Here is a 57,000-nt window from a genome sequence, read left to right on the forward strand (position 1 = left end):
CATGTTGGCCATTGGTAACGCCTGCGGTTCGCTGGCGGGCCTGGCGGCTCCGGTGGTCACCGGGTTCCTGGTGCAAGGTGCTACGGGCATCAACGGTGAAGGCTACGCCCATGGCTTTCTGGTGTGTGGGGCGATCCTGGTGATCGCCGGGTTGACGTGCCTGTACATGATGAACCCACAGCGCTCGCGCATTCAGTTACAGCGCCAAAGGGCTCCGAGCGCCGTGCGCGCCTGAGCCATTCAAGCGTCCTCCTGAGGGCGAGGCTGTTCGATCAACTCGCCTTTCCAGCGACCTGATTGTACGGTTTCGACCAGGATTGACCGGACCAGGTCGCGCATGCACGAGGCGGCAAACGACAGTGGCTTGTGGGTCGAGTGGGCAATCGCAATGGTGCGTTGCAGGCTCGGCTCGACAATCCTCAGCGCAGACTGCTGCGTCCCTTCCTCGACGGCCGGCCAATTACAAATGGTCGCCGCCAGGCCACAACGCACCAAGCTGCTGAGTCCTTGAGCCGTCTGTTGCTCGTAGACCACATTGAGTTCGACCCCGGTCTGCATGGCGGCCTGTTCTGCCCGGCGGCGCAAATGCGAGGCGCTTCGCGGCGCCATGACCAGCGTGCTGGCCGCGGCCTTGGCCAAGGTGATGGTGTTGCGGTCATTGGGCTCTGTCAGTTGGCCCAGCCAGTACAGCTCTTCTATGAACACCGGGTCAGCGTGTACATGCTCGAGTTCCTCGGCATTGGGCACCACGCCAAAATCCACTTTGCCCAACTCAATCGCTTCGCCACCTTCCTGGCTCAGGCCGTCACGTACCGTCAGCTCGATGCTCGGAAACTTTTTGCTGGCCCGGGTGATGATCAGCGGCAGCAGCAGCGCCGATGCGGTGACCGGGATGGCGATGGCCACGTGTCCCTTCGGGTTGCCCTTGGTGGATTCCAGCTCGTCCTTGACCGAATCGACGGTCTGAATCACCGAGCGGGCGATTTCGTAGAGACGCCGACCTGCGTCAGTCAGGTTGATGCCGTCACGCTGACGCTCCAGCAACTGCACCTCCAACTCGTCCTCCAGCAACCCAATCTGTCGGCTCAATGCCGGCTGGGCGATGTACGCCCGCCGTGCGGCCGCCGAGAAGCTACCCGCTTCGGTAATGGCAATCAGATAACGGAGTTGTTTTAGCGTCATGGACGATTCTCGGGCCATGCCAAAGCGTTATGGCATGTATTGAAAGTTGATATTTGTTTAAAAAAAGCCGGCTTCTTAGTATCACCAAACGGGGCATTGAGACTACTCATTCATGCGACAGATCGGCGTCAGCCGGTCACATCATGATCGGGAGAATGTGCTCTTCAGTGCGCATGGGATTGAGCTGCAGGTTTGCCAGGATGCGGCATCCGAAAAATTGGCCTTATGGATACAAGGGTGCGCTCGGAGTGAAATCGTCAACTTCCAGATTCAACCTGAACCGTTACGTGTTAGGTGAAGGACAAGCGCCTGACCCGCGTTTCACGTTGGCCAATGAAAGAACGTTCCTTGCCTGGATTCGCACGGCATTGGCGCTGCTTGCCGGTGGCGCTGCGGTCGAGGCGTTCGCCTCATCAGTGCTGAGCGAGAACGGCAAAGTGTTGCTGGTCAGCCTGCTGTTAAGCGTGAGTCTGTTGGTCAGTGTCGGGGCATTCTGGCGTTGGCTGGGCGTGGAGCGAGCATTGCGATGTGGCGCCGAGTTGCCGATGTCATCGCTGGTTCCGGTGCTGTCCTTGTGCTGTGCGGGTGTGACGGTGGTTGTCTTTACGCTGTGCTGGGGACGTGTTTGAGCGATGCAGGCTTGCAAGCTGAACGCACGGTGCTTGCTTGGCGCCGTACGCAGTTTTCATTGTTCATGGTGGCGGTACTGTCGGTGCGCTGCTTCTCCCACCATCCCGCACTCGCCCTGTTTATATCGTCACAGACGATTTTGCTGGCGATGGTCATGACGCGGGGTCAACGACGTCGTTACGACAGCCATCGTGCCGCGTTGCTGTCTGCCGAAACGGTAGCCAGCCCACTGAGGATAGTGCTGCTGAGTCTCTGTGTTTCATCGATAACGTTGGCAGCCCTCATGGCAGTGCTGTTGTGGTCATTGTGAGGAGTAGAAATGAAACCAGAGTGGTCCTGTCTTAAAGACGTGAAAATTATCGACGCCAGTCAGTTGCTGCCGGGGCCGCATGCGACCTCGTTACTGCTGCAACTGGGTGCCGATGTCATCAAGGTGGAACGACGGGGTAGCGGCGACCCATCCCGCGAGTTGGGCAGTGCGGTGTTTGCCCAATTCAATCGCGACAAGCGTTCGGTTGCGCTGGACCTGCGTGACAACGCAGACCGCGAAGCCTTCCTTGAACTGGTGCGTGGTTGTGATGCGGTGGTTGAGGGGTTCCGCCCTGGGGTGATGAACAGTTTCGGGTTGGGTTATGACGACCTGGTCAAGGTCAACCCTGCGATTGTCATGTGCTCCATCTCGGGCTTCGGCCAGACAGGGCCCTACGCGGATAACGCCGGTCACGACCTCAACTACCTCGCGATGGCCGGCTACTGGGCGGCGCCGGTGCAGGTCGAGAGCAAGGTGGCACGCCCAGGCGTGCGAGTGTCGGACTATGCCGCTTCCAGCTACGCGGCATTGTCGTTGGTGGTCGCGATCATGAGTGCCCGGCAAAACGGCTACGGTCAGCATTTGGACGTGTCGATTCACGACAGCATTCTTTCATGGACGGCTCCCACCGCCTGGCTGGCCAGGAGTTTTGAGAAAAAACCGGTGATGTCGCCTTTGGTGATGCCGGAAAATGACATTTTCGAGACTCAGGACGGTCGTCATCTGGCGTTGGGCATTCTCGAAAACAAGTTCTGGGTCAATCTGTGTGATTGCCTCGGCGAGGTATTTCCTCTGCTCAAGGACCCACGTTTTTCAACCCGGATGGGCCGCTTGGCGTGCAAGCTTGAGGTCAATCAACTGCTGAAACAGGTCTTTTTGAGCAAACCGCTCGCTCAGTGGGTCCAGTACTTTGCGGATGTTGATTTGCCGTTTTCGCCGCTGCTCGGCGCGAATGAGTTGTTTGCTGATGCTCACGTGCAATCACGCGGCACCCTTCGTGAATTTGCGAAGGAAGGCACCATCGCCGTGCGTTTCCCAGTCAAGTTTTCTCTGGGTTTGCCAGACTCTGAAGGCAAGGTCCCCGCGCTTGGGGAGTTCACTCCAGGCGCTACAGAATGAGAGCTTCCACGCTCGGCGTCAGCATTGCCCGCCAGGGTGTAGACGCCTCAGGTTATTCGCTCGGTGTCATTCCAGCCTGCGAAATGTTTTCAGAGAGGAAGTCGATCAATGCCCTGACTGAGGGCAACATGCCTCGACGCGTCAGGAACACCAGATGGAGCACCAATTCAGGCGCTCCCCACCCTGGCAGAACCACTTCCAGCTGACCCTGAGCCAGGGCCGAAAAGCACGCGACGTCTGGCAACATCGCGACGCCCAGGCCCTGCACTGCCGCTTGCAGCAGTGTCTCGTGGTCACCACTCATCAATACCGGTTGATGCCGGACAACAGCACGCTCCTGGTCAGGGCCGACCAACTCCCACTCCTGCACCTCGTCTTTTAAGTCAAAGCAGAGGGTTGAGGTCAGTGCCAGGTCGTCCGGATGGGACAGCGGTGGCAGGCGTTTCAAATAATCTGGGCTTGCGACCAGAATGCGCTGGCTGATCCCCAGAGGCTTGGTCACCAACTCACTGTCCATGTGCCCCGGCTGGCGCAAGCGTATCGCGATGTCGACGGATTCGGTCAGCAGATCCACAGGGCGATCAGTCGCCATCACCTGCACCCGCACGTGTGGGTAAGCCTTCATAAACTGCGGTAAATAGGGTGCGATAAAGACTTGTGTGGCAAGGATAGGGCAACTGATACGTACCAGCCCGCGCGGTGTGGCACTGGCGATGTCGATGACTTCTTGTGCAGCCAGTGCTTCGGTAATCGATGCTTTGCAATGGGACAGAAAACGCGCACCGATGTCCGTCAGCGTGACTTGCCGTGTCGTGCGCTGGAACAGACGCACACCCAGTCGTTGCTCAAGTATTGCCACCCGGGCGCTGAGTCGGGATTTGGGGATTCCCAGCGCACGCTCCGCCGCTGAGAAACCGCCATGTTCCGCCACCATGGAGAAAAGGTAGAGGTCGTTCAGATCTTGTAGTACGGCTGGGCCTGACATCTATTGTCCGATATTGGGTAACAGTTATTCCGACTCTAGCTAATTTATCAATTATTGTCTTTTTATTAGTCTCAAGCTCTCTACGATTTCACCCTCAAAGGGGATCAATCATGAAAGCAGTCGCCGTCAATGCATTCGGAACCGCTCCAGTACTGATGGATATGGCACGTCCCGTTCCAGACGCTGAGCAGGTACTTGTAAAACTTCAGGCCAGCGGGCTTAACCCATTCGATTGGAGAGTGGGTGACGGCATCCTCAAGGGAAAAATCCCCCACCTCTTTCCCTTGATACTCGGCGTCGATGGCGCTGGGGTCGTTGAGGCGGTTGGCGCCAATGTCCGGCGTTTCAAGCCGGGTGACCGGGTGGTGGGGCAGTTCCTCTTTGGGCGTGCAGGTCAGGGCAGCTACGCCGACTATGCGGTGATTGATCAAAATGCTGTCCTGAGCCGTTATCCGCAGACACTGCCCGCCGCGTTGGCCGCAGCATTGCCCACCGCAGGCATCACGGCCTTGCAGCTCAGTCAGCGACTTGATCTGAAGCCTGGCAGCACCGTGTTGATTGTCGGGGCGACGGGGGGCGTCGGTTCGTTCCTGACGCAATTGGCAACCATGAACGAGCTACGCGTCATCGCTACGGCTTCAGGGGGCGCCGCCGAACGGATGCGCGTGCTGGGTGCGGTGAAAACACTCGATTACCGCTCCACGCCCATCGACCAGTGGATGGGTACTCATTACCCGGAGGGTATCGACGGTTTGGTGGACCTTGTCAGCGATGCTGCCGGGTTTGCCCGCAACGCCTCGTTTGTAAAGAACGGGGGGGTAGCCCTGAGCACCGTGTGGTCGGCCCGGGCAGAGGAGCTTATGGCGCGTGGGATCAAGGGCGGCAATTTCGAAGCTAAGACAACCTCCGCCGATCTAGATTTATTAGTGAGGACTGCCGTGGCCGGAGAGTTGACGATTCCTGTCGAGCGACAAATCACCCTGGCGCAAGTGCCTGCTGCACTGGCAGAAAACCGGGCGGGTGGTGCGCGAGGTAAAACCGTGGTTGTTCTTTGAGTCTGGCATTTTACCGCTGCGATACGTGATAACGGATGATCGCGATTTCTTGAAGTTATTCATTCTGGCGAATAATTAAATAACCTGATATGAGGGTGGAAAAATGGCTGATATCAATAGTTCTGAAGCTGAAGTGATTCTTAAAGATTACTTGGCGGCACTTGCCTCCCATTCCGATATTGAAGCATTCATTGATGAGAATGTTGAGTACGTTTCATTGAATGCTGTGCCGGGAGAGTTGAAAGAAATCATGCCGTGGGCGGGTGCTCATTTTGGTTTTCAAGCGTTTAATACCGTTTACGATTGGATGAAGGATATCTGTAATTATGTGAGCTTCGAGGTCGATACAATGTTTGGAAGTGGTGAGCTCGCAGCGGCTTTTGGAACGTTTTCGTACAGTGCCAAAACGATTGGCAGGGTGGTTTCTACACCGTTTGCACTGTTCGTTAAGGTTCGGCAAGGGAAGATTGTGTACTTTCAGTTCTATGAAGACACTTATGCAACCGCTTCTGCATATCGGGTCTCCGGAAATTGGAATATTGAAAATGCTTCTGGGGCGAAGAGGGTGGGTGATTTAATCGCGCTTTGAAAGTTAGCCTGCCAATGTCGTCGATGTTGTTCGTCGTTATGGCGAGTGGCTGAGTACCAGCGATATTCCTGAACTGTTTGTCAATGCCACTCCTGGCTTTATGCTCGATGCTCACCGGGCAGTTTGCAGGACCTTCCCTAACCAGACAGAAGTCACAGTCAACGGGTTGCATGTCGTCCAGGAGGACAGTCCGGCTGAGATCGCCCACGCCATTGCGCACGGGTATGTTCGTATCTAGGCGCTCGGCGCCAGGGGCACGTCGATCGGGGGCTGGATATGAACCTCGCACTGACAAGTTCATTCCTCGCGCTGGGGTGTCTCGGGCATACCCAGCGCGGCGATAAGTGGGCAGCCCTCCAGAGGGCCACTGCCCACAGCACCGGTAGCCAAAGTGCCCATGGCATCACGCATGGCCATTAAGTCGGTGATCTTCTTTTCAATCAGCACAAACTTGTCTTGCATGCGTTCACGTGTTTCGGCGCAGGCGAAAGCGCTGTCCAGTTGCAGTAACCCCTCGATCTCTTCCAGAGAAAAACCTAATGCCTGCGTGCGCTTGATAAAGCGGATTCGATTCGCGACGTCCGCCGGATACCGCCTGGATGACTCCAGAGGTTTGGCAGGGGTGCTGACCAGGCCCCTGCGTTGGTAATAACGGACGGTTTCTACGTTGACGCCGGCGAGTTTCGCCAGCCCACTGATAGTCAATTCAGGTGACATAAAACAGCCCTTGATTCCGTACTTAGGTACGGTATTAGACTCGGAGACATGGAAAAATTCAAGCCGCAAACAACACCCTTTTTGCTGTTGCAGAGTGCTGCATGCGCTGTACTTGATATTTAACTGTTTTCAACAGAGGACTCACTATGACTACTGATGTAACGACTTATCACGGCCCGAACGATCCGATTAAAGTTGCAGAGTTTGTTTGCAATGCTGTCAATGGCTGGACTGAAGATCCAGGCCGGATGTTGCCTTATTTTACTGATGCGGGCGGGTGGGAGTTTCCTTTCGCACCCGAAGAATTTGGCTTGTTTTTTAAAGAGGTAAAAGGTGCCGAGAGGATGAAGCAGTATTTTTCATCACTGACGCCTTATATGGAAAAACTTGATGTGGGCCCCGCAAGTACTTGGACCGCCCAGCGCATTGCTGATGAGGCGAGTACCTACGTTTTTACTTATACGGGGATGGCAATCATCAAGGCGACTCGCAAGGTGTATAACCAGAATTATATTGCCCGTGTTGAGCTCCGAAATGGAAAAATCCACGCGTACCGTGAATATTGGAATCCTTATGTGGCGCTTTTGGATTTTGGCTTGGTGGGGGTGGTCGGCCAATAACGGTAGACGCTGGTTTTGCTTGATAAGCTAGATGACTTATAACTTAAGGAAAAATGTCATGAACGCAAAAGAGGTAGTTGCCACTATGTGGCAGGCGCTGATGACGGCTGCTGATCCTGCCGCTATCGAAACGTATGTAGATGCCAATTATCGTCAACACAGTCCTTATGTGAAGGATGGTCCGCAGGGGCTTCGAGAACTGGTCGATGGGTTACGCCCTGATTACCGTTATGAGTTGGTCCGGATCATCGGCGAGGGCGAGTTTGCGGTTATGCATGGTATCCATCACAACTGGTTGAACGGGGTGTTCTCGGGCGGCGAGGCCGTGGTGGGGTTTGATATGTTCCGGGTGGCGAATAATAGGATCGCCGAGCATTGGGATGCCTCCGTTCCTTTGATCACCGCGAGCGTGTCGGGCCGTAGTCAGTTGGAAGGGGCGACGCAAGTCGAGAGGCCTCACTTGACGGCGACGAGCGAGAGCGTTGCCGAAAACTACGTAAAGACGGTACTGATCGGTCGCGAGCTGGACCGGATCGGTGAGTTTGTTGCCCCTGACGTCTTGCAGCACAGCCTTGAGATTGGAGATGGCATTGACAGTTTAAAAGCCGCCTTGGCCAAGACGCGTTATGAGTATAAAAAGATCCATCACGTTATCGCCGAAGGCGAGTTCGTGGCCGTGCATTGCGAAGGTGAAGTCCATAAGAACACCTATACATTCTGGGACCTGTTTCGTCTTGACGAGCAGTTGCGTATTGCCGAGCAGTGGCACGTAGCAGCTGTGTTTCCGGATGTTGTTGTGCATACGAATGGCGCATTCTGAGTAATAGCCCCGCGGGTCAAGGCCCGCGACCTGAACCGAAAATCAACAGAGGCGACCTGAATGGTCGCCTTTATTTATACGTAGAAGCCGTTGCAATCTGCAAAAACCGGATAACAGTCTGCACACAACGGATATTGAAGACCTCACCAACCGATGACACTGGAGCTGTCCAATAAAAACAATGGAGGCTCCGACCATGTCCCTCGGCGTCGAGTATCTCAATTCCTTGCTCGAAGAAAACCGTGAAGCAGGCATCTATCGCTGCAAGCGCGAGATGTTTACCGATCCCCGCCTGTTCGACCTTGAGATGAAGCACATCTTCGAAGGCAACTGGCTCTACCTGGCCCACGAAAGCCAGATCCCGCAAAACAACGATTACATCACCCTGCAGATGGGGCGCCAGCCGATCTTCATCGCGCGCAACAAGGAGGGTGTGCTCAACGCCTTTCTCAATGCCTGCAGTCACCGTGGCGCGATGCTTTGCCGGCACAAGCGCGGCAACAAGGCGTCCTATACGTGCCCGTTCCACGGCTGGACCTTCAACAATTCCGGCAAGTTGCTCAAGGTCAAGGACCCGAGCAACGCCGGCTACCCCGAGCGTTTTAACTGCGAGGGCTCCCATGATCTGACTAAGGTGGCCCGGTTTGAGTCCTACCGTGGGTTCCTGTTTGGCAGCCTGAACCCGGATGTGGTGCCTTTGGTCGAGCACCTGGGCGAGTCGGCGAAGATCATCGACATGATCGTTGATCAATCCCCCGACGGCCTGGAAGTGCTGCGTGGTTCGTCCAGTTATATCTATGAAGGCAACTGGAAACTGACCGCCGAAAACGGTGCCGACGGCTACCACGTCAGTTCCGTGCACTGGAACTATGCCGCGACGCAGAACCAGCGCAAGGAACGCCAGTGCGGTGACAGCAACCCGACCATGAGTGCCGGCGGCTGGGCCAAAAGCGGCGGAGGGTTCTACTCGTTCGACAAAGGGCACATGTTGCTGTGGACCCGCTGGGCCAATCCCGAGGATCGTCCGCTTTATGAGCGACGCGATCAATTGGTCAGTGATTTTGGCCAGGCGCGCGCTGACTGGATGATCGGCCACTCGCGCAATCTGTGCCTGTACCCCAACGTCTACCTGATGGACCAGTTCAGTTCGCAGATTCGTATCGCCAGGCCCATTTCGGTCAACCAGACCGAGATCACCATTTACTGCATCGCACCGGTGGGCGAGAGCGCAGAAGCCCGGGCCCGGCGAATTCGTCAGTACGAGGATTTTTTCAACGTCAGCGGCATGGCAACGCCAGATGATCTGGAGGAGTTTCGCTCGTGTCAGGTTGGTTATCAGGGCAGTGCGACGGCCTGGAACGATATGTCACGGGGTGCAGAGCATTGGGTCGAAGGCCCGGATGACGCCGCTCTGGAGATTGACCTGCATCCGCTGCTCAGTGGTGTTCGTACCGAGGATGAGGGTCTGTTCGTCCAGCAGCATAAATACTGGCAGGACACGATGCTGCAAGCCGTGGCCACCGAGCAGGCGGGCAAGATTCCCGCGAGGGAGCTTCCATGAGCATCGCTTACGACAGCGTCCGTGACTTCCTGTTTCGCGAAGCCCGTTACCTCGACGACAAGCACTGGGACCAGTGGCTTGAGCTGTACGCCGCCGATGCCACGTTCTGGATGCCGGCCTGGGATGACGATGACGAGTTGACCGAGAACCCGCAAAGCGAGATTTCGCTGATCTGGTACGGCAGTCGTGAAGGGTTGGAAGACCGGATTTTCCGGATCAAGACCGAGCGCTCCAGTGCGAGTATTCCGGACACCCGCACCTCTCATAATCTGAGCAATATCGAGATCATCGAGCAGAGCGCAGACCAGTGCCTGGTACGGTTTAACTGGCACACCCTGAGCTTTCGCTACAAGACCGTCGACAGCTATTTCGGCACCAGCTTCTACACCCTGGACACGCGCGGGGAGCAGCCGCTGATCAAGGCCAAGAAGGTCGTGCTGAAAAACGATTATGTCCGTCAGGTCATCGATATCTATCACCTGTGAACCGGGTTGAACACGGTCATGCGAGGTATGCCATGAGCCACAAGATTGCACTGAATTTTGAAGACGGTGTGACCCGTTTTATCGAGGTCACGCCGAGCGAAACCGTGGCCGACGCGGCCTACCGTCAGGGCATCAATATTCCGCTGGATTGCCGCGATGGCGCTTGCGGTACCTGCAAGTGCTTTGCCGAGTCCGGTGCATATGAGTTGGGTGAGGAATACATCGACGATGCCTTGACTGCCGAGGAAGCTGCCGAAGGCTATGTGCTGACCTGCCAGATGCGCGCCAAGGGCGATTGTGTGGTACGAGTCCCGGCTTCTTCGCAGGTCTGCAAGACCGGGCAATCCACCTATCAGGGCGCGATACATGAGGTGCGGCGTTTGTCCGACAGCACATTGTCACTGCTGCTCCAGGGCGACGCGTTGACGGATCTGGTGTTTCTGCCGGGCCAGTACGTGAATCTTCAGGTGCCGGGCAGCGAGCAAAGCCGTGCGTACTCTTTCAGTTCGGTTCAGAAAGACGGTCGGGTCAGTTTTCTGATTCGCAATGTCTGCGGTGGCCTGATGAGCCGCTTTCTCACCGAGCAGGCCAAGGTGGGCGACCCCATGAGCCTGGCTGGCCCGTTGGGCAGCTTCTATCTGCGACCGATCAAGCGCCCGCTGTTATTACTGGCCGGAGGCACCGGCCTGGCGCCGTTCACGGCCATGCTCGAGACCATCGCCGAGCTGGGCAGCGATCACCCACTGCACCTGATCTACGGCGTGACCCACGATGGGGACCTGGTGGAAATGGATCGCCTGGAAGCGCTGGCCGAGCGTATTCCCAACTTCACCTTCAGCGCCTGCGTGGCGAACCCGGACAGTCAATGGCCGCAAACCGGCTATGTCACCCAGCATATCGGCGTCGAACATTTGAACGACGGTGACGTGGACATCTACCTCTGCGGGCCGCCACCAATGGTGGAAGCCGTGAGTCATTACCTGCGTGAGCAGGGCATCAGTCCCGCCAACTTCTACTACGAAAAATTCGCCGCCAGCGCCGCGTGAGTCACGCCAACCGTTTTCGAGGACGCCATGAACATGAGATTCAACGATAAGGTCGCGCTGGTCACCGGCGCAGCGCAAGGTATAGGGCGTGGCGTGGTCGAGCGTTTACTGCTCGAAGGCGCTCAGGTGGTGGCGGTCGACCGTTCCGAGCTGGTCCACGAACTGCCGGCCGAGGTGCTCGCCCTGACCGCCGACCTGGAACGTTATGAAGATTGCCAGCGCGTCATGGCCGAGGCGATACAGCACTTCGGCCGGTTGGACATCCTGGTCAATAACGTCGGCGGTACGATTTGGGCCAAACCCTTCGAGCATTACCTGCCGGATGAAATCGAGGCTGAGGTGCGCCGCTCGCTGTTTCCGACCTTGTGGTGTTGCCACAGCGTGCTGCCTCATATGCTGGAGCGAGGCAGCGGGGTGATCGTCAATGTGTCCTCGATTGCAACACGCGGGGTCAACCGAGTGCCCTATGGCGCTGCCAAAGGTGGCGTGAATGCGCTGACGGCGTGCCTGGCCTTCGAAACGGCTGGGCGTGGGGTGCGTGTCAACGCCACCGCACCCGGTGGCACCGAGGCCCCTGCGCGGCGTATTCCGCGCAATAGCAGCGTTGCGACCGAGCAAGAGCAGCAGTGGTACGCGCAGATTGTCGAGCAGACGAAGGACAGCAGCTTGATGAAGCGCTACGGGACGATCGACGAACAGGTCGGTGTCATCCTGTTCCTGGCCTCCGACGAGGCGTCCTATATCACCGGCGTCACGCTGCCGGTGGGCGGGGGCGATCTGGGTTAACAGCATATTTGAATACCCTGGAGGTATCGTACTCAACCCAATGCGTATTGGCGCCCAGGCGGATCGTGTCCGAGAATCGGTAACCTGCTGGTGACGTGCGCCAGCGTTTCAAGCCTGATTCATAAAAACAATAGAAGGGTGATCTCCGTGAATATGCCCCTGCTCAGTGAGCGCAGCGAGGTGTTCAAGAACGCCGACCCGCATGCGGTTTCCTGCTATGTGAATCAGCATGTCGGCAGTCACTGCATTCAGTTGCCACGCAAGGCCGATGCCCATGCCCGATTGAATCACCGAAAGTTTGCCAGCCTGGATCTGTGCCGTATCAGCTACGGCTCCAGCGTGCGCGTGGTTTCTCATGCACTGGAGGACATCTTCCACTTGCAGGTCCTGTTGCGTGGTGATTGCCTGTGGCGCGGCCCTGCTGGGGTACACCATCTGGTTCCCGGCGAGTTGCTGTTGATCAATCCCGATGACCCTGTAGACCTGACGTACTCACAGGATTGCGAAAAATTCATTCTGAAGGTGCCGACGCAGTTACTCGAGTCCATCTGCCAGGAACAGCGCTGGCTTTACCCACGTGAAGGCATACGTTTCCTGCAGCAACGTTACTCACTGGATCAGTTGAAAACCTTCGTTCCGTTGCTTGCCACCCTTTGCACCGAAGCCGAAGACGGAGAAGCGTTGCTTCGGGTGCAGGAGCACTATGCCCAGATCGTGGCCAGCAAGATGTTGACCCTGATGCGCAACAATGTGCGGCGCGAACACCTGGCGTGTTCCAACAGCACGTTCGAACGGCTGGTGGATTACATCGCTCGCAACCTTCAGCAGGACATCAGCGTCCAGAGCCTTGCCGAGCAGGCCCAGCTCAGCGTGCGCTCCTTGTACAGCCTGTTCGAAAAACACATGTCCACCACGCCACAGCGGTTTATCCGCGAGCAGAAATTGTCTCGCGTACATGCTTGCCTGGCCGATCCCAGCTGCAATGTGAGGAATGTCACCGAGTTGGCGCTTGATTATGGGTTTGTGCATTTGGGGCGCTTTGCCGAGCAGTACCGCAGGCAGTTTTCCGAGTTGCCTTCCGATACGCTCAAGCAGCGTGGGCTGGCGCTCTCGGTCATTTGAGCACCGACCCATCGGACTAAGCCCAATGGGTCGGCACGCGACTAAAGCGCTTCTGAAGCCGCGATTATAAAGTCCGCTATTTCTTTGGGGTGCGAGGCCAGTGACGCATGGCTTGAGTCGAGTGAAAGTACTTCTCGTGCGCCAATACGTTGGGCGAACCACTGTTCGGTTTCGGGGGGAATCATTCGGTCCTGGGTTGAGACTTGATACCAACTGGGCTTGTCCTTCCAGGCCGGTTTGCCGGCTTTGTCCGCGAAGCACTGCATGGCAATCGGCTTTTGTGTGATGGACATGACCAAGGCCTCCGTTGCGCCGAGGTCCTGGCAGAATGACGCGTGGAAGTGCTCTTTATCTATCCAGAGATACTCGCTTTTGTCGGGCCGTAAATACGCGGCTCCCGGCGGCGGTGCACGCAGTTTGAAGAGGTCGGCAGGTGTTTCGCCTTCATCGGGAGCAAAGGCGGCAACGTACACCAGGCCCACCACATTGGCGGCGTGACCTGCGCCGCTGATGACCATTCCTCCATAGGAGTGACCGACCAGAATCACCGGCTCGGCGATCTCTTCTGCAAGGCGTTGGGTGCGTTCGACATCATTGGGCAGGGAGCTCAACGGGTTTTGTACTGCGCTGATCTTGAACCCTGCTTCGTGCAGGAGGGGGATGACATGCTGCCAATGCGAGGCATCACCCCATGCGCCGTGAACAAGCAGAATATGGTGCTTTCGGGTCATGGTCGTTCTCCAATTACGCGAGTGAGTACAGACTGAGTCCAGTGGTATACCGTGCGGATGTCATCTGTGTGACATCAGTACTCGCCGGTGGGGCGGGTGGCAAGGTCGTCCGTCTGGTTTGGTCTATGGCTCGCGAGTAACGGTGCCCGGTCCTTCAGTACAGCCTGGTTCATTGCGCACCCTGATCATACTGCTCTCGAGCATACCCTCAAGCACAAGTCTGGCTGATTCCTGCTTCCCGTAATGAGCGGCCACATAGGCTTGCAGCAGATCGGTGAAGTCCTGGGCAATACCCGGCCCTTTGAGGGTCGCGACACGTTCACCGTCCATGTACACCGGCGCCGACGGGTTCTCCCCAGCGCCTGGCAGGGAAATACCGATGTTGGCCAACCGGCTTTCTCCGGGGCCGTTCACCACGCAGCCCATGACCGCCACGTGCATATGCTCGACACCGGGATACAGACCTTTCCAGACCGGGGTTTGCACCCGCAGAAACGCCTCGATCTGCTGCGCCAGTTCCTGGAAGAAACTGCTGGTGGTACGGCCGCAGCCGGGGCAAGCGACTACGGAGGGGGTGAAAGCGCGCAGGCCCATGGTTTGCAGAATCTGTTGTGCAACCAGCACTTCGCGGTTGCGGTCGCCGTTGGGCTCCGGGGTGAGGGAAATGCGCAAGGTATCGCCGATACCTTCCTGCAACAGCACCGCCAATGCGGTGGAGGAGGCGACGATGCCTTTGGAGCCCATGCCAGCCTCGGTCAGCCCCAGGTGCAGTGGAAATTCGCAGCGCGCGGCCAGGTTGCGGTACACCGCGATCAAGTCCTGCACATGGCTGACCTTGGCTGACAACACAATGTGATCCGCCGGCAGGCCGACTTCGATAGCGCGGTAGGCGTTTTCCAATGCCGAGACCACCAAGGCCTCGCGCATGACTGCATCCGCGCTCAGCGGCTGGGAGAGCATTGCGTTGGTGTCCATCATGCGTGCGAGCAAGTCGGGATCAAGGCTGCCCCAGTTCACTCCGATCCGCACCGGTTTGTCGTAGCGGCAGGCGATCTCGATCATGTTGCAAAATTGCTCGTCGCGTTTGGCGCCTTTGCCGACGTTGCCGGGGTTGATGCGGTACTTGCCCAATGCGTCGGCGCATTCAGGGTAGGCCGCAAGCAGGCGATGACCATTGAAGTGGAAGTCACCCACCAACGGCACATTGATGTTGCGTCGGTCCAGCAGTTCTCGAATGTTCGCGACCTGCGCGGCAGCGTCATGGCTATTGACCGTGATCCGGACCATTTCGGCACCGGCCAGCGCCAGGCTTTCGACCTGCCGCGCCGTAGCCTGGGCATCGGCGGTGTCGGTATTGGTCATGGCTTGCACGACGATCGGATGATCGCTGCCCAGTGCCACCGGGCCGATGGTGACTTGCGTGGTGCGACGTCTGGGGATTGCACGGTTCATTGATTCGGCTCCTCTGGGTGCATGCTTTACTGGCGCGCAATCAACCCGGTGGGCAAGCGGAATTGCACATGTTCTTCTCGACCTGGCAGGGTCTCGATGTCCAGCGGTTCGATGCGCGCCAGGGCGGCGATGACATCGTCAATCATGGATTCCGGTGTCGAGGCTCCGGCGGTAAGCCCGACGGTTACCCCTTTGCCAAACCATTCGCTGCACACTCCGCTGCCATCGGCGATCAGGTAGCTGGGCTTGCCACGCTCGCCCGCGATATCACGCAAGGTCACGGAGTTGGAGCTTTTGACGCTGCCCACCACCAGAACCAGATCGGAACACAGGCTCAGCTCACGTACCGCCGTCTGACGATTTTGTACGGCATAACAGATGTCCCGGGTATCGGGTCCGACTATTTGCGGGTAGCGCTGCTTGAGTGCTTTGACTACCGCGCGTGTATCGTCGACGCTCAAGGTGGTTTGGGTGAGATAGGCCAATGGCGTGTGCTCGGGGAACGCCAGGGCCTGGACCTCTGACACGTTACGCACCACAACGACGGGGGCGGGTATCTGCCCCAACGTTCCAATGATTTCGGGGTGCCCGACTTCTCCAATCAGAATCACCTGATAACCCTTGGCGGCGTATTGGCGACCATGATTGTGCACCTTGGTCACCAGCGGGCAGGTGGCGTCCAGTACCCGCAACTGCCGCTCACGGGCCTCGCTCTCCACGTCAGAGGCCACGCCATGGGCACTGAAAATGGTCACTGCGTTTTCGGGCACTTCATCCAGCGTCTCGACAAACCGCGCACCTTGGCTGCGCAGCGTCTGCACCACATGCTGGTTGTGTACGATCTCGTGACGCACATACACCGGCGCGCCGAACTGCTCCAGGGCCAGCTCAACCGTTTCGACGGCCCGGACGACACCGGCGCAGAAGCCTCGGGGTTGGGCGAGGATGACTTTCATGACTGTCCCTCGTATCAAGACCTTTTTAAATACGGCTGATCGCCGGGTGTAGGAGCGCCTGCTTGCCGCTATCAGAACCTGCGGTTTTTCCGCTTGAGTAGAACTGCAACGCCCAGCGCCGGTAGGCGACCAGTGGTGCGTCGGTGGCAGAGGGTTTCGGGTGGCGAATAAAACTTCGTCTTTCCCATATATCGATGTCTTGCTGTAGCTGGCGCACATACCAAAGGTGGTAAACAGCCGGGACTAGCAGCGCATATACGGCTTTCTGCGCCAACGCGGGCCACTTGCAAAGCCAGGAAGCACGTAGCCTCATGCTTTCTCGATATGTCCACTTCAAGGGTGCAATCTGAGCGGGTGTGACGAGGAATTTGGCCTGAAGGCCGGCACGTTCCAAATTGACATCCACTGTCATTAAACCCAGTCCATGGAGCTTTACGTCAATGCATATTGGAAGTCCTTTCAACGTTATGTGGGTGGTCAGATCAAGGCGATGACCCTCATTTTTTTGCAGTTGCGACACCCCGTTCTCCCAGCCATGAAGATGTTGGAGGTGAGCAGGGTCAAAGCCGTTTTCGCTCGGGTTCTGAACGCTACCGGGAAACACACGCAGACCTCTGATCGGAGTGGAATAACCTGTCCAGTCGAACTCTGGCAGTTCCCATTCCGGAGGCCGCCCGTTTGCACTTTGCCACACGGCAATCAGGCCGTTCCAATCCCGTACAGGTCGACCCTCCAGCTGGGCTTGTGGCGGCTTGTCCCCGCACCCGGTCCGTACACAACGGCCATCGGGTGCAAAAGCGAACTTGTGATAAGGACACACAATGTCCTCGCCCTCTAGCTTGCCATCGCCGAGGTGGGCGCCGAGGTGTGGGCAATAGGGGCTGACTGCGCGCAGCACGCCGGTCTTTGTTCGGTAGAGCACTACATCTCTACCCATGAACGGTTTGGTGATGATTTCACCGGGCTTGAGTTCATCGGCGGTGGCGATCACAAACCAGCCGTCCGGATAGGGGAAAGAAGAGAGATCGGTTTCGTTGGTATGGTCTGGATATTCCATAAAAAAACTCCTGCTGTAGAGGGGATATCTACATGAGCCTGATTAAGCGATACGGTGCTCGCCAACGTTGTTCTGTACATCTGAGGAGGCACTCGACAGTGCAAGACTATCGGTGGCGTTCGCCTTCACCTTGGGATAGAACTGCGTCGCCCAACGGCGATAGGCGATTAGCGGAGCATCGCTGGCTGATGGCTTCGGGTCTCGGATGTAATTTCGTTTTTCCCAGATATCCATGTCTTGTTGCAGTTGCGGGAGGTACCAAAGATAGAAGAGCGCGGGAGAGACCACGCTGTATACAAGCTTCTGTACGAGTGCCGGCCACTTGGAAAGCCAAGCGATGCGTAGTCTCATACTTTCCCGATATGTCCATTTCAAAGGAGCTATCTGAGTAGGTACTACCAGGAACGTGGCTCGCACATCAGCATGTTCCAGCCTCATTTCCACGCGCATTAAGCCAAGACCGTACAACTTGAAATCCAAGGTTACCGGAAGCCCTTTCGCCGTTAAGCGAGTGGCTAGACTTATGCGATAGTCATCGACCGTTGGCGGTTGCGACACGGTGTTGCTTTCCCAGCGATGCAGGGTGTGTTGATGAGCGGGGTCAAAGGCATTTTCGGTCGCATTCTGAAGACTGCCGGAGTGGGTACGCAGGCCCTTTATCGGAGCGCAATAGCCTGTCCAGTCAAACTCTGGCAACTCCCAGCCTGGCGTTAGCCTATCCATGCCCTGCCAGACAACAATAAAGCCATTCCAGTCCCGCACCTGGCGGTTTTTCAGCCATGCCTGTGGCGGCTTGTCTCCACATCCGGTCCGCACGCAACGGCCATCGGGTGCAAAAGAGAACTTGTGATAAGGACACACAATGTCCTCGCCCTCTACCTGACCATCGCCGAGGTGGGCGCCAAGATGCGGGCAATAGGGGTCGACTGCGCGCAGCACGCCGGTCTTTGTTCGATAGAGCACAATATCCCTACCCATGAACAGTTTGGTGATGACTGCACCGGGCTTGAGTTCGTCTGTGGTGGCGATCACAAGCCAGCCGTCCGGATAGGGAAATGACAAGAGATCAGTTTCGTTGGTGTGATCAGGGGCTTCCATGACATCTTCCCTCGACATTGATACCCATGCGGTGACGAAAGTCATCTCGTGCCACTGGCCTGCTGCTCTGCAATATCCGCAGCTGCGATCTCATCGGTAGAGGGCAATGGCCTGATGGTCACTTCCCCACAGATAAAGCGTTTTCCTTTGAAATCGCTCCCGTGGTAACGCGTGCTGACAGCATGGAACTCTGCATTGCCCGAGGCCAGATGTTCCAGTTCGGTAAGGTATTCTCGTACGTCGTTGTGTTTTCCGAGTGGCCCGGCAAGTACCCTGTCGCGGGCGGCAATAAGTTTTTTCTCATTATCCAGAACGATGCTCGCCAGTTTGTTGAGTGCTTGCTGAAGAGTGAGTCCCTCGAGGCGCATGAACAGCCATACGGAGTTGACAGAATCTGCGATGTGTATTTCTTTACGAAACGAATAGGGGTCGTTCACCAAGGTGATTGAGTCGATAGCTGCTGTTCTTACGGTAATGAGCGACTCGTCGCTAGCCAGTGCGTCGGTCATGTCTACGTCGATAGCATATTCCGTCATCATGGCAGCCCACTCGCCATAATTATCAACGCGTCGTAGCTCCAAGTAGCGTTCAAATGTTAGCGTGTCCATCTCTAGCGCCAGTGAGTTGGTTTGCCTGGTGATTAGAGTGTTCAGTGACTCCTCCATGCGTTTCCACACCTGTGGTTTCGACAGTAACTGTTTCTTGATGGGGATCAGCCCCTCATACAGTAACTGAGCGATAGGAAATGCTACGGGAGGTTTAATGCCTGCAATTGCGTCGAAGTAGTGTTGGCGTAGTTCAGATTGTCGCTGTTGGTTGCCAAGTATCTCCGGTCGAGTGGTTGTATCATCGATGAGTGTTGTGATGCTCATCATTCTTTCCAGATTATAAATTCTGTCATTTTTAGTATGCGGGTATGCGAGACCGCCATAAGCGGTCATTTCCATGGACAAATAGTGGTCAACTGCTTTCTGGCTGCCATAATGAGCCAAGATGTAGGGGCCGTCGGTGAGGGCAACCTGCCTATTTGTTTCCTCATGATCTGGATGCCACATAGGTTTTAAAGTCAAATTAAAATCAGGGTGGTATATTTTATCTCCAAGCTTCGGGAGGTTGACTAAAGTCTGAACGAAGTTAGGCGAGCTGTTCATGATTCGCTCCTGTATAGAGACTGCTGAGTGATGATGTCGTAATATTTTAGTATCGTTTTATAATCGTGCTATAAATAGAGAATTTGTTCTTTACTATGGCCACTGCCAAGCTCTCACACATTATGCGTAGTTCTTCCAGTGCGCCGGTGATGCCCTCCGGAAAATTATGCTCTATGTTCGATTTTATGTTGAGTAGCCAATGTATTGCGTCGGAATTGTTGGGCAGTACACGCATATCCTGAATGGCGAATCCGCTTTGCTTTAGCACACGAGCGAAGTACTCAGGCGTCTTTCGGTGTTTGCATGCGAGCCTGTCAACAGTGTCGGGTATGTCAGATGTGTATTGTTCAAGTTCTACGTTGTAAAGGTTGTCGGAGATAATGATCGTGCCGCCTATGGCCGTGCGCTGCCATAGTTTTTTTATGACTGTTTCGTATAGGTCGTTGGGGAAGTGGGATATGACGCCGCGCATAATCACCAAGTCATATGGGTGATCAAAGTCTGGCAACAAATCAATATCTTGTGCGTTACATTGATACAAGTGAATGCGATCGGATAATCCCTGTTCCGTATGAAGCTTGGCTCCGTGTTCCAGTTGACGCGTGCTGATATTGACGCCGTCCAAGTGCTGGCACTTGGGGAAGTATTCAGCCAGATATTTCAGGACGGAGCCCCAGCCACAGCCGACGTCGAGAATGCGGTTAATCTGTGGGCTGTCAGTCTGTTCAAAACCGGCCAGCTTCAGTTGTCTTTCGAAGTAACGCAAGCCAGATTCGTCAAGGGTAATGGGTTGCGCAGAGCGTGGGTCGTCGTAGACACCGAATTGGAACCACAGAGCATCGCCAATCGCTTTGCGCCAGTTCTCAGGACTGTCGCCGTAAGCGCATACGACTCTCTCCTGGTAGGGGTTGATGCTGGCGCCCTGTATGATTTTATAAGGCTGGTAGACGTGATCGACGAGCGTTCTTGCAGTCTGTTTGTTCACGGGTTATCTCCTCATAAGTCTTCGGTTCAGGCTGTTGCCTGGACTGAAACGTTGCCCGTTACGGCACCGTTGTTGGAAAACTCTCTGCCGTGCAGGCTCAGAAACGCCTCTACCGAATGGACGATCCCGGGCGTATCCAGTCCACACAGGCCTAACACCTTCTCGGGCGCCCCATGCTCGATGAATTGATCGTTGAACCCTAATTGCAACACTGGTGGTGAGTGGCCGGCGCTTATCAATTGTTCGAGACACGCCGAGCCGACCCCTCCCAATACGCAACCTTCTTCAAGGGTCACCAGCCAGTCATGGTCCAGGGACAGTTGTTTAACCAGGTCAGCATCAAGGGGTTTGATGAAGCGCATGTTGGCAACCGTGGCATCGAAGGTTTTGGCTGCTTCAAGAGCGGGTAACAGCATCGAGCCGAAAGCCAGGAAGGCGATACGGTATCCCTCAGGCTGAGTGGATGTTCGGCGGATTTCACCTTTGCCCACCGGCAGCGTCTGCAATGCCATTGATGCGGCGATACCACGACCAGTCCCTCGTGGGTAGCGCACGGCGCTGGGACCTTCCAGGAGCAGCGCGGTATGCAGCATCTGGCGGCATTCGTTTTCATCGGCCGGGGCCATGATCGTCAGGTTGGGTACGCAGCGCAGATAGGCAATATCAAAGGCCCCGTTGTGGGTGGCGCCGTCCGCGCCGACGATGCCGGCCCGGTCGATGGCGAACACCACCGGCAGGTTTTGAATGGCGATGTCGTGAATCAGTTGGTCATAGGCGCGTTGCAGGAAGGTCGAGTAGATGGCGACCACCGGCTTCAGGCCTTCGGCGGCGAGCCCGGCGGCGAAGGTCAGGGCGTGTTGCTCGGCGATGCCGACATCGAAGTAGCGATCCGGGAAACGTCGCTCAAACTCAACCAGCCCCGAACCTTCACGCATGGCGGGGGTGATGGCGACGACACGCGGATCGTTTTCCGCCTCATCGCACAGCCACTGGCCAAAGATCTGTGTGTAGGTGGGTTTGCCAGGCGCGGCGGGAAGAATGCCTTGAACCGGCTCGAACTTTCCGGGGCCGTGATAGAGCACGGGGTCGGTGGCGGCGGGTGAGTAGCCGTGGCCCTTTTCGGTGACGATGTGCAGCAGTCGCGGCCCTCGCAGGTTGCGCATGGCTAGCAGGGCGGGAACCAACGCGTTCAGATCATGACCGTTGATGGGGCCGGAATAGTTGAACCCCAATGTTTCGAACAACGATGCCGAGGCAACGAGCTCTTTGAGTTCGCCCAAGTGATAACGCAGCGCCCCGACGGCGGGTGAGATCGACATGTCGTTGTCATTAAGGATTACCAGCAGCGGCAAGTTCTTATGCAACCCTGCATTGTTCATCGCTTCGAACGTCATGCCGCCCGACAGTGCGCCGTCTCCGATCACGGCAATGCAGTGACGATGCTCACCTTTGAGCTGGGCGGCTACAGCCATGCCCAATGCTGCTGAAATCGAGGTGCTGGAATGCGCGGTGCCGAAGGCGTCATAGCGCGATTCGCTGCGCCGTGGAAATCCGGAAATACCGCCCAGTTGACGAATGCTCGCCATGGCTTCCCGGCGCCCGGTGAGGATTTTATGGGCATAAGCCTGATGCCCCACATCCCACACAATCCGGTCCATGGGCGTATCGAACACGTAATGCAAGGCGATGCTCAATTCAACGGTGCCAAGATTCGCCGAGAGGTGACCACCGGTGTGTGAAACGCTATGCAGTATGAAGGCCCGCAGTTCGTCTGCCAGAGGCGCAAGCGCAGCAGGGTGCAAGGCTCGCAGATCAACCGGATTGTCGATGGTATTGAGTAACTCGAACATGCTGGGCTCCTTGTCTGAATCCCGAGAGTGGCGGGTCTCAGTGCGTGCGCTTGATAACCAGGTCCGCCAGGTCGTGCAACCGGACCGCCCTGGCGCCCATGGGCGCCAGTGACTGATGAGCCTGTTCAACCAGTTGCCGCGCCAGTTGCAGGGCGGGCGCCAGTCCCATGATCGAGACGTAGGTAGCTTTATGGTCGCGCGCATCCTTGCCGGTGGTTTTGCCCAGGGTGGCGGTGTCCATGGTGGCGTCAAGGATGTCGTCTACGACCTGGAAGGCCAGGCCGACGGCGGCGCTGTAGCGGTCAAGCATCTGAAGATCGAATGCTGGGTTTTCAGCGCACAGCACGCCCATGCGCACGGAGGCCTGGATCAATGCGCCGGTTTTCATCCGGTGCATCTGTTCCAGTTGGGTGCGACTCAGTGCAGTGCCCGTGCTGACCAGGTCAATCATCTGGCCGCCAGCCATGCCCAGCGAACCCACGGCCCGGGCCAACTCGCCGATCAGCGCCGCCTGACAATGGGTTGATACCTGTACCTGGCACAGGGTGATGAATGCCTGGGACTGCAATGCATCGCCCACCAGAATGGCGGTGGCCTCATCGAACTGCTTGTGCACAGTCGCCCGGCCACGGCGTAAATCATCATCGTCCATCGCGGGCAGGTCGTCATGAACGAGTGAATACACATGCATCATCTCCAAGGCAGCACTGACCACCGCCAGGCTTATCGGATCGGCACCCGCGGCCATTCCTGCGGCGTGACACAGCAGCGGGCGCATGCGCTTGCCACCACCCAGCACGGCATAACGCATGGCCTCGTGGAGTTTCGTGGGCTGGAGGTCAGAGGCGGGGAGTTGTTGTTCGAGCATTCGGTCGGTCTGGTGTAGCGTCGCGCTCATCCATGATTCGAAGAGGCTGCCTTGCACCTGCACGTGCCAATCCTGCAGTCCGGCGATGGTGTGACGCTCCAGGATTCTGCGAAACCAGACGCTGAATGTGTGCGGGGCCATGCTGATGCGCCGGGACAGGTCAGGCAGGCTCAACCATTGCCAGGCATGAGCCTCATCGGGATTGGCGACCGGGTCCAGACAGTAGATGCCTGCAAAGACGTGGTCGTATTCATGTTCGATCAGTTGATTGGAAACCTGTTCGTGATAGAGCAACTGCGTCACCGCAGTCAGCTCACATTCGATGCCCATTTCCTCACGTAACCGGCGCCTGGCAGCACTGCTGATCTCTTCGCCCTGGCGGGGGTGGCCGCAGCAGGTGTTGGTCCATAAACCCTGGGAGTGGTACTTGGTGAGCGCTCGCTGTTGCAGCAACAAACGGCCCTGTTGGTCAAAGATGAAAATCGAGAAGGCTCGATGCAGGAGGCCTTCCCGATGGACGAAGAGTTTTTCGGCAAAACCTGTGGGGCAATCATCCTGATTTACCAAAATAAGAGTCTCTTCCATGATAACCCCGGCTTTTTTATTGGTGTACAAGTTTAATTGTTTTGTACAAGTGTTGATGGTTAAAGTTAACCGCTTGTGAAAAAAGTGTGTGATGGCGTGAGCTTGTTGAGGGGTACATTAAGCGAATATTTTTTTGTGGCAAGAGGCGGGCTTATGGTTTTTTGTTGTACTAAAAAGCTAAGTTATTTCGAATTATGGGTCTTGTAAAAATTCTTCATCTATTCAATTTCAAATTGAAAAGGTTCTAATTTACTTATCGCTATATTCTTATTTCAATTTTGTTGAAGCTGTTATGGAAAAGCTTTTTTTGCTTGCTAGCCTACGACAAATGGCCGTCCCGGGACGCCCAGGAAAAACTCAAGGACGACACTTTGACCTTTTTCTCTTTTGAGAGTGCGAACTTGTAAAAGTCATTGTCTGGCTTGGTTATGGACTTCCACCTCTGCATCAGGACGACGCGCCATGCCGCAACGACTGCTTGTTCTCGGCTCTACCGGATCTATCGGCGAAAGCACTTTGGATGTTGTTTCACGCAATGCCGACGCGTTTGTTGTTCACGCGTTAACAGCGCATCGAAATATTGAGAGGCTGTTCAAGCAGTGCCTGAAGTTCCGACCTGCACTGGCCATCGTGAGTGAGCCTCATCACGCCATTGAACTTCAGGCCAACTTACAATCAGTTGGACTTAAAACCGAAGTTTACTGTGGTGCACAGGCGCTGTGTACGGCGGCGAGCGCTGCCGATTATGACACCGTGGTGGCGGCTATCGTCGGTGCAGCAGGACTGCCACCTGTCTTGAGTGCCGCACGGGCCGGGAAAAAAATCCTCTTGGCCAACAAGGAAGCGTTGGTCATGTCCGGTGCGTTGTTCATGGACACAGCCGCGAAATCGGGGGCCGTCATTGTGCCGGTGGACAGCGAGCACAACGCGATCTTTCAGTGCCTGCACGGCGCGCAAAAAGCCCCCGGTGAGATTGAGCGCCTGATCCTGACCGCTTCTGGAGGACCGTTCAGGACGCGCCCCGTCCACACGCTTGATCAAGTCACGCCGGACGAAGCCTGTGCCCACCCCAACTGGAGGATGGGCCGCAAGATTTCCGTGGACTCTGCAACGATGATGAACAAAGGCCTGGAGCTGATCGAGGCCCGTTGGCTGTTCGATATCGGCGCCGAACGCATTGAAGCGCTGATTCATCCGCAGAGCATCATTCACTCGATGGTGGTGTTCCGCGACCAGTCAGTGCTGGCTCAATTGGGCACTCCGGACATGCGCACTCCCATCGCCCATGCGCTGGCTTATCCGCAGCGCATGGCGTCGGGAGTCGAACCGCTCGATCTGGCAAAAGTTGCCACATTGACTTTTGAAAAGCCTGACCTGACCCGCTTTCCCTGCCTGGCCCTGGCCCAGCAAGTTATTCGTGAAGGAGGAGGGATGAGCACCGTGCTCAATGCCGCCAACGAAGTGGCGGTGGAGGCCTTTCTCGCGCGGCGTATTCGCTTCACGGATATAGCCCGCGTGGTTGATGGGGTACTGCAAAAGAACACCGGTGCGTCAGTCAGGAGTTTTGAGGATGTCATGGCCACTGATGAGCAATCCAGGCAGATGGGCCACGAGGCCGTCCAGCGCTTATGCCACTCGACGGCCTATTTCGTCAGTAAACCGAACCACTCAAGTCTGTCGCGTTCATGATTATTTGTGTTCGATGAACGGCTTCACCAGCTTATTCGGAGCCCGGCATTGCCACTCACGCCTTCCAGGGCGTTGGTGTCCAGGTTCGTATTGTAATCCGCAGCCAGGTACACACTGACCGTGGACGACAACCGTGCGACCACGCCCACCCCGAGATCAGCGGAGGAAGACTTGTGATCACTCTTGATCCGGTCAACGTCATCGTAGGTCACGGTGTCACTGCCGCCGAAGGTGCGCCAGGCATTGGCCCGCAGGTACGGTTCGATTGGCGTGTTCTGCACCAGGTAGCGCCCCTTCAGGCGTGCACCGAGGCGACCGGTCCAGTAGTCCTGGGAGTCGAATGAGACCTTGGATATGCCGTCGTGCTGGCTGTCCATATCGATCTGTTGGTTGATCACCTGCACCTGCGGTTCCACCACCCAATGTTCGGAGATCGCAATCGGATAACCGGCTTCGGCCGACAACGCCAGTGCATGCCCCTTGCTGTCCATCTTCACGCCACGGTCGGATTTGTTATCGCCATCCAGGCGTGTGCCCATGGCCACCAGGTCGACGTACCAGCCTATTTTCGGATCGGTGAGGGTCCAGTAGGCGCCGAAGTTGTCGCCGTCGAGTTTGACCCGGCCCGAACGTCGGTCCTGGAAGCCCTCGGCAAAGCCTTTGACGTCGCCCCGCAGTTGGCTCTGGCCGACAAACAAGCCGAAGCGCTGGATCTGCCCGCCGCTGGTTTCAGAGGCGTAGAGGTCGTGACCCACCTGATAGCCTTTGACCGTACCGTCGAAGCTTGGCGACACCGTGCCGGTCCAACTCTTGTTGAAGTCACTGCCATACGCACGGCCCCAGCCGGCCGGCACCGCGCCGGTTTCGCTCAGCAGGCTTTGTTCGCCCTGGCGGTCATGGAAGGTGCCCAGCGCTTGCAAGGTCATCAACTGCGCAGCGGGTACGACCACCGAATACACCGGCACTTCCAGGCGGTACAGCGGAATCGGGTCGGCACCCGCGACTGCGGTTGGCAGCGGAGGGGTGGTAACGGCAGGCTCGGGTGAGGTTTCGGCTGGTGCCACTGGAGGCGGTGGAGCAGGGGGCTCGATTGGCGCGACGGGCTTCGAGGTCGGCGGTTCCACGGGCGGTTCATCGGGCGCGACCACCGGTGGTGTCGGTGGAATCGGTGGTACCGGCACCACGACTGGCGGTACCGGTGGTGGTGGCGGTACCACGGGCGGTGTGACGGCTACCACGGAGGAGCGCAGGTACCAGTTGTTTTCCGAGCCTGCTGTCACGCCGCCCTTGAACAGGTAGTACTGATAGGCCCCGGCAGACAGCGAGCCTTTCAGGGCAAAGGCGTCGGTGCTGCTAGTGGCGCCATTGAGCGCCTGCACCACTTCGATCCCGTTGTTGAGCGTCAGGCCACCCAGGCCGCCAAGGTTGGTCACTGCCAGTTGGGTATTGCCGCTGATGGTGCCGTCCGAGACCACCAGTTTGTCACTGGCCGAGGTGTCGTCCCCGAGCACGGTTTGCAGCCACAATTGGCCGTTGTTGCCGACGTAGTTGCCGTGCACCGTCAGCGAGTCGGTAGCACTGTTGCTGCCGGTGGTCATGTCGATGGTGCCGGCGTTGTTGAGGGTCGCCAGCTGGCCGGCGGTGTAGGGCCGGATACTGCCTTGGGTCACGGCCAGCACACTGGTGTTGTCGATGGAAAACGTGCCGGTATTACTGCCACTGTCGCCGAGGAAAAAGTCCCCGGCCAGGTCGAAGTGCGAATTGTTGTTGAGGTTGACGGTCTCCCAACCGATATAGCGGGAGGCCGTGCCGGACGTGGTGTTGTCGAAGGTCAATTGATCATTGCCCAGGCCACCGTCGATCGATGGGGTGGTGCTCAGCAGGCTTTCGGTCAGGCCGCTGAGCAATGCCGTGTCGTTACCGTCGCCCATCAGTACTGGAGATTTGATCTGGCCAGCATTGAGCCATTTGAAGGTGTCGTTACCGACGCTGGCGCGGATCTCGCCGTTGATCACGCCACCGCTGACCGTGATGCTGTCATCGCCGCCACTGGTGCTGATATTGCCGCCGATGGTGCCGCCCGAGACTTCAATCCTGTCGGTGTCAAAGCCGGTGACGAGGTTACCGAGGATCGTGCCGCCGGACATGAGGTAGATATTTTTATCGAGCTTCATGTCGACCCGGCCGATGGTGCCCCCCGTTTGCTGCGCCACGTCGCCGTCTTCAAAGGCACCGACGATGGTGCCGCCAGTCATCAGGAAAGTGTCGCGGCCATCACCCTGGGCGAGGGACTGGATCTGCCCGCCGCTCATGACAAAGTCATCAATGCCATTGCCCTGGGAGACCGCTCCGGTGACGGTACCGGCGCTGATCCTGAAGCGATCGGCGCCGTCACCCTGAGTGACGCTGCCCGCGATGCGCCCGGAGTTCATGTCGACGAAGTCGGCGCCGGGCCCGGTGAGGATGTTGCCGTTGATGGTACCGGTGCCGCCGGCTGGTAACGTCAGTGTATTGTTGCCCACCAGGTCGGTGAGTCCCGTGGCACTGGTGCCGCTGTCGCAGACATAAGAATCGACGCCGGGACCGGGAGTCAGTACACAGGCCGCCTGGGCCTGTTGCAGGGCCAGGCTCATCAGGGAAAGGACACCCACACCGAGCAGGCGGGGCTGTGGAAAGAACCGTTCCGTGCGCATAAGACTGTCCTGTTATTGTTTTAGAAACTGCACTGGGTTTAGTACAGGTTTTTCAGATTGACAATTAATTGTTGTCGTTTTTGAGAGTCATGACTCAGTCTTCAACGCCCATTGGATGATGGCAATTTGATCGCAAGCGCACTGATTCAGCTGCGTTGCATCAATCGTCCATTCGGCACATCGCCTATAAGAAACACCTGTCCGGCATTCAGTTATGCCAGAGTAAAAAAACCTTCGACGTGAGCGATGCCAACCTTGAACAAACTGTCTGAAATGCACTGCTTCGTTGCGGTGGTCGACACCGGCAGTATTTCCGAAGCCGCCCGGCGCATGGGCACGGCCAAGTCGGTGGTCAGTCAACGGCTCCAGCAGTTGGAGAAGCGCCTGGGCAGCACCTTGCTCGAGCGTGGGCGTCAGGTGCGCCTGACCGAACCGGGGCAGGTGTTCTACGGCCATTGCGTGCGCATCCTGGCGGATGTCGAAGACGCTGAAGATGCGGTGCTCGCGTTCCAGTCGAGCCTGCGCGGCAACTTGCGGCTGTCGGCACCGATGGCGTTCAGCATTCGTTACCTGACACCGATCCTGGCGGCCTTTGCCGTGCGCTACCCACAGTTGCGGCTGGATGTGGAGTTCGACGACCGTTACGTCAATCTGCACGAAGAAAACTTCGATGCGGCTATCCGCATCGGGCAATTACCCGATTCCTCTCTGGTAGCCAAGACCATTGCCGCCAACCGCCATGTGATCTGTGCCAGTCCTGCTTATCTTGCGGTCCACGGCACACCGCAAATGCCGGCAGAACTGGCGAACCACTTTGGCTTGTTGTATGTGCACCGCGAACCCCATGGCATGTGGACGCTGCCGGTGGATGACGTTCTGGGATCGTTCCGCGTACGCTGCCGGATGCGCACTAACAATGGCCATCAATTGATGGAAGCGGCCAAGGCCGGCATGGGACTGGCGATTTTGCCGGCGTTCCTGGCGACTGAAGCGATAGTGACTGGCGAACTGATGGAAGTGCTGCCTGAGTTTGCGCCCCGCGGTGGCACTATTTCGATGGTGTATCGCCAGTCTCATCGCGGCTCTGCCAAGCTGGAAGCCTTGGCCAACTTCTTGAGCGAACAGATCGGCAGCCCGCCGGTGTGGGAGCAACTGCTCGCACAGCCTTGAGGCGTTCGCAAAAAGCGAAACGTCGATTCGTTTTTTACCGGCTTATTCGAGTCATACCACTGTTTTAGGCTCCTTCCCAACAGACGAATCCAACCTGGCGTCTGATCGGGAGAATGGGCATGAACAACAACACCCTCGAGAGTCCAGCACGGCGCGCGGTGATGGCGGGCACCGTGGTGGTGGCCGCGACGCTGGCGGCAGGCAGCGGCCTGGCACAGGCGCTGGAACCTTCCGGCAAAACCGGCAAAAACCCAGGTGCAGGCGTGGCGGTGGATGTGCTCATCGTCGGCGGCGGTTCGGCCGGCGCGGTCTTGGCCCGGCGCTTGAGCGAGAACAGCAAGCGCCAGGTGCTGCTGCTGGAGGCCGGTCACAGCTACGGTCCGCGTCAGTACCCCGAGATTCTCGCCAAGAGCGACATCGTCGGTGCCAATGGCAACCCTGAATTCGAATGGGGCTACAAGACCCAACCCGGTTACATCGATCATCCCATTGGTGCGTTGCGCGGCAAGGTGCTGGGGGGCAGTTCAGCCATCAACGGTGCCGTAGCGATTCGCGCACGCCCCGAAGACTTCAAGCGCTGGGACCTGCCGGGCTGGAGCTACGAAGACATGTTGCCCTCGTTCAAGAAACTGGAAACCCACAGCGGCGGTGCCAGCGCTTTGCACGGCCATGACGGGCCGCTGCCGGTGCACCAGTTGGACCGCGCCGACGTCACCCCCATGCAGCGGGCCTTTATCGACGCCAGCGTGAGCAATGGCTTCAAGGTGATCGGCGACTTTGACGGCGCGGATGCCAATGGTGTCGGCCCGTACCCGATGAACATCGTCAACGGCGTACGGGTCAACACCGGTATGGCTTACCTCACCGATGAAGTGCGTGCCCGCAACAACCTGCATATTCGTCCCGACAGCCTGGTGGACAAGGTGTTGTTCGACGGCAAACGCGCCATCGGTGTGCAACTGGCCAATGGCGAAAAACTCCTCGCCGGTGAAGTCATCCTCTCGGCCGGCAGCTATGGCAGCGCCGCGATTCTCCTGCGTTCCGGCGTTGGCCCGGGCGATGACTTGCGGGCCCTGGAGATTCCCGTGGTGGCCGATCTTCCGGTGGGCAAGCATTTGGTGGACCACCCGTTCTACTACAACGCCTACGCCGCCAAGCCCGAGTTGATTGGCGGCCAGTCCCCGGCCATTGGCGCCAAAGTCTGGACCCACAGCAGTCACGCCAAAACCGGTGAGTTGGACTTGCATATCACCGCCACCCACCTGTTTCCCCACGACCAGAGCCCAACCAAAGTCGGCTTTGTGCTCGCCGTGGCACTCACCCGGCCACTGTCCCGAGGCACGGTGTCGCTGGCCAGTCGTGACCCGTTCGTGGCACCGAAGATCGACCTTAACTTTCTGGCTGAGGCCGACGACCGCCAGCGTCTGTTGGAGGGTATTCGCATGGCCCGCAAAATCGGCGCGACCGCGCCCCTGAACAGCCTGATCGCCTCCGAGCTCAACCCGGGGCAGGGCAATGATTCCGACGAAGCCCTGCTGGCCAGTGCTCGCGCGAGTCTCGATACCTATCACCACCCCACCTCCACCGCGCCGATGGGCCGGCCAGGCGACTCGCACGCCGTGGTCGACCTCGAAGCCAAGGTTCTGGGCCTGCAAGGCCTGCGCGTGGTGGATGCGTCGATATTTCCTGACGTGCCGTCCGTGGCCACCAACCTGACGGTGATCGCCACCGCCGAAAAAATTGCCCGGTATTACGCCTAAGGAGCGGAGCAGGGGATTGGCTAAGTGCGAACGCTGAACCTGTGGCGAGGGGACAAGGCTTAATACCGTTCAGCTAAGGGCCGAGGGTTTCAAAACGAAGCAGGTCGAATGTGGGAGTTGTCGAGCCCCGGCGAGGCTGCGATAGCGGTGGGTCAGGCAACATCAATGTTTGATGTGCCGACGCCATCGTAGCCTCGCCGGGGCTCGACAACTCCCACACTGAATCTGTTTTGTCTGCCGGATTAGCCGAGCTCCATCAGGGCCTGGTCTGCTTTCAGGCGCACGCTGACACACAAGCCTTTTTTCTGGATGTCATCGGTAAACCCGAAGCGCACCTGCGCTCCGATACGATCGGCAATCGCCTTGACGATCGACAGCCCCAGCCCCGAGCCTGCCTCACCGGTGCCCAGGCTGCGGTAAAACGGATCGAATACCCGTGCCTGTTCATCGACGCTGATCCCTGGCCCCGAGTCCTTGATTTGCAGCTGTATGGTCTGCTGGATCACTTCCACCGACAGGTCGATCTGCCCGCCCTGCGGGGTATAACGAATGGCGTTGTCCACCAGGTTCTTGACCAGGGTGAACAGGTCCAATTCGTTGATCATGACCTGTACATCGTGGAGGCTGGTCACGCCAATATCGAGGTGCTTGTGCTCCGCCAGCGGCAGCAGATCTTCCACCACTTGTCGATAGATCTCATGTATCGAAACCCTTGCCGCTGGCCGCTCAGCGGCCGATTGCACGGCGGCGAGGCTCAGCAGTTGATCCATCAGTTTTCGGCTGCGCTCAATGCCCTGGGACAACGGCAATAACCGCTCGCGGGCGGGCGCAGGCAGCTCGCTGGCGGCCAGTCGCTCGGCTTGCAGGGACAGGGCAGTCATGGGCGATCGAAGTTCGTGGGCCGCATCGGCCACAAAGCGCTGTTGGGTCTCCATGGAGTGTGCGACGCGCCCCAGCAACCGATTGATGGCCACGACAAAAGGTCGGACTTCAGTGGGCAGGTGCTGTTCATCGATCGGGTGCAGCGCTTGTTCGGCACGCTGGTCGATTTCCGTGGCGAGGCTGGCGATAGGACGGAACAGCTTGCGCACCAGATCACTGACCACCAGTAGCAGTACCGGAAACAGAATCAGGAACGGCAACAGGCTGCGCCAGGCCGCTTCGCGAGCGTCCTTGTCGCGGGCGTCGATTTCCTGGGCGACGGCGATGCGTTGACCACCGGTGAGGGTTCTGACCAGTACCCGAAACGCTTCGCCACCGACGTCCACCGTGGACAAGCCATCGGCCAGGTTTGTGGGGAACGGCAGGGGAATGGCCGTGTCATCGTTGCCCTGGGCTTTTGCGCCATCGGCCAGGTACTGCACGATGACGCGGGACTCCTCGTCATCACCGTCGAGGGGCTTGTCCTCGGGGTATTTGAGGGTCATGTGCTGGCGGTCAAACAGCATCGCCACTTGGCGCAAGCTGTCGTCCTGCATCTCGTGGGTTTCTTCAAAGGCCGAGATGAACGAAAAAATGCCCGCCGCAATCGCGACGATCAGGATTGCCAGCGACAGAGACACAGACAGCCTGAGCTGGACCGATTCGCTCAAACGTTTTTTGAAACCATCCATCCCAGCCCCCTGACGTTCTTGATCACATGGCTGCCCAATTTGCGCCGCAACCCATGAATCAGGTACTCGACGGCGTTGCTTTCCACCTCGTTGCCCCAGCCATAAATCCGGTCCTCGAGATCGCTGCGCGAAAGAATCGCTCCGGGTCGGATCAGCAAGGCTTGCAGCAACGCAAACTCCCGGCTGGAAAGCGGGACACTGCCCTGTTCCTCGGTGTTGGCCTCCTTGGACAGCAGGTCCAGCGACACCACGCCATTACCCAGCAAAGGCAGGGCACTGCCGCCTTTGCGTCGTAATACGGCACGCATGCGGGCCAGTAATTCGGCCATGGCGAAGGGTTTGAGCAGGTAGTCGTCGGCACCGCCGTCGAGGCCGCGCAGCCGGTCGTCCAGGCTGTCCCGTGCGGTAATGATGAGTAGCGGCACGGGGTTGTTGCGTGCGCGAATGTTATCCAGCACGTCCAGGCCGTCTTTGCCGGGCAGGCCGAGGTCCAGCAGCACCAGGTCGTAGTGCTGGGCGTCGAGTGCCGCGAGGCCGCTCGGGCCATTCTTCACCCAGTCGGCGGCATAGCTTGCGTCCGTGAGGGCACCCTGGATGGCCTCGCCAATCATCGGATCATCTTCGACCAACAGTATTCGCATGTCCCGCTCCGACAAAAAAGGCGCGAGGGTCGTGACCGTCGCGCCTGTATTGAAGCACCTGTGGTGGGGTTTGTCCGTTACGGCTTGCCCTTCATTGCGTCGAAGGCCTTGAGCAGGTCGTCCATGGCCGCCTGGCAGTCGGTCAGGTTCGGGCTACCGGTGCGCAGGGCGTCAAGTGCGCGGTCAATGGCTTTGTCGACCACATGCCAGTCGCTGGCGGCGCGGGGCTTGATCCCGGCTTCGGCGGAGTCCCAGGAGGTTTCCAGGTCCTTGATCCGGGTCTTTGCGCCTGGCAGGTCATTTTTGTCGACCAGTGCCGAGACTTCGGCAGCGATGGTGCGAAATCCGGACAGATCGCCCAGTTTCGAGGCCGACGGACTTTGGGTGCTGATCACATTGGCAGTAGTACTTGCCGTGGGTTTGTCGGCAGGTTTCGAGCAGCCGGCGGCGATGCCCAGCAAAAGGATCGATGCGGCAATGGCAACGCGGCGGATAAGGGTTTGAACGTGGCGCATGAGGATGTCCTTGAGTGGCTTTATTGAGTGAGGGCTTTGCGATTGCCGCCATTGATTTGGGCGACGGCGACCAGCAAGACGATGACGCACAGGAAGATCGCACTGGTCCAGGTGGCGCCCATGCCGAGGCCACCGTAGGTTTTGGCTTGGGTCAGCAAGTCGCCGAGGGAGGCGCCGAACGGACGGGTCAGGATGTAGGCGATCCAGAAGGTGAGCACCACATTGGCGCCCAGGCGCCAGGCAATCAGGGTGGCGGCGATCAGCGCTCCGAAGATCACGGCACCGAGGGTAAAGCCCAGGCCCAGGGCTTCAGTGGCGAGGTCTCCGGCAGCGGTGCCGAGGGCAAAGGTGCAAAGCACCGTCGTCCAATAGAACCACTCCCGGCGTGGCGTGACGATCTCGCGGATCGACAGGTTGTGTTCCGCCCGGTACCAGACCAGGAAATTGACCGCCAGCAACACGGAAAATATCGCGGTGCTGGTGTAGAGGCTAACGTCCAGTTTGTCGGTAAGAATATCGGTGATTTGCGTACCAACGATGCTGACCAGCACCACCGTCAACCAGTAGATCCAGGGGGTGTAGGCCTTGGTGCGCAGTTGGTAATACAGCGCGATCCCCAGCAGGGCCGCCATGCCGATGCTGGTGCGGCCAGCGCCGAAGCCGGCGTCGACGGCCAGGAAGTCCGCGCCGGTTTCGCCCACGGTGGTGGATAAAATCTTGATCACCCAGAAGGACAGCGTCACCTCGGGGACTTTGTTCAGCCAGCGGGCTGTCGTGGCATTCATCTGAGCGACCTCTGCGGTACCGCGCCGTCATTGGCGCAGGGCAGAAGGTACGCAGGGAAACTTAGCTGAGACTGAGGCGCGAGTACGCCGAGCTTAATCCGGCAAAATGTGAGCGTGGCCCAGGGTGGTGACGTGCACCGCACTGCCGGTGGCGGGCGCCTGCAGGCCGGTGCTGCGTACCAGCAGTGAGCGGCCCGGCTCGAATTCGGCGGCGTGCAAGGCCACGGTCAGGGTGCAGGTGTTGCCGCCAAAGTCCCGCTCGGTGACCACGCCCTGGCAGCCGGATGAATCCGTCGACGTGCTGCTGATCTGCAATTGCTCGGGCCGCAGCATGATCTGCGCGGTGGGGTGGGTGCTCTGGCTGTTGACGGCGATCCGGCCCAGATCGCAATGGGCCCAACCGGCCTCGATCCGTGCGGGCATGACCACGGCGTCGCCGAGGAACAAGGCGGTTTGTGTGTCGTGGGGGTATTGGTACAGGTCCATGGGTGGGCCGGATTGCACCAGGCGCCCTTGGCGCATGACGGCCAACTGGTCGGCGAAGGACAGGGCCTCGCTTTGGTCGTGGGTGACCAGAATGGTGGTGACGCCGGCGTCGGCCAGCAGCCGCGCAACCATCTTGCGCATAGCGGCGCGCAAGCCGGTGTCCAGGGCCGAGAAGGGCTCATCGAGCAGCATCAACCGCGGTTGCTGGGCCAGCGCCCGGGCCAGTGCCACCCGTTGCTGTTGGCCGCCGGACAGCTCGTGAGGCCAGCGCTGGGCCATGCTGGCGTCCAGCGCGACGCTGTCCATCAACTCGGCGATCCGCGTTTGCCGGGTCGGGCCTTTGTCCGTCAGGCCGAAGCCGATGTTGGCGGCCACCGTCATGTGTGGGAACAGCGCGCCGTCCTGGGGGACGTAGCCGATCAGGCGTTGGTGGGCCGGGACGCAATGGGTAGCGTCCACCAGCGTCTGGCCATTGAGCGTAAGACTGCCCGCGTCGGGAAACTCAAAGCCTGCGATCATCCGCAGCAAGGTGGTCTTGCCCGAACCCGAAGGCCCGACGATCACCGTGCGGCTGCCGGTGGGCACCGACAGGTTGATGTTTTCCAGGGCGCGCTGGGGGCCGAAGGATTTGTAGATCGAATGCAGTTCGAGGGCGTTCATCGGCCAGCCGTACGTTTGGATTGGTGATAAAGAAGGCCGGTCAACGGCAGCGACAGCAGGATCATGATCAGCGCATAGGGCGCAGCGGCCGCGTAGTCGATTTCGCTGGTCATGGCCCAGAAACCGGTGGCCAGGGTTCGCGTGCCGTTGGGCGCCAGCAGCAGGGTGGCGGTCAGCTCATTGGTGATCGCCAGGAACACCAGCGCGGCACCGGCGGCGGCCCCCGGTGCGGCCAGGCGCATGGTAATCAGCCACAACGCCCGGCCGGGGGAACGACCCAGGCTGCGCGCCATGTTTTCCAGCTCCACGGGGGCTTGGGCGATGCCGGCGCGCAGGCTGACCAGGGCGCGGGGCAGGAACATCAGCAGGTAGGCAAGCAGTACCGTGAGAGTGGTCTGGTAGATCGGCCGGGCGTAGTGAATGGTCACCGTCACCAGGGCCAGTGCGACGACGATACCGGGCAACGAACTGGTGATGTAATTGCAGCTTTCCAGGACGCGCTGCAACCGACCGGGCGCGCGAATCGACAGCCAGGCAATCGGTACCGCCGCGCAGGTGGTGAGCACGGCACCGGCGACGCCCAGGAGCAGGGTCTGTTCCAGGGCCGGTAGCAATTCACTCATCTGCCAGACCTCCACGCCACCGGCAATCAGCCACTTGCCCAGGGTGATCAACGGCACACCCAGGGCCAGCAGGCAGGTCAGCCCCTGCAACAGCAGCGCGAATGCGGTCGTGCGAGGGCTCAGTTGCACAATCCGTTGATCCCGCGCGCTGCCTGAGCCGACCCGGGCATAACGGGCATGGCCGCGTGCCGCCGATTCGGCGGTGAGCATGGCCAGGCAGCACAACGCCAACACCGCCGCCAGCATGTTCGCGGCCGGGCCATTGAAGGTGGATTTGAACTGATCGAAGATCGCGGTGGTGAAGGTGTCAAAACGAATCATCGCGTACAGGCCATATTCGGCCAGCAGATGCAAGCCCACCAGCAGCGCACCGCCGCAGATGGCCAGGCGCAGTTGTGGCAACACCACTCGGAAAAATACCGCCCAGGGTTTGAGCCCAAGGGATTCGGCGACATCTTCGATGGCCGGGTCCAGCCGGCGCAACGTGGCGGCCACCGGCAGGTAGAGAAAAGGAAAGTAGGCGATCACTGACACCAGCACGCCGGCCGGCAAGCCATGAATCGAAGGCACCAGGCTGACCCACGCATAACTGTGGACGAAGGCCGGCACCGCCAGTGGCGCGACAGCCAACAACGACCACAGGCGTCGACCAGGCAGGTTGCTGCGCTCGGTCAGCCAGGCCAGGGCAATACCCAACACCACGCACAGCGGCAAGGTGATCACCACCAGCAGCACGGTGTTGATCAACAGTTCGGCCACCCGTGGCCGGAACACCAGTGCCTCGACCGTGGCCCAGCCGGTTTGCCAGGAGACGCCAATCACAAAGGCGATCGGCAGCAGCGCCAACAGCGAGACCAGCACCGACAGACCGGTGACCCACGCGCCACCGCGGCCCATGAACAGGCCGCGGGTACGTCGTAACGGAGGGGCGCAGGCCGCTTGAGCGACATCCGTCGGCAGGCTTTCAGGCAGCAATCAGAGCAGTCCGGCCTGGGTCATCAGTTGCACCGCTTTTTTGCTGTCGAGCCTGGAGGCGTCGACTTTCGGTGCGTCGAGCTGTGACAACGGCACCAGTTTCGGGTTCGACGGGGCGTTCTGGCCCACGGCGTATTCGAACGAGTTGCCGTTTTTCAGAATGGCCTGGCCGTCTTTGCCGGTGATCCACTTCAGGAAAGCCTGGGCCTGTTCTTTGTGTTTGCTGGACGCGAGTACGCCGCCACCGGAAATGCTGACAAAGGCGCCCGGGTCCTGGTGTTTGAAGTAGTGCAGCGAGGTGTTTTTACTGTTTTCACCGGTCTTGGACTGATCGACGAAGCTGTAGTAGTGGTAGATCACACCGCTGTCGACCTGGCCGGCGTTTACCGCTTTAAGCACTGCGCTGTTGCCCCGGTAAATGGAGGCGTTGGTTTTCATCGCCTTGAGCCAGTCGAGGGTCGCGGCTTCGCCCTTGAGCGCCAGCACGGCGGCGACGATGGCCTGGAAGTCGGCACCGGCCGGGGAGGCAGCCCAGCGGCCTTTCCAGCTTGGCGAGGCCAGGTCCATCAGGGATTTTGGCAGGTCGGCGGCGGCCAGCTTGCTCGGGTTGTAGACAAATACGGTGGAGCGGGCGGCGATCCCCAGCCATTTGCCGTGGGCGGGACGGTAGGCCGAGTCGACTTGCTCCAGCGTGGTGGGCGCGACCGGGGCAAACAGCCCGGCGTTGTCCACCAGCACCATGGCCGGGGAGTTTTCGGTCAGGAACACGTCGGCCGGCGAGGCCGCGCCTTCCTGGACGATCTGGTTGCCCATTTCAGTGTCGTCGCCATTGCGCACGGTCACCTTGATCCCGGTTTCCTTGGTGAAGCCTTCGACCCAGGACTTGGTCAGGCTTTCGTGTTGGGCGTTATAGACCACGATGCCGTCGGTCTCGCTCGCGGCATAGACGTGCCCGGCACTGACCAATGCGGTGGCCAGCAATGCTTTTTTGAGAAAAGAGGGGATGCGGGTAGTCATGCCGGGGGAGCTCCTGGATGTTTGATTTGTGTGGGGCAAAGCAGCGACTAAGGTCAGCAATGACTCTGGTTCAATAGGAATCATTTGCATGTTTGTGGGCGGCGAATGTAGAGCCGTGAATGAGAAAAAAACGTTAAAAAAACCGTTAATAGATGTGATTTGGACGGTGTGGATGGCGACTTAAACCTTGCGGTTGAGGAAGTACCGACTCGGCACCTCGCCCAACACTTGTTTGAACACGGTCGCAAAGGCGCTGGGGCTGCTGTAGCCCAGCTCCACCGCCGCGCGGGTCACCGACTCGCCGTTACCCAGGCGTACGACAGCGGCGAGCAGGCAGGCTTGCTGGCGCCATTGGAGATAACTGATGCCGATATGCTCGCGGAACTGACGGGTAAAGGTGCGGCGGCTCATGCCGGCGTGGGCGGCCATGGTGTCGATGTCAATTTCCAGCGAGGGTGCCGCCAGGAACCGCTGGCAGGCCTGGGCGAGGCGTGGCTCACCGGGCAGTGGGGCACAGAGGGGCAACACGGGCATCTGCGCGATCTCGTGCTGCAACAGGCCCATCAGATAACCGTCACGTCCGTTGAGGGCGTAGCGTGCGGGTATCTCGACGGCTTTTTCCAGCAAGTGGCGCAGCAGCGGTGATACATCCAGGACCTCGCACTGTTGCGGCAGGCCCAGGTGCCGCGCGGCCTGCGGGCGGATGTAGGTGTTGAGCATAGTGACCGGGCCGCGCATCTGCATCGAGTGGAGTACTCGACCGGGTACCCAGATGGCCCGTTGGGGCGGCACCACCCAGTTACCTGAGTCGGTGAACACCGTGATCACGCCCCGCGAGGCATAAGCAAACTGGCCGCGCTGATGCGTGTGGGCGTCGAACAGCTCACCGTCGGCGTAATCGATGGCCGTGACGACGACATCGCGCGGGGTGTTTTCGTAAGGCGTCAGGTTTGATTTCGGCATGGCCCGATTCTAGTACTAATTGACCCGCTATCGCATGCGGGCCATGGAGATTTGCGAAAAAATCAGGGGGTGGCATGGCGTTCCGCCGTGCCGTTTCGGAAACCGGCGTACCCCATGAAGAACACACACCTGCTGCTGGCCCTCCTGGTGACGGCCGTCTGGGGCTTGAACTTCCCCATCACCAAGCTCGGCCTGGCCGAAATCAACCCGCTGTTGCTTACCGCTCTGCGCTTCACGTTGGCCGCCTTGCCCTGGGTGTTTTTCGTGGAGCGCCCGAACGTGGCCTTTCATTGGCTGGCGGCCTATGGGTTGATCTTTGGCGTGGCCATGTGGGCGCTGATCAACCTGGGCATCGCCTTGGGTGTGCCGCCCGGCAGTGCCTCGTTGTTGATCCAGTTCAGTGCGTTTTTCACGTTGGGCTGGGGTGTGCTGTTGTTCCGTGAAGGGTTGTCGCTGCCGCAACTGATCAGCGTGGTGTTGGCGGCCAGCGGGCTGGCGGGCATCCTGCTCGGCAGCCCCGGCAAGGCGACTACCCTGGGCTTTGTGCTGGTGATGATCAGTGCCATGGCCTGGAGCATTGGTAATATCATCATCAAGGTGTCCAGGGTGCGCGAGATCTTTGCCTTTGTGGTGTGGGCCAGTTTGTTCGCGCCGATCCCATTGATGCTGTTGACCTGGCTGCTGCACGGTTCGGCACCCTTTGTCGCGTTGCCTGGGCAGTTGAGTGGGGTTGCGTTGTTCTCGCTGGCGTTCCAGGTCTATGGCGCCACGCATTTCTGCTACTGGGGATGGAACCTGTTGTTGCGTGAGTACCCGGTGTCACGCGTGGCGCCCTTGTCATTGTTGATTCCGGTGTTTGGCATCCTCAGCTCCATGTTCATCCTTGGCCAGTACCCGAGCACCTCGGAGTGGGGTTGCATCGGGCTGATTCTGTTGGCACTGGCGGTGGGCGTGAAGAAGGGGCGCAATCTGTTGGTGCGCGTTGCCTGATCAATCAATCTGGACGATGGCGAAGCTTTTCTGGAGGCCCGGCTATTACGGCTTTAGCGTGACGCTCATAAGCTGGTTCTGTCGATCAACGCCTGATGTTCAAGGGCCTGATTTGAGTTTCTGAACCGGAGCTGCATGATGAAAACACTGCAAAAGAAAATCGCCTTGGTCACTGGATCTTCCAAAGGCATTGGTGCCGCTATTGCCAGGCAACTCGCCGCGCAAGGCGCGACGGTAATCGTCAACTACACCCGCAGCCAGGCCGAGGCCGATCACGTGGTTGCAGAGATTGTCGCCGCTGGCGGCCGGGCGCATGCGATCAAGGCCGATGTGTCTGATGCGCTGGATATCAAGGCGCTGTTCAAGGCCATCGTCCACCAACATGGGCATCTCGATATTCTGGTGAACAACGCCGGCGTGTATGCCACCGGCGCTTTGGCCGATGTCAGCGAAGCCGAGTTCCATCGCCAGTTCAACCTGAACGTCCTGGGCTTGATCCAGTGCACCCAGGCCGCTGTCGATATGTTCAATCCCAACGGCGGCAGCATCGTCAATATCAGCTCCAGCGTCACCTCGTTCACCCCGGCCAATTCGACGGTGTACACCGCCTCCAAAGGCGCGGTGGACGCGATCACACGCACCCTGGCCAATGAGCTGGGGCCGAAGAACATTCGGGTCAACTCGGTCAATCCGGGACTGGTGGTCACCGAGGGCGTTCACGACAGTGGTTTTCTCGAGGATGCCTTCCGCCAGAAGATTGAGTCCATCACGCCCCTGGGGCGTATCGGCACCCCGCAGGACATCGCACCGGCCGTGGCTTTTCTGGCTTCGGACGATGCCGGCTGGATCACCGGCGAAACCCTGGTGATCGGTGGCGGATTGCACTAAGCCGGTTGCTCGCGCTGGTAGTGGCGGGGCGATTGCGACATGACCCGTTTGAAGGCGGTGCTGAAGGCGCTTTCCGATTCGTAACCCAGGGAAAAGGCAATGGTGGACACTGAATCACGGGTGTTCCTCAGACGGTCCCCGGCCAGCAGCATGCGCCAGTGGGTCAGGTATTCCATGGGTGCGTCGCCGACGATCTGCTTGAAGCGCAACGCGAAGGCGGAGCGCGACATGGTCGCCAGGCGCGCCAGTGCCTCGACCGTCCAGCGATGGGCCGGGTTGGCGTGCATGGCACTCAGGGCCGCGCTGAGGTTGCGGTCCGCCAGGCCAAAAAACCAGCCCATACCGTTGCTGTCGAGGGTGGCGAGGTGAGCCCGCAGCACCTCCACCAACATGATGTGCGCCAGGTGCTCATTCATCAGCGACCGGCCGGCCTGGCGTTGTTGCAGCTCGCTGGTAAAGCGTTCCAGGGCCCAGCGCAGGAGCGAGGCCTCGGGTGAATCGCCCGGTACATGCACCAGCGAGGGCAGGGTGCTGAGCAGGAACTGGGTCGGGACCCCGGTGAAGTCGAAACGCCCGCCCACCAGTTGTACCTCGTCGCCGCCGTAGTCGAGGGTGAGCTCGTCCTGGGCCAGGACCTGAAAGTGGCCGTTGGAATCCATGACGGGCACCGACAGGTCGCTGGAGAGGGTAAACGGCTCGCCCCGGGTCATCAGGAAGCAATCACCTTGCTGCAGTTGTTGTGGCGCTGGCTCGCCCTCGACGTGCAACCAGCAACTGCCCTTCACCACGGCAGTGAACTTGATGCCTTCGATCCTCGGAAAGTTGAAGGCCCAATCGCCACCCAACCGCAATGTTGCCGAGTGGTAGTTGCGAATTCTCAACAGTGACAGCACACCGGAAAGTGGGTCCACGGGACACCTTTTTGGACGATTGACAATATTTTTTCAGCCTAGCACAGGGAATGTCCTGCGCGGGCGCCATATTTAAACAGAGGACTAGATGATGAACATCACACTGGACCGGGCTTACGGGCCGCTGATCAACGGTGTATTTGAAACCCATACCGCTCGCCCATTCGCCGCGATCGACCCGGCCACGGGCAAGCATTTGGCCGACATTCACTATTGCGACGAAAGCGACGTCGACCGTGCGGTGCTGGCTGCACAGGTGGCCTATCCGGCCTGGCGCGCCCTGGGGCAACAGGCCCGGGCAAGGTTGATCAACCAACTGGCTGACGCCATTGAAACCCACGGCGAGCGCCTGGCCCGTATCGATGCCCACGATGTGGGGCGCTGCATCAGCGAAGTGCGCAAGGACTACCTGACGGCTGTGCGTTACTACCGTTATTTTGCCTCGGTGATCATGGCGCACGAAGATTCCGGCCGTGAGATCGAAGGCGGTTATGCCATCGCCAAGCGTGAACCACTGGGCGTCTGCGGGCAGATCATTCCCTGGAATGCGCCGGCGATCATGGCGGCGTTCAAACTGGCGCCGGCACTGGTGGCGGGGAACACGGTGGTGTTGAAGCCGGATGAAAACGCTTCGCTGTCAACCCTTGAGCTGGGCAAATTGATCAACGACATTCTGCCCCCAGGTGTGGTGAATATGGTCACCGGGTTGGGGGCGGTGGTCGGTGCGGCCTTGAGTCAGCATCCGCAGGTGAGAAAGCTGTCGTTTACCGGCAGCACTGAAGTTGGCAGGACGGTGGCCAAGGTAGCGGCCGAGCGCCTGGTGCCCGCGACCCTCGAGTTGGGTGGCAAGAGTGCCAATATCGTGTTCCCCGATATCGACGATATGGATGCCGTGGTCGACAACGCGACCTTTGCTGCCATTCACAACAATGGCCAGTCATGCCTGGCGGGGACACGGCTATTTGTACACGCGGACATTGCCGATGTGTTCAGGGAGAAACTGATTGCCTCGTTCAAGCGGGTCAAGGTCGGTTCACCCCAGGACGATAGCGTGCGTGTCAGCTGCCTGGTCAATGCTCGTCAGGGCGAGAAGGTGCTGGAGTACATCAATATCGGGCTCAAGGAGGGTGCCAAGTTGCTGGCGGGCGGCGCCAGGGCCGAGGTACCGGGTTGTGAGCATGGCTACTTCATCCAGCCGACGTTGCTTGAGGCCAGCAACCGAATGCGCATCTGCCAGGAGGAAATCTTCGGCCCGGTGCTGTCGATGATCATCTGGGACGATTACGAAACCCTGATCGCCCAGGCCAACGACACTGAGTACGGCTTGGCGTCCGGCATCTACACCAGCAACCTCAGGCACGCCATGGTCACGGCGGGTCGGTTGGAAGCGGGCTCCGTGTGGATCAACCGCTATTCCAATATCACTGATGGCACCGCGTTTGGTGGCTACAAGAACAGTGGCATAGGCCGTGAGTTTTGCCGGGAAACGTTGAATGCTTATACCCAGGTAAAAACCATCACGGTTCAAGCTGAGGTACCGCAACCCTGGTTTGCGCCACGGTAAGTCGGTCCACGCTCATTCACCGGCTGGTCTTCCTGGATCCGGCGGTTTTTTGTTGCCTGTGACAGTGGGCAAGTCAGCCTGGTGGGGTGAATCGAATCTTTTTGGCAATGATGCTCAGCGCGACGGCAGCACCGAAAAAAAAGCTCAGGCATACATTGATCGCCTGCGAAGTGCCCAACGAATCCACCATCATCCCCAACGGAACCGGTACGCCATTGAACAGGTAGACGGTGATATAGAAATAGCTGATCAGCCTGGCAGGGTTGCGGGATGTTGCCAGTTGGTTGATCAGCCTGGCACTGCCGACAAAGATCGCGCCGTAGGCATAGCCGCCGATCACAAGTCCCACGGCTGCGAGCATGAGTGAAGTGTAGTAGAAGCCCACCAGTAGAATCAGCAAGGCGACGCCTTGCGCGAGCAAACCTGACAGCAGGGCGCGGCGTGCATCCAGCCTTTGACACAGTAGTTGGCTAGCACCGGCAATCAGCAGGTAGGCCGAGATGCTGTAGCCAAATACACCGTGGTCATTCAAGCCCAACAACTGTTCCGCGCTGGCCGGGCCCATCACAAAGACGCAGGCGGCAAATGACCAGCTGAAAAAGACCGACCAGGCACACAGGTGGAAGGGGAGGCCAATGCCTCTCAGGCTGGCGACAAGGCTCATGGGCTTCGCATCCCGGTCGTTGGTCGATGCAGACCTTTCGATGGACTGCCGGGGCCACAACAGGAGCGCGCCGAGCAACGCTGTCAGGTTCAGCACCATGATCAGCCAGAAGGGCAGCGCCAGGGGGTAAAGCTTCAGTTGCAGTGCGGCACCGCTCAACACGGGGCCGAGCGCCAAGCCGATGACCATCGCCAGTGTGGCCAGCAACGCCGCCAGTTTACCGTTATCTGCGGGCCCGAAACGCACCAGGGTGAGATTGACGCCTGTCGTTATTGCTCCGGCCCCGAAGCCTGCAATCAGCCGCGCCGTGCACAAGGCCTCCAGCGAATGGCCCCGGGAAAAAAGCCCGGCGCCGATAAATACCAGCAAGGCGGCCGGTATCAGCAGGACGCGCAGGTCCTTCAGGCGTCCGGCGAGGCTGGCCGTGGTCATGAGGGACAGCAGAACGCCTGCGCCATAGCTGCCGAAGATAAACGTCAGGTCGACTGCGCTCAGGTGCAGGGCTTCTTGAAAGGACGGATACAGAGGCGTCGGGGCGCTGCTGTTCATCAGCGACACCATCAATGACAGGGCCAGGAAAAACAGAAAACCGGTTGAGGTTTTTTTGGGGGCGTGATCGCTAGGGATGGGCATGACTCACCTGGAACTTTGCTGGGTTAAAACGCGATTGCAAATGATAGGGCTGAGGGACAGCGGCACCATGCCCCAAACCCCGGACTTCATTGGTCATCGTCCAGCGCGCCCGGGTTAACGCCACGGGGGTAACAAATCAGGGTTATCGCCAGGTGTCGCCCCGATCCCTAGACTCCAGGCACCTTAGTAAATCGAATATTGAGAACAAAACCATGCGCTTACGTGATCTGGGTATCGTGATTGGGACCGGTAAACCGGGTGTCAATAATGCGATTACCGACGTACCCGGCGTGCGAGTCGGCCACCACACCCTCAACGTCCAATCAGGTGAAACCTCGATTCACACCGGCGTGACCGTCATCGAGCCACGCACCGTCGCGGCGCACCTGGAACCCTGCTTTGCCGGGGTCCATGTGCTCAATGGCAACGGTGATGCCACGGGCCTGGAGTGGATTCGCGAGGCGGGTTTGTTGACCACACCCATCGCCTGCACCAACACCCATAGTGTCGGTGTGGTGCGCGATGCGTTGGTCGCGGCCGAACGGGAGATGGCCCGCCAGCACACCTACTGGTGCATGCCGGTGGTGCTGGAAACCTACGACGGGATTTTGAGCGATATCTGGGACCAGCATGTCACCGCCGAGCATGTGCAGTTGGCGCTGAAGGACGCACGTAGCGGGCCGGTGCAGGAAGGCTGTGTCGGCGGCGGTACCGGGATGATCTGCCATGAGTTCAAGGGCGGTATCGGCACTTCCTCGCGAGTATTGAGTGCAGAGCAGGGCGGTTGGACCGTGGGCGCGCTGGTGCAGGCCAACTATGGCGTGCGCGAGTCGCTGCGGGTCGCGGGTTATCCGGTGGGCACGGTGTTGAAAGAGGTGCCGTCGCCCTATGACGGCCCGGTAAACGTCGGCGTGCCGGGCATGGGTTCCATCGTGATCACCATCGCCACCGACGCGCCGTTGTTGCCCCACCAGTGCACGCGACTGGCGCAGCGGGCCAGTGTGGGGTTGGCGCGGGTGGGTGGCGGTACGGAAGACGACAGTGGCGATATCTTCATCGCTTTTTCGGTGGGCAACACGGGTTTACCGGTGGCCAACCTGGGGCATCCCGGCACGCCGACGACAGCGTTGCAGATGGTCAATAACGATTACATCTCCGCGTTGTTCGTGGCGGCGGCGGATGCAGTGGAAGAGGCCATCGTGAATGCCATGTTGGCCGCCGACGACCTTGAGGGGCGTGGCCGTCGGGCCCTGGCGCTCAAGCCTGCGCAGCTGCTGTCGGCGATGAAAAAAGTCGGCTGGCAGCCTGAGTTCACTCCTGGGCCTGTAGAAACAGCAGGAACAGTTCCGACTGGGACTTGATCCCCAGCTTGCTGTACATGTGCTTGCGGTGGACCTTCACGGTCTCGGCGGAAATCTCCAGCTTGCGAGCGATCTCTTTATTGGAGCAACCGCTGAGCATCAGCCGGCCCACCTCCATCTCCCGGGCCGACAGCGATGAGCTGATCTGCAGGGCCGTGGACTCCAGGTGGTTCTCCCAGTTGGGTGGCAGCTCCGGGGCGTGCTTGAGTTCCTGCTCGAACACCGAGCGCTGGCGCATCAGCGCGGCTACCCAGGGGTGGATCAAACCCAGTAGGGCAACCTGCTCGGTGCTGAAGGGGGCCTGGCTGCCCAGGGACAGGCTCAGGGTGCGCTCGGCATCCAGTTGGACGTTGATGTGGACTTCATCGGCGAGGACGTTCAGGCGAAAGTAACGCTGGTAGTAATCGGTCTGCTCAAAGCACTCGGGGGCCACATCCTCCAGGCGGAACAGGCCGCTCTTGGGCGCCTCACGATTGGCCAGGTAAAAGGGGTCGAGCAAATACAGGCCTTTGAGATACTCCTGGAACAGCAAGTCCAGGCCGTCATCGAGGCCCGGTGACTCGGCCAGCACCTGAGGTTTACCCGAGCTGAAAATCAGCACCACCCAGTTATCCGCCGGTACATAACGGCGCAGCAAACGCACCAGCGCGGTCCAGAAGTTTGGCTGGTCCAGGGTCTCGATCAGCCGGCCGACGGCGTCATGCCAGGCCACGTCCTGTAACGTCAGATTGGTTTCACTACCCATTGAGGGGTACCCCATCGAAGTGATTTTTTGCCGCGACGCGGCGCTCCATACTCGGTTCGGCCCGACGGGTTTGATGTTGCAACCAGGGCCTTCTAAATGGGGACAAGGATAAGCGATGAAGATTGAATTGATGCAACTGGCCGGTCGTGACGGTGACACTGCTTATAACCTGGCACGTACCCTGAAGGCCATTGCCAACTGCGAAGCAGGCACTGACCTGCTGGTATTCCCGGAAACCCATTTGACGGGCTTCGTGGGCGGTGAGCAATTGGCGCACGTGGCTGAGACCCTGGACGGTCCGACCTTGCACGCCGTCCAGCAGGCAGTACGCGAGCGCAATGTCTCAGTGGTCGTCGGGCTGGTGGAAAATGACAGTGGCAGCTATTACAACACCTCGGTCCTGATGACCCCGGAAGGCATCGCGCTGAGTTATCGCAAAACCCATTTGTGGCCCGACGAGCGCGGCGACATCACCCCAGGTGACCGTTTTGTCACTGCGCTGTGGAAGGGCGTGCGGGTCGGTATCCTGATTTGCTACGACATTGAATTGCCGGAAACCGCCCGCGCCCTGGCCCAGCTTGGCGCCGAATTGATCATCGTCACCAACGGCAACATGGACCCCTACGGCCCGGTGCACCGTACCGCGATCATGGCGCGAGCCCAGGAAAACCAGGTGTTTGCGGTGATGGTCAATCGCGCGGAAGGCGGGCCTGGCGATCTGATATTTTCCGGCTCCAGCGCGGTGGTAGACCCGTTTGGACGAATGCTGTTTGAAGCCGGGCGCGAGGAATGTCGGCAGGTTGTCAGCCTGGACCTTGAACAGCTCAAGACCGCCCGCCGTGATTACCACTACCTCAGTGATCGACGCCTGATGCTTGCCGGCGAGCAGGTTGAACACGCCGATGGCCGCCGTGAACTGCTGATCCCCTGATCTTTCTCCCTACAACAATAATCAGCAGGTGAGCGTGCGTGCCTGCCCAGGAGTTTCTTGATGATCCGTATCCGCTGCATGCAACTGGCCCTGGCCTCGCTGCTCAGTATGGGGCTGGCGGGCGCCGAGGCCGCCGAGCCCCAGGTAAATATCTACAACTGGTACGACTTCATTGCCCCGGATGCGATGAAGAACTTCCAGACCCAGACCGGCATCCGCTCGACGTTTGATGTGTTTGACAACGCTGACGTCATGCAGGGCAAGCTCATGGCCGGGCGCAGCAACTATGACGTGGTGGTGGCCAGCGGCGACGTCATGCCAAACCTGATCAAGGCCGGGGTGCTCAAGGACCTGGACCGTACGCAGTTACCCAACTGGTCCCACCTCGATCCCGAGATTCTCGCCAAGGTGCAACGCAATGACCCGGGTAATCGTTATGCCGTGCCGTACTTATGGGGCACCACCGGGCTGGGTTATGACGTGGAAAAGGTCAAGGCACTCCTGGGTGAACATGCGCCAGTCGGCTCCTGGGACTTGATCTTCAAGGAAGAAAACATCGCCAAGCTGAGCCAGTGCGGCGTGGCCACGCTGGATGCGCCCGGCGATATCATTCCCATCGCCTTGCACTACCTGGGGCTGCCCTATAACAGCCAGAACCCCGAGGACTACCGCAAGGCCGAAGCGTTGTTGCTGAAGGTGCGCCCGTACATTCGCTACTTCGATTCCTCACGGTTTATCAGCGACCTGGCCAATGGCAACGTCTGTGTGGTGTTGGGTTGGGCAGGCGGGGTGATGGATGCCCGCAAAGCCTCGGAAGCGGCCGGTAATGGCCGTCAGATCGAGTACAGCATTCCCCGCGAAGGTGCACCGCTCTGGGTCGAAAGCCTGGTGCTGCTCAACGATGCGCCTCACCCTGAACAAGGGCTGGCCTTCATCAATTACATGCTTGACCCGCAAGTGATCGCCCGCTCGTCCAACTACCTGAGCTATGCCAATGCCAACAAGGATGCGACCCAACTCGTGGAGGAGAAAATTCGCCGCAATCCAGGGGTTTATCCTTCGAAAGAAGTGTTGGATACCTTGTTCACTCTGGAGACCATGCCACTGAAGGTGGAGCGTATTCGCACGCGGATGTGGAGCAAGATCAAGAGCGGTAGTTGAGCATGAAACCCGGATCGGAAATCGCTCCGGGCGACTACTGCAAGCGCACCATCTGCTACTCTGCGATCGTTCATTATCGCCTGTCGCTTGTGGAACTCATCATGACAACGCTCAACCCGAATGCTGATCCCCAGTCTGTCTGCAGCCCTATCACCAGCAGCGCCATTTTCATGGTTGCCACGCTGGCCCCCGGCAGTGATGCCGCCCAAACCGTGCGCGAATGGTGCGGCGACGTTGCAGCCCTCACGCGCTCCGTCGGCAAGCGCGTGCCGACGGGCAACCTGACGTGCGTCTGCGGCTTTGGTTCCACCGCCTGGGACGCCTTGTTCGGCAGCCCGCGTCCTGCATCGCTGCACCCATTTCATGCAGTCGGTGTAGCAGGGCGCATGGCGGTTTCCACGCCGGGGGATGTGTTGCTGCACATTCGTGCCGATCAGATGGACCTGTGTTTTGAACTGGCGACGCAAATCATGTCGGCCCTCGGCGATGCTGTGACCGTGGTCGATGAGGTGCAGGGTTTCCGTAATTTCGATATGCGCAGCATCATTGGTTTTGTCGATGGCACGGAGAACCCGACCGGGCGCAAGGCGGTCGGCTTCACCATCGTCGGTGATGAAGACCCAACCTTCAGTGGCGGCAGCTATGTGCTGGTGCAGAAGTACCTGCACAACATGAAGGCCTGGAACGAATTGTCCACCGAAGCCCAGGAACGGGTGATCGGGCGTACCAAACTGTCCGATATCGAGCTCGGCGATGAGGTCAAGCCGGCCAACTCCCACAGTGCCTTGACCACCATCACCAAGGACGGCGAGGAAGTGAAAATCCTGCGGGACAACATGCCGTTTGGCCGGCCGGGCGCCGGGGAGTTCGGGACGTATTTCATCGGCTATGCACGTTCGCCGGAGCCGCTGGAACTGATGCTTGAGAACATGTTTGTCGGGCGGCCCGCCGGTAATTATGACCGGCTGCTGGACTTCAGTACGGCGGTGACCGGCGGCTTGTTCTTCGTGCCGTCCGCCGATCTGCTGGAAGCGTTGGCTGACCGCGAGCTTTAGTCACTGTTTGGCAATGTGCCAAACAGTCTTTTCGCCTCGGCAAAACACTTCTCGGCGATGGCCGAACGCGGCTCGGTCTTGCGCATGACCAACCCCAGGGGCGCCAGTACGCTGGCATCCGGGAGGTTGATGAAGGCCAGGGTCTCGATCGGTTTTTCCCAGCCACTGTCCAGGGGCATGATCGAGCAGCAAAAGCCTTCATGGATCGCCTGGAACAGTTGGTGCGTGGAGTCGGTCTCCAGGATGGGCTGCGGGTCGAGCCCGCGGCTGCGAAAGCTCAGGTCAATGGATTTGCGATAGTGCATGCCATTGCTGATCATCCCCAACGGCAGTTGGGCGGCATCCTCCCAGCTCATCTCGGTGCCTTCGAACTGGAAATGGCGTGTGTCGTACAGCAGGCCGACGCGGGTCTCGCCCAGTTCGAAAAAATCCAGCAGATGGGAACTGACATGATCGAGGTAGCAAATACCCAGATCCAGTTGATTGTTGCCCAGGCCCTCGATAATCCGGTCCGAACTCATGGACGACAGGCTGAACTTGAGTTCGGGGAACGTCTGGGAAAGCCCCTGCACATAGTTGATCGGGTTGAAGCCGCTCAACGGCACCAGGCCCAGGCGCAAGTTACCCACCAGTTGGCCACGGCAGGCGGCGGCTTCGGCGAACAGCCCGTCATGGGCGGCCAGCAGGGTGCGGGCCCACGCCAGGACCCGTTCACCGGCCTGGGTAAACCCTTCAAAACGCTGGCCACGGGTCACCAGTTCCAGCCCCAGTTCATCTTCCAGGTTACGCAAACGCATGGACAGGGTCGGCTGGGTGATATGGCAGCGCGCAGCGGCCTGTCCGAAGTGGCGAGTCTGTTCCAGGGCGATCAGGAATTTGAGTTGCTTGATGTCCACAAAGGCACCTGCTGACAAAACACGGGGAGTAGGGTGAGCAGACGATCTCATCGATCCTCTCACCCGTCCAATCACAAGGACTTAACGCTTGATCGAGCGACTCTATCATGACCGCCGGCAGCACGAAAACGGGCTGATAGACGCGCTCGATAACCCGGTTGGCCAGAACGATTAGACAGTCACTTTTCAGCGCCTTAGCCTCTGGCCATTGCTTTTATTATTGCCTGCCGGAGAGTGTCATGAGCGTGAAGTCGGATACGCCGTTTGTCCCGTTGAATATTGCCGTGCTGACCGTCAGTGATACCCGAGCTTATGCCGATGACACCTCCGGGCAGTTGTTGGTCAGTCGCTTGCTGGAGGCGGGGCACACCCTGGGCGCGCGCAACCTGCTCAAGGATGACCTGTATAAAATCCGCGCCCAGGTGGCCCACTGGATTGCCGAGGATGAGATTCAGGTGGTGCTGATCACCGGCGGCACCGGGTTTACCGGGCGTGACAGCACGCCGGAGGCGGTGAGCTGTTTGCTGGACAAGCAGGTCGATGGGTTTGGCGAATTGTTCCGGGCCATCTCCATCCTCGATATCGGCACCTCCACGGTGCAGAGCCGGGCACTGGCCGGGTTGGCCAACGGCACACTGGTGTGCTGCCTGCCGGGCTCGACAGGCGCCTGTCGCACCGCATGGGAAGGGATCCTGGCCGAGCAGTTGGACGCGCGCCACCGCCCCTGCAATTTCGTTGCGCATCTCAAGCCGGTAAAAGCCTGCGAGTCACGGGGATGAACGTGTCACCGCTGATGCCGGTGGAAGAAGCCATTGCCAGTTTGCTGGAAATGGCCGCTGTCCAACGCCTCGACGACAGCGAACCTGTCCTGTTGGCGGATGCCCGGCAACGGGTATTGGCCAGTGAGCTGGTCGCCACCCTCGACTTGCCGCCGTGGCCCAACAGCGCCATGGACGGTTACGCCTTGAACGTAGACGACTGGGACGGACAGCCCTTGGCCGTGTCACAACGGATTTATGCCGGTGTTGCCCCGCAAGCGCTACTGCCGGGAACCTGTGCCCGGATCTTTACCGGTGCGCCGGTCCCTGAAGGCGCCAACAGTGTCGAGATGCAGGAGAACATCGAACTGCTGGATGACGGCCGTATCCGCTTCAAAAAGCCGCTGGTGGCAGGCCAGAATATCCGGCCCCAGGGCCAGGAAAACCGTGTCGGGCAAGTCCTGCTCCAGGCCGGCAAACGCCTGGGCCCCTTCGAGTTGGCCATCGCCGCCGGGCAGGGCTGTACCCATGTGCATGTGGTACGTCGGCCGCGGGTCGCGCTGCTCTCCACGGGTGATGAGTTAGCTGAACCGGGCACGCCGTTGAAGCCCGGCTGTATCTACAACAGCAATCGGATATTACTCAGCCATTGGCTGGGCGCATTGGGCTGTGACGTCATTGATGGCGGGGTGCTCCCCGATCAGCCGCAACAGACCCGACTCAAGCTTGAACAGCTGCAGTACTCGACGGACTTGATCCTCACAACCGGCGGTGTGTCGGCCGGTGATGCCGATTGCCTGGGGCAAGTATTGCGCGAGTGCGGCAAGCCGTTGTTCTGGAAACTTGCGATAAAGCCCGGAAAACCACTGACCGTGGGCTACTTTGGCAGCGTTCCGGTGATCGGCCTGCCCGGCAATCCGATGTCGGCGCTGGTGACCTTCGGGCTGTTGGCCCGGGCTTATTTGCTGCGTATCCAGGGGGTTGAAAACGTCACGCCCCTGAGTTTCCCGGTCAGCGTCGGTTTTGATTGGCACAAGGCGGGAGGCCGTCGGGAATACCTCAGAGCGAGGCTGGAGGACGGCCGTGCCGTGCCCTATGGCAACCAGAGTTCGGGGATTTTGCTGAGCGCATCCTGGGCAGATGGGTTGGTGGAGATTCCGCAGGGCGGCACGTTGAAGGCCGGTGATAGCGCGCGGTTTATTCCGTTCTGCGGTTTGTTGTAGCCGCTGCCGAGGCACGAGGCTGCGATGGGCAGCGTAGCGGCCCCAAGGCGGCGGTCCTGCGGACACGCCGCAGCCTCGCGCCTCGACAGCGGCCATAAGGTCCTGGGCGCTGTCCAGGGCGTGGGTTATCCGCCGGTCATGTTCATGAAACGGACAATTTGCACATCGTCATTGAGTTCAAAGTTGTGCCGGTAGGGCTTGATCTTCATGGCCTCGACGATCGCCTGCTCCAGACGCTGAGGCTCGCCGGGATAGCGGCGCAGCACTTGCTTGAGGTCCACGCCATGTTCATTGCCCAGGCACAGCAGGAGCCGGCCTTCGACGGTCAGGCGCACCCGGTTGCAGGTCGCGCAAAAGTTGTGGCTGTGGGGTGAGATGAACCCCAGGCGAATATGCGGCGCCTCAGTCAGGCGCCAATAGCGCGACGGGCCTTGGGTGGATTCGGCAGAGTCGATGAGGGTGTAGCGTTCGCTAATCCGCTCGCGCACCTGGGCGCTGGAGAAAAAGGCGTCGGCGCGGCTGTGTTCGCTGATCACGCCCAGGGGCATTTCTTCGATGAACGAGATGTCCAGCCTGCGATCAATCGCAAACTCGACCAGGTCGTTGATCTCGTGATCGTTGCGGCCTTTCATCACCACGCAGTTGAGCTTGGTGTGTTCAAAACCGGCTGCGTTCGCGGCATCGATACCGTTGATGACCTGTGCCAGGTCTCCGGTACGGGTCAGCTGGCGAAACCGCTCGGCGTCCAGGCTGTCCAGGCTGATGTTCAGGCGCTTGAGGCCTGCGTCAAACAGCGGTGACGCCAGTTTGCCCAACTGCGAGCCGTTGGTGGTCATGCACAGTTCCCGCAGCCCCGGCAGCGCCGCGATGCGTTGGCACAGTTCAACCACCCCCGGGCGAATCAACGGCTCACCCCCGGTCAGGCGGATTTTCCGAGTGCCCAAGGCCACAAAACGCTCCGCCACCAGATAGAGTTCTTCCAGGGACAGGATCTGTTGGCGTGGCAAGAACTGCATGTCCTCGGCCATGCAATAGACACAGCGGAAATCACAGCGGTCGGTCACCGACATCCTGAGATAGTCGACCCGTCGAGAAAAACTATCCATCAAGATTCGATCTGACATCACCACCTCCGCCAGCGGTCCAGTTGCATCAACCCTGGCGCCAGTATTTGTAAGGCCGCCAGTCTATAAGGGCCTTGTTAAACGGAGGTTAAAGTCATTTGAAGTTATCGTCTAATTGCTATTAACAACCGGTTGATCAATGCGCTCTATCACGCCTTAAAGTTATTGTTTTATATGATTAACTTATTGATCTATAAGAAAATAAATCTTGATAGATGACGCCGATGGTTTGGTCGTTATTTGTGATTAGACACCCAGGGCGAACACACAATAGGCTTGATTCGTGGTTCTGGTTTTGGCCGGCTGAACGGTGTTTTGGCGCTGTGTAAATAATCTAAGCTGGATGAACCCAAGTCACATTTTGTCTGTAGATAAGATTAGCTACCAACAAGCGTTTCAAATTAGGCAGCCGCCTGCGTGTGACGTCCTGGAGAATTATCATGAGTGAAGTTGAGCGTTATAAACCGTATAAGGGGCCTGCCGCCGGTTGGGGCGCGCTGATGGCCGTGACCAAGTACTGGTTGGGCAGCGAAAACGCGTTCAAGAACATTCGGGCGATGCTCAAGACCAACCAGAACGGCGGCTTCGACTGCCCGGGCTGCGCGTGGGGCGAGTCGCCGGAAGATGGCCTGGTCAAGTTCTGCGAGAACGGCGCCAAGGCGGTCAACTGGGAGGCTACCGGTCGACTGGTCAACCCTGCGTTCTTCAACAAATACACCGTGTCTTCGTTGGCAGCGCAAAGTGATTATTGGCTCGAATACCAGGGCCGCCTGACGCACCCCATGCGCTATGACGCTTCCTATGATCGCTATGTCGAAACCAGCTGGGATGAGGCCTTTGCGTTAATCGCCAAGCACCTCAAGGAGCTGGATTCGCCCGACCAGGCCGAGTTTTACACCTCCGGCCGGGCCAGCAACGAGGCGGCTTACCTCTATCAGCTGTTCGTGCGTGCCTATGGCACCAATAACTTCCCCGACTGTTCGAACATGTGCCATGAAGCCAGTGGCGTGGGCATGGGCGACAGTGTCGGCGTGGGCAAGGGCACGGTGACGTTTGACGACCTGGAGCACGCCGACGCTATTTTTGTCATCGGCCAGAACCCCGGTACTAATCACCCGCGCATGCTTGAACCGCTGCGTGAAGCGGTGAAGCGCGGTGCCCAGGTAGTGTGTTTCAACCCGCTCAAGGAGCGTGGCCTGGAACGCTTCCAGCACCCGCAGCACCCGCTGGAAATGCTCACCAACGGCTCCGAGCGTACTTCCTCGGCGTACTTTTGCCCGGCCTTGGGCGGCGACATGGCGGCGATGCGCGGCATCGCCAAATTCCTGTTGGCGTGGGAGCGTGACGCGCTCGAAAACAAGGGTGAGGCGGTGTTTGACCGTGAGTTCATCGCTGAACATACCTCGGGCCTGGACACCTACCTGGCTGAACTCGACGCCACGCCGTGGGAACACATCGTCGAACAGTCCGGCCTGACCCTGGCAGAGATCGAACTGGCCGCGCGCATCTACCGCAAGGCCAGGAACGTGATCATGTGCTGGGCCATGGGTGTGACTCAGCACACGAACTCGGTGCTGACCGTGCAGGAAATCATCAACGTGCAGCTGTTGCGCGGCAATATCGGCCGTCCGGGTGCCGGCCTGTCGCCGGTCCGTGGCCACAGTAACGTGCAGGGCGACCGCACCATGGGCATCAACGAACTGGCGCCGCCTGAGTTCATTGACGCACTGGAAGCGCGCTTTGATTTCAAGGTGCCGCGCAAGCATGGGCATAACACCATTCTCGCGATCGAGGCGATGGAGGAGGGGCGTTCAAAAGTCTTCATCGGCCTGGGGGGCAACTTCGCCCAAGCCACGCCTGACAGCCCGCGCACCCATGCGGCGTTGCGCCAGTGCGACCTCACCGTACACATTGCCACCAAGCTCAATCGCAGCCATTTGGTGACGGGGCGTGAAGCGCTGATTCTGCCGTGCCTGGGCCGCACCGATATCGACATGCAGCAGGAAGGCCCACAAGGGGTGACCGTGGAAGACACCTTCAGCATGGTGCACATCTCCCACGGCCAACTGAAACCCAAATCCGCGCTGATGCGTTCGGAGCCGGCGATCATCGCCGGAATTGCCAACGCCACCCTGGGCAAGCACCCCATCGACTGGCTCTGGACCGTCGCCGACTATGGCCGCATCCGTGACCTGATCGCCGACACCATCCCCGGTTTCGAGGACTTCAATACCAAGCTGCTGCACCCGGGTGGTTTCCACCTGGGCAACGCGGCGGCCGAACGCATCTGGCACACCGCCACCGGCAAAGCGATGTTCGTGCCCAGCGAGCTGCCGGAGCACCTGATCCCCGAAGGTGTGCGTAACCTGGACGTGAAGCCGGACCTGATCCTGCAAACCCTGCGCTCCCACGACCAGTACAACACCACGCTGTATGGCCTGGATGACCGCTACCGTGGGGTGTATGGCATGCGCGAAGTGCTGTTCATCAACGAGCAGGACATCCGCCGACTGGGCTACGAGCCCGGTCAAAAGGTCGATATGGTCTCGTTGTGGGGTGACGGTCGTGAGCGTCGAGTGAGCGGCTTTACCCTGATTGCCTATGACATCCCCGCCGGGCAGGCCGCCGCCTATTACCCGGAGACCAACCCGCTGGTACCGCTGGGCAGTTACGGCGACCGTACCTTCACCCCCACCTCCAAGTTCATCTCGATCCGGCTTGAGCCGGCGCAGGCGAGCAACCTGAT

The 57,000-nt window shown here is 59.0% G+C and carries 52 protein-coding genes (2 of these 52 only partly in view); 26 read left to right on the plus strand and 26 right to left on the minus strand.

From position 1 onward, the window contains the following. Positions 1 to 235, plus strand: the final stretch of a protein-coding gene (locus GNF76_RS05440; protein ID WP_155582151.1) for an MFS transporter. The gene continues 1,061 nt to the left of window position 1, outside the view; the window shows 235 of its 1,296 coding nt (coding positions 1,062-1,296); its start codon lies off the left edge, out of view; the stop codon is at positions 233 to 235. A gap of 5 nt (positions 236 to 240) precedes the next feature. Here the strand turns inward: GNF76_RS05440 and GNF76_RS05445 are convergent, their stop codons facing one another. After that, positions 241 to 1,182 carry a LysR family transcriptional regulator gene (locus GNF76_RS05445; protein WP_155582152.1) on the minus strand — a complete coding sequence of 314 codons (942 nt, stop codon included), beginning with the start codon at positions 1,180 to 1,182 and terminating at the stop codon, positions 241 to 243. A gap of 248 nt (positions 1,183 to 1,430) precedes the next feature. On the opposite strand from GNF76_RS05445, the gene GNF76_RS05450 reads away from it, so the two are divergent. The 3 genes from GNF76_RS05450 to GNF76_RS05460 are packed head-to-tail and all read left to right on the plus strand — an operon-like array spanning position 1,431 to position 3,241. Then, on the plus strand, positions 1,431 to 1,811 hold the full coding sequence (locus GNF76_RS05450) for a YidH family protein (RefSeq protein WP_343037805.1): 381 nt from the start codon (positions 1,431 to 1,433) through the stop codon (positions 1,809 to 1,811). After that, on the plus strand, positions 1,808 to 2,122 hold the full coding sequence (locus GNF76_RS05455; RefSeq protein ID WP_178123188.1) for a DUF202 domain-containing protein: 315 nt from the start codon (positions 1,808 to 1,810) through the stop codon (positions 2,120 to 2,122). The genes GNF76_RS05450 and GNF76_RS05455 overlap by 4 nt, the downstream gene beginning before the upstream one ends. Before the next feature lie 9 nt (positions 2,123 to 2,131). Further along, positions 2,132 to 3,241: a CaiB/BaiF CoA transferase family protein gene (locus GNF76_RS05460; protein WP_155582155.1), complete on the plus strand. Its 1,110-nt coding sequence runs from the start codon at positions 2,132 to 2,134 to the stop codon at positions 3,239 to 3,241. Positions 3,242 to 3,293: 52 nt separating this feature from the next. On the opposite strand, the gene GNF76_RS05465 is transcribed toward GNF76_RS05460, so the two are convergent. Next, on the minus strand, positions 3,294 to 4,226 hold the full coding sequence (locus GNF76_RS05465; protein WP_155582156.1) for a LysR substrate-binding domain-containing protein: 933 nt from the start codon (positions 4,224 to 4,226) through the stop codon (positions 3,294 to 3,296). A gap of 110 nt (positions 4,227 to 4,336) precedes the next feature. Between GNF76_RS05465 and GNF76_RS05470 the strand changes: the two genes are divergently transcribed. Continuing rightward, on the plus strand, positions 4,337 to 5,281 hold the full coding sequence (locus tag GNF76_RS05470; protein ID WP_155582157.1) for an NADP-dependent oxidoreductase: 945 nt from the start codon (positions 4,337 to 4,339) through the stop codon (positions 5,279 to 5,281). Between the two features lie 103 nt (positions 5,282 to 5,384). After that, positions 5,385 to 5,870: a nuclear transport factor 2 family protein gene (locus GNF76_RS05475; RefSeq protein WP_155582158.1), complete on the plus strand. Its 486-nt coding sequence runs from the start codon at positions 5,385 to 5,387 to the stop codon at positions 5,868 to 5,870. A gap of 297 nt (positions 5,871 to 6,167) precedes the next feature. On the opposite strand, the gene GNF76_RS05480 is transcribed toward GNF76_RS05475, so the two are convergent. Next, positions 6,168 to 6,587, minus strand: a complete 420-nt coding sequence (locus tag GNF76_RS05480; protein ID WP_155582159.1) for a MerR family transcriptional regulator — start codon at positions 6,585 to 6,587, stop codon at positions 6,168 to 6,170. Positions 6,588 to 6,733: 146 nt separating this feature from the next. Between GNF76_RS05480 and GNF76_RS05485 the strand changes: the two genes are divergently transcribed. The 7 genes from GNF76_RS05485 to GNF76_RS05515 all read left to right on the plus strand — a co-directional run bounded on the left by GNF76_RS05485 (position 6,734) and on the right by GNF76_RS05515 (position 13,027). Then, a complete protein-coding gene (locus GNF76_RS05485) occupies positions 6,734 to 7,207 on the plus strand; it encodes a nuclear transport factor 2 family protein (RefSeq protein ID WP_155582160.1) in 474 nt (157 codons plus the stop codon). 58 nt (positions 7,208 to 7,265) lie between these two features. Then, complete coding sequence (locus tag GNF76_RS05490; RefSeq protein ID WP_178123189.1) at positions 7,266 to 8,027, plus strand: nuclear transport factor 2 family protein; 762 nt, start codon at positions 7,266 to 7,268, stop codon at positions 8,025 to 8,027. A 196-nt stretch (positions 8,028 to 8,223) separates the two neighbouring features. Further along, positions 8,224 to 9,588 carry a benzoate 1,2-dioxygenase large subunit gene (gene benA, locus GNF76_RS05495; RefSeq protein ID WP_155582162.1) on the plus strand — a complete coding sequence of 455 codons (1,365 nt, stop codon included), beginning with the start codon at positions 8,224 to 8,226 and terminating at the stop codon, positions 9,586 to 9,588. After that, positions 9,585 to 10,073, plus strand: a complete 489-nt coding sequence (benB, locus tag GNF76_RS05500; protein ID WP_155582163.1) for a benzoate 1,2-dioxygenase small subunit — start codon at positions 9,585 to 9,587, stop codon at positions 10,071 to 10,073. The genes benA and benB overlap by 4 nt, the downstream gene beginning before the upstream one ends. Positions 10,074 to 10,105: 32 nt before the next feature. Continuing rightward, entirely contained in the window at positions 10,106 to 11,119 is a 1,014-nt protein-coding gene (gene benC, locus GNF76_RS05505; RefSeq protein ID WP_155582164.1) for a benzoate 1,2-dioxygenase electron transfer component BenC, read from the plus strand. A 27-nt stretch (positions 11,120 to 11,146) separates the two neighbouring features. Further along, complete coding sequence (locus tag GNF76_RS05510; protein WP_155582165.1) at positions 11,147 to 11,905, plus strand: 1,6-dihydroxycyclohexa-2,4-diene-1-carboxylate dehydrogenase; 759 nt, start codon at positions 11,147 to 11,149, stop codon at positions 11,903 to 11,905. Between the two features lie 153 nt (positions 11,906 to 12,058). After that, positions 12,059 to 13,027: an AraC family transcriptional regulator gene (locus GNF76_RS05515; protein ID WP_155582248.1), complete on the plus strand. Its 969-nt coding sequence runs from the start codon at positions 12,059 to 12,061 to the stop codon at positions 13,025 to 13,027. A gap of 41 nt (positions 13,028 to 13,068) precedes the next feature. Here GNF76_RS05515 and GNF76_RS05520 read toward each other — a convergent pair whose 3' ends face one another. The 9 genes from GNF76_RS05520 to idi form a co-directional block, all read right to left on the minus strand. Next, a complete protein-coding gene (locus tag GNF76_RS05520; RefSeq protein WP_155582166.1) occupies positions 13,069 to 13,758 on the minus strand; it encodes an alpha/beta hydrolase in 690 nt (229 codons plus the stop codon). A gap of 123 nt (positions 13,759 to 13,881) precedes the next feature. Further along, complete coding sequence (ispG, locus tag GNF76_RS05525; RefSeq protein WP_155582167.1) at positions 13,882 to 15,210, minus strand: flavodoxin-dependent (E)-4-hydroxy-3-methylbut-2-enyl-diphosphate synthase; 1,329 nt, start codon at positions 15,208 to 15,210, stop codon at positions 13,882 to 13,884. Between the two features lie 26 nt (positions 15,211 to 15,236). After that, a complete protein-coding gene (gene ispH / locus GNF76_RS05530; RefSeq protein ID WP_155582168.1) occupies positions 15,237 to 16,166 on the minus strand; it encodes a 4-hydroxy-3-methylbut-2-enyl diphosphate reductase in 930 nt (309 codons plus the stop codon). A gap of 25 nt (positions 16,167 to 16,191) precedes the next feature. Further along, positions 16,192 to 17,223, minus strand: a complete 1,032-nt coding sequence (locus tag GNF76_RS05535; RefSeq protein WP_155582169.1) for a Rieske 2Fe-2S domain-containing protein — start codon at positions 17,221 to 17,223, stop codon at positions 16,192 to 16,194. A 42-nt stretch (positions 17,224 to 17,265) separates the two neighbouring features. Continuing rightward, positions 17,266 to 18,321, minus strand: coding sequence for a Rieske 2Fe-2S domain-containing protein (locus GNF76_RS05540; protein ID WP_178123191.1), 1,056 nt, complete (start codon positions 18,319 to 18,321; stop codon positions 17,266 to 17,268). Between the two features lie 41 nt (positions 18,322 to 18,362). Next, a complete protein-coding gene (locus GNF76_RS05545) occupies positions 18,363 to 19,472 on the minus strand; it encodes a terpene synthase family protein (RefSeq protein WP_155582171.1) in 1,110 nt (369 codons plus the stop codon). A 46-nt stretch (positions 19,473 to 19,518) separates the two neighbouring features. Next, entirely contained in the window at positions 19,519 to 20,457 is a 939-nt protein-coding gene (locus tag GNF76_RS05550) for a methyltransferase domain-containing protein (RefSeq protein ID WP_178123192.1), read from the minus strand. A 26-nt stretch (positions 20,458 to 20,483) separates the two neighbouring features. Then, positions 20,484 to 22,307: a 1-deoxy-D-xylulose-5-phosphate synthase gene (gene dxs, locus GNF76_RS05555; protein ID WP_155582172.1), complete on the minus strand. Its 1,824-nt coding sequence runs from the start codon at positions 22,305 to 22,307 to the stop codon at positions 20,484 to 20,486. Positions 22,308 to 22,344: 37 nt separating this feature from the next. Next, the gene (gene idi, locus GNF76_RS05560; RefSeq protein WP_155582173.1) at positions 22,345 to 23,760 is read right to left on the minus strand and encodes an isopentenyl-diphosphate Delta-isomerase; all 1,416 of its coding nucleotides are present in this window, start codon (positions 23,758 to 23,760) and stop codon (positions 22,345 to 22,347) included. 462 nt (positions 23,761 to 24,222) lie between these two features. On the opposite strand from idi, the gene ispC reads away from it, so the two are divergent. After that, positions 24,223 to 25,449: a 1-deoxy-D-xylulose-5-phosphate reductoisomerase gene (gene ispC / locus GNF76_RS05565; protein WP_155582174.1), complete on the plus strand. Its 1,227-nt coding sequence runs from the start codon at positions 24,223 to 24,225 to the stop codon at positions 25,447 to 25,449. Positions 25,450 to 25,472: 23 nt separating this feature from the next. On the opposite strand, the gene GNF76_RS05570 is transcribed toward ispC, so the two are convergent. Then, positions 25,473 to 28,142 carry an autotransporter family protein gene (locus tag GNF76_RS05570; RefSeq protein ID WP_155582175.1) on the minus strand — a complete coding sequence of 890 codons (2,670 nt, stop codon included), beginning with the start codon at positions 28,140 to 28,142 and terminating at the stop codon, positions 25,473 to 25,475. Between the two features lie 255 nt (positions 28,143 to 28,397). Here GNF76_RS05570 and GNF76_RS05575 point away from each other — a divergent pair, with 255 nt between their 5' ends. Together GNF76_RS05575 and GNF76_RS05580 are read left to right on the plus strand one after the other, a co-directional pair. After that, positions 28,398 to 29,312, plus strand: coding sequence for a LysR family transcriptional regulator (locus tag GNF76_RS05575; RefSeq protein ID WP_155582176.1), 915 nt, complete (start codon positions 28,398 to 28,400; stop codon positions 29,310 to 29,312). Between the two features lie 119 nt (positions 29,313 to 29,431). Then, positions 29,432 to 31,072, plus strand: coding sequence for a GMC family oxidoreductase (locus GNF76_RS05580; protein ID WP_155582177.1), 1,641 nt, complete (start codon positions 29,432 to 29,434; stop codon positions 31,070 to 31,072). Positions 31,073 to 31,314: 242 nt separating this feature from the next. Here the strand turns inward: GNF76_RS05580 and GNF76_RS05585 are convergent, their stop codons facing one another. From GNF76_RS05585 to GNF76_RS05620, 8 genes are all read right to left on the minus strand, one after another. Further along, positions 31,315 to 32,685 carry an ATP-binding protein gene (locus GNF76_RS05585; RefSeq protein ID WP_155582178.1) on the minus strand — a complete coding sequence of 457 codons (1,371 nt, stop codon included), beginning with the start codon at positions 32,683 to 32,685 and terminating at the stop codon, positions 31,315 to 31,317. Then, positions 32,661 to 33,326 carry a response regulator gene (locus tag GNF76_RS05590; RefSeq protein WP_155582179.1) on the minus strand — a complete coding sequence of 222 codons (666 nt, stop codon included), beginning with the start codon at positions 33,324 to 33,326 and terminating at the stop codon, positions 32,661 to 32,663. The genes GNF76_RS05585 and GNF76_RS05590 overlap by 25 nt, the downstream gene beginning before the upstream one ends. Before the next feature lie 77 nt (positions 33,327 to 33,403). Beyond that, positions 33,404 to 33,841, minus strand: coding sequence for a hypothetical protein (locus GNF76_RS05595; RefSeq protein ID WP_155582180.1), 438 nt, complete (start codon positions 33,839 to 33,841; stop codon positions 33,404 to 33,406). A 20-nt stretch (positions 33,842 to 33,861) separates the two neighbouring features. Next, positions 33,862 to 34,626: a COG4705 family protein gene (locus GNF76_RS05600; protein WP_155582181.1), complete on the minus strand. Its 765-nt coding sequence runs from the start codon at positions 34,624 to 34,626 to the stop codon at positions 33,862 to 33,864. 93 nt (positions 34,627 to 34,719) lie between these two features. Then, the gene (locus tag GNF76_RS05605; RefSeq protein WP_155582182.1) at positions 34,720 to 35,772 is read right to left on the minus strand and encodes an ABC transporter ATP-binding protein; all 1,053 of its coding nucleotides are present in this window, start codon (positions 35,770 to 35,772) and stop codon (positions 34,720 to 34,722) included. Further along, positions 35,769 to 37,367: an ABC transporter permease gene (locus tag GNF76_RS05610; protein WP_155582249.1), complete on the minus strand. Its 1,599-nt coding sequence runs from the start codon at positions 37,365 to 37,367 to the stop codon at positions 35,769 to 35,771. Before GNF76_RS05610 ends, GNF76_RS05605 begins: the two co-directional genes overlap by 4 nt. Positions 37,368 to 37,370: 3 nt before the next feature. Beyond that, the gene (locus GNF76_RS05615) at positions 37,371 to 38,387 is read right to left on the minus strand and encodes an iron ABC transporter substrate-binding protein (RefSeq protein ID WP_155582183.1); all 1,017 of its coding nucleotides are present in this window, start codon (positions 38,385 to 38,387) and stop codon (positions 37,371 to 37,373) included. Positions 38,388 to 38,567: 180 nt separating this feature from the next. Continuing rightward, the gene (locus GNF76_RS05620) at positions 38,568 to 39,350 is read right to left on the minus strand and encodes an AraC family transcriptional regulator (RefSeq protein ID WP_155582184.1); all 783 of its coding nucleotides are present in this window, start codon (positions 39,348 to 39,350) and stop codon (positions 38,568 to 38,570) included. 114 nt (positions 39,351 to 39,464) lie between these two features. On the opposite strand from GNF76_RS05620, the gene GNF76_RS05625 reads away from it, so the two are divergent. Further along, complete coding sequence (locus GNF76_RS05625; RefSeq protein ID WP_155582185.1) at positions 39,465 to 40,340, plus strand: EamA family transporter; 876 nt, start codon at positions 39,465 to 39,467, stop codon at positions 40,338 to 40,340. Between the two features lie 138 nt (positions 40,341 to 40,478). Further along, positions 40,479 to 41,228 carry an SDR family NAD(P)-dependent oxidoreductase gene (locus GNF76_RS05630; protein ID WP_155582186.1) on the plus strand — a complete coding sequence of 250 codons (750 nt, stop codon included), beginning with the start codon at positions 40,479 to 40,481 and terminating at the stop codon, positions 41,226 to 41,228. Here GNF76_RS05630 and GNF76_RS05635 read toward each other — a convergent pair. Next, positions 41,225 to 42,139, minus strand: a complete 915-nt coding sequence (locus tag GNF76_RS05635) for an AraC family transcriptional regulator (RefSeq protein ID WP_178123193.1) — start codon at positions 42,137 to 42,139, stop codon at positions 41,225 to 41,227. The genes GNF76_RS05630 and GNF76_RS05635 overlap by 4 nt on opposite strands. A 91-nt stretch (positions 42,140 to 42,230) precedes the next feature. On the opposite strand from GNF76_RS05635, the gene GNF76_RS05640 reads away from it, so the two are divergent. Continuing rightward, complete coding sequence (locus GNF76_RS05640) at positions 42,231 to 43,703, plus strand: aldehyde dehydrogenase family protein (RefSeq protein WP_155582187.1); 1,473 nt, start codon at positions 42,231 to 42,233, stop codon at positions 43,701 to 43,703. A gap of 73 nt (positions 43,704 to 43,776) precedes the next feature. On the opposite strand, the gene GNF76_RS05645 is transcribed toward GNF76_RS05640, so the two are convergent. Beyond that, positions 43,777 to 45,000, minus strand: a complete 1,224-nt coding sequence (locus GNF76_RS05645; protein ID WP_155582188.1) for an MFS transporter — start codon at positions 44,998 to 45,000, stop codon at positions 43,777 to 43,779. Positions 45,001 to 45,212: 212 nt separating this feature from the next. Between GNF76_RS05645 and GNF76_RS05650 the strand changes: the two genes are divergently transcribed. Beyond that, on the plus strand, positions 45,213 to 46,361 hold the full coding sequence (locus GNF76_RS05650) for a DmpA family aminopeptidase (RefSeq protein WP_155582189.1): 1,149 nt from the start codon (positions 45,213 to 45,215) through the stop codon (positions 46,359 to 46,361). Here GNF76_RS05650 and GNF76_RS05655 read toward each other — a convergent pair. Next, a complete protein-coding gene (locus GNF76_RS05655; RefSeq protein ID WP_155582190.1) occupies positions 46,312 to 47,106 on the minus strand; it encodes a helix-turn-helix transcriptional regulator in 795 nt (264 codons plus the stop codon). The genes GNF76_RS05650 and GNF76_RS05655 overlap by 50 nt on opposite strands. A 115-nt stretch (positions 47,107 to 47,221) precedes the next feature. Here GNF76_RS05655 and GNF76_RS05660 point away from each other — a divergent pair, with 115 nt between their 5' ends. The 3 genes from GNF76_RS05660 (at position 47,222) to GNF76_RS05670 (ending at position 50,253) form a co-directional block, all read left to right on the plus strand. Further along, the gene (locus GNF76_RS05660; protein ID WP_155582191.1) at positions 47,222 to 48,037 is read left to right on the plus strand and encodes a carbon-nitrogen hydrolase family protein; all 816 of its coding nucleotides are present in this window, start codon (positions 47,222 to 47,224) and stop codon (positions 48,035 to 48,037) included. Between the two features lie 60 nt (positions 48,038 to 48,097). Then, the gene (locus GNF76_RS05665) at positions 48,098 to 49,198 is read left to right on the plus strand and encodes a polyamine ABC transporter substrate-binding protein (RefSeq protein ID WP_155582192.1); all 1,101 of its coding nucleotides are present in this window, start codon (positions 48,098 to 48,100) and stop codon (positions 49,196 to 49,198) included. Between the two features lie 101 nt (positions 49,199 to 49,299). Next, on the plus strand, positions 49,300 to 50,253 hold the full coding sequence (locus GNF76_RS05670; RefSeq protein ID WP_155582193.1) for a Dyp-type peroxidase: 954 nt from the start codon (positions 49,300 to 49,302) through the stop codon (positions 50,251 to 50,253). Here the strand turns inward: GNF76_RS05670 and GNF76_RS05675 are convergent. Further along, positions 50,250 to 51,149, minus strand: coding sequence for a LysR family transcriptional regulator (locus tag GNF76_RS05675; RefSeq protein ID WP_178123194.1), 900 nt, complete (start codon positions 51,147 to 51,149; stop codon positions 50,250 to 50,252). The genes GNF76_RS05670 and GNF76_RS05675 overlap by 4 nt on opposite strands. Positions 51,150 to 51,388: 239 nt before the next feature. On the opposite strand from GNF76_RS05675, the gene moaB reads away from it, so the two are divergent. Beyond that, positions 51,389 to 51,928, plus strand: coding sequence for a molybdenum cofactor biosynthesis protein B (moaB, locus tag GNF76_RS05680; protein WP_155582195.1), 540 nt, complete (start codon positions 51,389 to 51,391; stop codon positions 51,926 to 51,928). After that, positions 51,925 to 53,130, plus strand: a complete 1,206-nt coding sequence (locus tag GNF76_RS05685; protein ID WP_155582196.1) for a molybdopterin molybdotransferase MoeA — start codon at positions 51,925 to 51,927, stop codon at positions 53,128 to 53,130. The genes moaB and GNF76_RS05685 overlap by 4 nt, the downstream gene beginning before the upstream one ends. A gap of 125 nt (positions 53,131 to 53,255) precedes the next feature. On the opposite strand, the gene moaA is transcribed toward GNF76_RS05685, so the two are convergent. Then, positions 53,256 to 54,254 (minus strand): GTP 3',8-cyclase MoaA, encoded by a 999-nt coding sequence (moaA, locus tag GNF76_RS05690; RefSeq protein WP_155582197.1) that lies wholly within the window; start codon positions 54,252 to 54,254, stop codon positions 53,256 to 53,258. Positions 54,255 to 54,694: 440 nt separating this feature from the next. On the opposite strand from moaA, the gene GNF76_RS05695 reads away from it, so the two are divergent. Then, positions 54,695 to 57,000: the 5' portion of an FdhF/YdeP family oxidoreductase gene (locus GNF76_RS05695; protein WP_155582198.1), read on the plus strand. 19 nt of this gene lie beyond the right edge of the window; the window shows 2,306 of its 2,325 coding nt (coding positions 1-2,306); its start codon is at positions 54,695 to 54,697; its stop codon lies beyond the right edge, outside the window.

The sequence above is a fragment of the Pseudomonas spelaei genome (assembly GCF_009724245.1).
Taxonomy (GTDB): Bacteria; Pseudomonadota; Gammaproteobacteria; order Pseudomonadales; family Pseudomonadaceae; genus Aquipseudomonas; species Aquipseudomonas spelaei.

Bases quoted from the DNA above. Each gene is read 5' to 3' on its own strand.
- GNF76_RS05445 (WP_155582152.1), bottom strand. From the start codon at position 1,182: ATGACGCTAAAACAACTCCGTTATCTGATTGCCATTACCGAAGCGGGT.
- GNF76_RS05460 (WP_155582155.1), top strand. From the start codon at position 2,132: ATGAAACCAGAGTGGTCCTGTCTTAAAGACGTGAAAATTATCGACGCC.
- GNF76_RS05465 (WP_155582156.1), bottom strand. From the start codon at position 4,226: ATGTCAGGCCCAGCCGTACTACAAGATCTGAACGACCTCTACCTTTTC.
- GNF76_RS05470 (WP_155582157.1), top strand. From the start codon at position 4,337: ATGAAAGCAGTCGCCGTCAATGCATTCGGAACCGCTCCAGTACTGATG.
- GNF76_RS05475 (WP_155582158.1), top strand. From the start codon at position 5,385: ATGGCTGATATCAATAGTTCTGAAGCTGAAGTGATTCTTAAAGATTAC.
- GNF76_RS05480 (WP_155582159.1), bottom strand. From the start codon at position 6,587: ATGTCACCTGAATTGACTATCAGTGGGCTGGCGAAACTCGCCGGCGTC.
- GNF76_RS05485 (WP_155582160.1), top strand. From the start codon at position 6,734: ATGACTACTGATGTAACGACTTATCACGGCCCGAACGATCCGATTAAA.
- GNF76_RS05490 (WP_178123189.1), top strand. From the start codon at position 7,266: ATGAACGCAAAAGAGGTAGTTGCCACTATGTGGCAGGCGCTGATGACG.
- benA (WP_155582162.1), top strand. From the start codon at position 8,224: ATGTCCCTCGGCGTCGAGTATCTCAATTCCTTGCTCGAAGAAAACCGT.
- benB (WP_155582163.1), top strand. From the start codon at position 9,585: ATGAGCATCGCTTACGACAGCGTCCGTGACTTCCTGTTTCGCGAAGCC.
- benC (WP_155582164.1), top strand. From the start codon at position 10,106: ATGAGCCACAAGATTGCACTGAATTTTGAAGACGGTGTGACCCGTTTT.
- GNF76_RS05510 (WP_155582165.1), top strand. From the start codon at position 11,147: ATGAACATGAGATTCAACGATAAGGTCGCGCTGGTCACCGGCGCAGCG.
- GNF76_RS05515 (WP_155582248.1), top strand. From the start codon at position 12,059: ATGCCCCTGCTCAGTGAGCGCAGCGAGGTGTTCAAGAACGCCGACCCG.
- GNF76_RS05520 (WP_155582166.1), bottom strand. From the start codon at position 13,758: ATGACCCGAAAGCACCATATTCTGCTTGTTCACGGCGCATGGGGTGAT.
- ispG (WP_155582167.1), bottom strand. From the start codon at position 15,210: ATGAACCGTGCAATCCCCAGACGTCGCACCACGCAAGTCACCATCGGC.
- ispH (WP_155582168.1), bottom strand. From the start codon at position 16,166: ATGAAAGTCATCCTCGCCCAACCCCGAGGCTTCTGCGCCGGTGTCGTC.
- GNF76_RS05535 (WP_155582169.1), bottom strand. From the start codon at position 17,223: ATGGAATATCCAGACCATACCAACGAAACCGATCTCTCTTCTTTCCCC.
- GNF76_RS05540 (WP_178123191.1), bottom strand. From the start codon at position 18,321: ATGGAAGCCCCTGATCACACCAACGAAACTGATCTCTTGTCATTTCCC.
- GNF76_RS05545 (WP_155582171.1), bottom strand. From the start codon at position 19,472: ATGAACAGCTCGCCTAACTTCGTTCAGACTTTAGTCAACCTCCCGAAG.
- dxs (WP_155582172.1), bottom strand. From the start codon at position 22,307: ATGTTCGAGTTACTCAATACCATCGACAATCCGGTTGATCTGCGAGCC.
- idi (WP_155582173.1), bottom strand. From the start codon at position 23,760: ATGGAAGAGACTCTTATTTTGGTAAATCAGGATGATTGCCCCACAGGT.
- ispC (WP_155582174.1), top strand. From the start codon at position 24,223: ATGCCGCAACGACTGCTTGTTCTCGGCTCTACCGGATCTATCGGCGAA.
- GNF76_RS05570 (WP_155582175.1), bottom strand. From the start codon at position 28,142: ATGCGCACGGAACGGTTCTTTCCACAGCCCCGCCTGCTCGGTGTGGGT.
- GNF76_RS05580 (WP_155582177.1), top strand. From the start codon at position 29,432: ATGAACAACAACACCCTCGAGAGTCCAGCACGGCGCGCGGTGATGGCG.
- GNF76_RS05585 (WP_155582178.1), bottom strand. From the start codon at position 32,685: ATGGATGGTTTCAAAAAACGTTTGAGCGAATCGGTCCAGCTCAGGCTG.
- GNF76_RS05590 (WP_155582179.1), bottom strand. From the start codon at position 33,326: ATGCGAATACTGTTGGTCGAAGATGATCCGATGATTGGCGAGGCCATC.
- GNF76_RS05595 (WP_155582180.1), bottom strand. From the start codon at position 33,841: ATGCGCCACGTTCAAACCCTTATCCGCCGCGTTGCCATTGCCGCATCG.
- GNF76_RS05600 (WP_155582181.1), bottom strand. From the start codon at position 34,626: ATGAATGCCACGACAGCCCGCTGGCTGAACAAAGTCCCCGAGGTGACG.
- GNF76_RS05605 (WP_155582182.1), bottom strand. From the start codon at position 35,772: ATGAACGCCCTCGAACTGCATTCGATCTACAAATCCTTCGGCCCCCAG.
- GNF76_RS05615 (WP_155582183.1), bottom strand. From the start codon at position 38,387: ATGACTACCCGCATCCCCTCTTTTCTCAAAAAAGCATTGCTGGCCACC.
- GNF76_RS05620 (WP_155582184.1), bottom strand. From the start codon at position 39,350: ATGCCGAAATCAAACCTGACGCCTTACGAAAACACCCCGCGCGATGTC.
- GNF76_RS05625 (WP_155582185.1), top strand. From the start codon at position 39,465: ATGAAGAACACACACCTGCTGCTGGCCCTCCTGGTGACGGCCGTCTGG.
- GNF76_RS05630 (WP_155582186.1), top strand. From the start codon at position 40,479: ATGAAAACACTGCAAAAGAAAATCGCCTTGGTCACTGGATCTTCCAAA.
- GNF76_RS05640 (WP_155582187.1), top strand. From the start codon at position 42,231: ATGAACATCACACTGGACCGGGCTTACGGGCCGCTGATCAACGGTGTA.
- GNF76_RS05645 (WP_155582188.1), bottom strand. From the start codon at position 45,000: ATGCCCATCCCTAGCGATCACGCCCCCAAAAAAACCTCAACCGGTTTT.
- GNF76_RS05650 (WP_155582189.1), top strand. From the start codon at position 45,213: ATGCGCTTACGTGATCTGGGTATCGTGATTGGGACCGGTAAACCGGGT.
- GNF76_RS05655 (WP_155582190.1), bottom strand. From the start codon at position 47,106: ATGGGTAGTGAAACCAATCTGACGTTACAGGACGTGGCCTGGCATGAC.
- GNF76_RS05660 (WP_155582191.1), top strand. From the start codon at position 47,222: ATGAAGATTGAATTGATGCAACTGGCCGGTCGTGACGGTGACACTGCT.
- GNF76_RS05665 (WP_155582192.1), top strand. From the start codon at position 48,098: ATGATCCGTATCCGCTGCATGCAACTGGCCCTGGCCTCGCTGCTCAGT.
- GNF76_RS05670 (WP_155582193.1), top strand. From the start codon at position 49,300: ATGACAACGCTCAACCCGAATGCTGATCCCCAGTCTGTCTGCAGCCCT.
- moaB (WP_155582195.1), top strand. From the start codon at position 51,389: ATGAGCGTGAAGTCGGATACGCCGTTTGTCCCGTTGAATATTGCCGTG.
- GNF76_RS05685 (WP_155582196.1), top strand. From the start codon at position 51,925: ATGAACGTGTCACCGCTGATGCCGGTGGAAGAAGCCATTGCCAGTTTG.
- moaA (WP_155582197.1), bottom strand. From the start codon at position 54,254: ATGTCAGATCGAATCTTGATGGATAGTTTTTCTCGACGGGTCGACTAT.